This is a genomic window from Nonomuraea sp. NPDC049400, from assembly GCF_044466425.1.
Taxonomy (GTDB): Bacteria; Actinomycetota; Actinomycetes; order Streptosporangiales; family Streptosporangiaceae; genus Nonomuraea.
On record NZ_JBITMP010000064.1, the window covers coordinates 1 to 55,259 of the forward strand.

At 70.0% G+C, this 55,259-nt stretch carries 54 protein-coding genes and 1 pseudogene (1 of these 55 running past the window's edge); 18 read left to right on the forward strand and 37 right to left on the reverse strand.

The window, feature by feature from the left end:
- Positions 1 to 156: 156 nt before the first annotated feature.
- From ACIBVN_RS52415 to ACIBVN_RS52435, 5 genes are all read right to left on the reverse strand, one after another.
- Entirely contained in the window at positions 157 to 894 is a 738-nt protein-coding gene (locus tag ACIBVN_RS52415) for a hypothetical protein (RefSeq protein ID WP_397149012.1), read from the reverse strand.
- 306 nt (positions 895 to 1,200) lie between these two features.
- Positions 1,201 to 1,950, reverse strand: coding sequence for an aminoglycoside adenylyltransferase domain-containing protein (locus tag ACIBVN_RS52420; RefSeq protein WP_397149014.1), 750 nt, complete (start codon positions 1,948 to 1,950; stop codon positions 1,201 to 1,203).
- A gap of 238 nt (positions 1,951 to 2,188) precedes the next feature.
- The gene (locus ACIBVN_RS52425) at positions 2,189 to 3,103 is read right to left on the reverse strand and encodes a hypothetical protein (RefSeq protein ID WP_397149016.1); all 915 of its coding nucleotides are present in this window, start codon (positions 3,101 to 3,103) and stop codon (positions 2,189 to 2,191) included.
- A complete protein-coding gene (locus tag ACIBVN_RS52430; RefSeq protein WP_397149018.1) occupies positions 3,100 to 3,690 on the reverse strand; it encodes a TnsA-like heteromeric transposase endonuclease subunit in 591 nt (196 codons plus the stop codon). The genes ACIBVN_RS52425 and ACIBVN_RS52430 overlap by 4 nt, the downstream gene beginning before the upstream one ends.
- A 151-nt stretch (positions 3,691 to 3,841) precedes the next feature.
- Positions 3,842 to 4,612, reverse strand: coding sequence for a class I SAM-dependent methyltransferase (locus ACIBVN_RS52435; protein ID WP_397149019.1), 771 nt, complete (start codon positions 4,610 to 4,612; stop codon positions 3,842 to 3,844).
- Positions 4,613 to 5,150: 538 nt separating this feature from the next.
- On the opposite strand from ACIBVN_RS52435, the gene ACIBVN_RS52440 reads away from it, so the two are divergent.
- The 5 genes from ACIBVN_RS52440 (at position 5,151) to ACIBVN_RS52460 (ending at position 10,186) form a co-directional block, all read left to right on the forward strand.
- Complete coding sequence (locus tag ACIBVN_RS52440) at positions 5,151 to 5,354, forward strand: ferredoxin (RefSeq protein WP_397149021.1); 204 nt, start codon at positions 5,151 to 5,153, stop codon at positions 5,352 to 5,354.
- Positions 5,351 to 6,625: a cytochrome P450 gene (locus ACIBVN_RS52445; protein ID WP_397149023.1), complete on the forward strand. Its 1,275-nt coding sequence runs from the start codon at positions 5,351 to 5,353 to the stop codon at positions 6,623 to 6,625. Before ACIBVN_RS52440 ends, ACIBVN_RS52445 begins: the two co-directional genes overlap by 4 nt.
- Positions 6,626 to 6,720: 95 nt before the next feature.
- The gene (locus ACIBVN_RS52450; protein WP_397149025.1) at positions 6,721 to 7,362 is read left to right on the forward strand and encodes a GNAT family N-acetyltransferase; all 642 of its coding nucleotides are present in this window, start codon (positions 6,721 to 6,723) and stop codon (positions 7,360 to 7,362) included.
- 55 nt (positions 7,363 to 7,417) lie between these two features.
- Entirely contained in the window at positions 7,418 to 8,875 is a 1,458-nt protein-coding gene (gene argG, locus ACIBVN_RS52455; RefSeq protein WP_397149027.1) for an argininosuccinate synthase, read from the forward strand.
- A 147-nt stretch (positions 8,876 to 9,022) separates the two neighbouring features.
- On the forward strand, positions 9,023 to 10,186 hold the full coding sequence (locus ACIBVN_RS52460) for an acyl-CoA dehydrogenase family protein (RefSeq protein ID WP_397149029.1): 1,164 nt from the start codon (positions 9,023 to 9,025) through the stop codon (positions 10,184 to 10,186).
- Between the two features lie 167 nt (positions 10,187 to 10,353).
- Here ACIBVN_RS52460 and ACIBVN_RS52465 read toward each other — a convergent pair.
- From ACIBVN_RS52465 to ACIBVN_RS52530, 14 genes and pseudogenes are all read right to left on the reverse strand, one after another.
- Positions 10,354 to 10,569 (reverse strand): annotated as a pseudogene (locus ACIBVN_RS52465) (DUF2332 family protein); the annotation flags it as partial.
- Entirely contained in the window at positions 10,539 to 12,401 is a 1,863-nt protein-coding gene (locus tag ACIBVN_RS52470; RefSeq protein ID WP_397149030.1) for a DUF2264 domain-containing protein, read from the reverse strand. The pseudogene ACIBVN_RS52465 and the gene ACIBVN_RS52470, both read right to left, overlap by 31 nt.
- Positions 12,401 to 13,483 carry a LacI family DNA-binding transcriptional regulator gene (locus ACIBVN_RS52475; protein WP_397149032.1) on the reverse strand — a complete coding sequence of 361 codons (1,083 nt, stop codon included), beginning with the start codon at positions 13,481 to 13,483 and terminating at the stop codon, positions 12,401 to 12,403. The genes ACIBVN_RS52470 and ACIBVN_RS52475 overlap by 1 nt, the downstream gene beginning before the upstream one ends.
- A gap of 134 nt (positions 13,484 to 13,617) precedes the next feature.
- Positions 13,618 to 14,688 carry a phosphate ABC transporter substrate-binding protein PstS gene (gene pstS / locus ACIBVN_RS52480; protein WP_397149034.1) on the reverse strand — a complete coding sequence of 357 codons (1,071 nt, stop codon included), beginning with the start codon at positions 14,686 to 14,688 and terminating at the stop codon, positions 13,618 to 13,620.
- 68 nt (positions 14,689 to 14,756) lie between these two features.
- Positions 14,757 to 15,836, reverse strand: a complete 1,080-nt coding sequence (pqqE, locus tag ACIBVN_RS52485) for a pyrroloquinoline quinone biosynthesis protein PqqE (protein WP_397149035.1) — start codon at positions 15,834 to 15,836, stop codon at positions 14,757 to 14,759.
- On the reverse strand, positions 15,824 to 16,087 hold the full coding sequence (gene pqqD, locus ACIBVN_RS52490; RefSeq protein WP_397149037.1) for a pyrroloquinoline quinone biosynthesis peptide chaperone PqqD: 264 nt from the start codon (positions 16,085 to 16,087) through the stop codon (positions 15,824 to 15,826). The genes pqqE and pqqD overlap by 13 nt, the downstream gene beginning before the upstream one ends.
- Entirely contained in the window at positions 16,084 to 16,755 is a 672-nt protein-coding gene (pqqC, locus tag ACIBVN_RS52495) for a pyrroloquinoline-quinone synthase PqqC (RefSeq protein WP_397149039.1), read from the reverse strand. Before pqqC ends, pqqD begins: the two co-directional genes overlap by 4 nt.
- On the reverse strand, positions 16,752 to 17,573 hold the full coding sequence (gene pqqB, locus ACIBVN_RS52500; protein ID WP_397149041.1) for a pyrroloquinoline quinone biosynthesis protein PqqB: 822 nt from the start codon (positions 17,571 to 17,573) through the stop codon (positions 16,752 to 16,754). The genes pqqC and pqqB overlap by 4 nt, the downstream gene beginning before the upstream one ends.
- A 13-nt stretch (positions 17,574 to 17,586) precedes the next feature.
- Positions 17,587 to 17,742 carry a hypothetical protein gene (locus ACIBVN_RS52505; RefSeq protein ID WP_344988122.1) on the reverse strand — a complete coding sequence of 52 codons (156 nt, stop codon included), beginning with the start codon at positions 17,740 to 17,742 and terminating at the stop codon, positions 17,587 to 17,589.
- Between the two features lie 90 nt (positions 17,743 to 17,832).
- Complete coding sequence (locus tag ACIBVN_RS52510; protein WP_397149043.1) at positions 17,833 to 18,486, reverse strand: HNH endonuclease family protein; 654 nt, start codon at positions 18,484 to 18,486, stop codon at positions 17,833 to 17,835.
- Positions 18,487 to 18,568: 82 nt separating this feature from the next.
- Positions 18,569 to 19,078 (reverse strand): GNAT family N-acetyltransferase, encoded by a 510-nt coding sequence (locus ACIBVN_RS52515; protein WP_397149045.1) that lies wholly within the window; start codon positions 19,076 to 19,078, stop codon positions 18,569 to 18,571.
- Between the two features lie 71 nt (positions 19,079 to 19,149).
- Positions 19,150 to 20,586 carry an RICIN domain-containing protein gene (locus ACIBVN_RS52520; protein ID WP_397149046.1) on the reverse strand — a complete coding sequence of 479 codons (1,437 nt, stop codon included), beginning with the start codon at positions 20,584 to 20,586 and terminating at the stop codon, positions 19,150 to 19,152.
- 33 nt (positions 20,587 to 20,619) lie between these two features.
- A complete protein-coding gene (locus tag ACIBVN_RS52525; RefSeq protein WP_397149048.1) occupies positions 20,620 to 22,044 on the reverse strand; it encodes a pectinesterase family protein in 1,425 nt (474 codons plus the stop codon).
- Between the two features lie 105 nt (positions 22,045 to 22,149).
- Positions 22,150 to 23,163: a LacI family DNA-binding transcriptional regulator gene (locus ACIBVN_RS52530; RefSeq protein ID WP_397149049.1), complete on the reverse strand. Its 1,014-nt coding sequence runs from the start codon at positions 23,161 to 23,163 to the stop codon at positions 22,150 to 22,152.
- A 201-nt stretch (positions 23,164 to 23,364) separates the two neighbouring features.
- On the opposite strand from ACIBVN_RS52530, the gene ACIBVN_RS52535 reads away from it, so the two are divergent.
- From ACIBVN_RS52535 to ACIBVN_RS52560, 6 genes are all read left to right on the forward strand, one after another.
- Complete coding sequence (locus ACIBVN_RS52535; protein WP_397149051.1) at positions 23,365 to 24,267, forward strand: carbohydrate ABC transporter permease; 903 nt, start codon at positions 23,365 to 23,367, stop codon at positions 24,265 to 24,267.
- The gene (locus ACIBVN_RS52540) at positions 24,264 to 25,127 is read left to right on the forward strand and encodes a carbohydrate ABC transporter permease (protein WP_397149053.1); all 864 of its coding nucleotides are present in this window, start codon (positions 24,264 to 24,266) and stop codon (positions 25,125 to 25,127) included. Before ACIBVN_RS52535 ends, ACIBVN_RS52540 begins: the two co-directional genes overlap by 4 nt.
- On the forward strand, positions 25,124 to 26,542 hold the full coding sequence (locus ACIBVN_RS52545; protein WP_397149054.1) for a glycoside hydrolase 43 family protein: 1,419 nt from the start codon (positions 25,124 to 25,126) through the stop codon (positions 26,540 to 26,542). The genes ACIBVN_RS52540 and ACIBVN_RS52545 overlap by 4 nt, the downstream gene beginning before the upstream one ends.
- Positions 26,543 to 26,548: 6 nt before the next feature.
- Entirely contained in the window at positions 26,549 to 27,844 is a 1,296-nt protein-coding gene (locus ACIBVN_RS52550; protein ID WP_397149056.1) for an ABC transporter substrate-binding protein, read from the forward strand.
- Positions 27,844 to 29,646, forward strand: a complete 1,803-nt coding sequence (locus tag ACIBVN_RS52555) for a pectinesterase family protein (protein ID WP_397149058.1) — start codon at positions 27,844 to 27,846, stop codon at positions 29,644 to 29,646. The genes ACIBVN_RS52550 and ACIBVN_RS52555 overlap by 1 nt, the downstream gene beginning before the upstream one ends.
- 99 nt (positions 29,647 to 29,745) lie before the next feature.
- Positions 29,746 to 30,243: a hypothetical protein gene (locus ACIBVN_RS52560; protein WP_397149059.1), complete on the forward strand. Its 498-nt coding sequence runs from the start codon at positions 29,746 to 29,748 to the stop codon at positions 30,241 to 30,243.
- Between the two features lie 7 nt (positions 30,244 to 30,250).
- On the opposite strand, the gene ACIBVN_RS52565 is transcribed toward ACIBVN_RS52560, so the two are convergent.
- The 5 genes from ACIBVN_RS52565 to ACIBVN_RS52585 form a co-directional block, all read right to left on the reverse strand.
- A complete protein-coding gene (locus ACIBVN_RS52565) occupies positions 30,251 to 30,961 on the reverse strand; it encodes a hypothetical protein (protein WP_397149061.1) in 711 nt (236 codons plus the stop codon).
- 131 nt (positions 30,962 to 31,092) lie between these two features.
- Positions 31,093 to 34,134, reverse strand: a complete 3,042-nt coding sequence (locus ACIBVN_RS52570; RefSeq protein ID WP_397149063.1) for a DUF6493 family protein — start codon at positions 34,132 to 34,134, stop codon at positions 31,093 to 31,095.
- Positions 34,135 to 34,294: 160 nt separating this feature from the next.
- A complete protein-coding gene (locus ACIBVN_RS52575; RefSeq protein ID WP_397149064.1) occupies positions 34,295 to 34,993 on the reverse strand; it encodes a sigma-70 family RNA polymerase sigma factor in 699 nt (232 codons plus the stop codon).
- A gap of 201 nt (positions 34,994 to 35,194) precedes the next feature.
- Positions 35,195 to 35,761 carry an NADPH-dependent FMN reductase gene (locus ACIBVN_RS52580; RefSeq protein WP_397149066.1) on the reverse strand — a complete coding sequence of 189 codons (567 nt, stop codon included), beginning with the start codon at positions 35,759 to 35,761 and terminating at the stop codon, positions 35,195 to 35,197.
- 284 nt (positions 35,762 to 36,045) lie between these two features.
- The gene (locus ACIBVN_RS52585; RefSeq protein ID WP_397149068.1) at positions 36,046 to 36,801 is read right to left on the reverse strand and encodes a nitroreductase; all 756 of its coding nucleotides are present in this window, start codon (positions 36,799 to 36,801) and stop codon (positions 36,046 to 36,048) included.
- Between the two features lie 249 nt (positions 36,802 to 37,050).
- Between ACIBVN_RS52585 and ACIBVN_RS52590 the strand changes: the two genes are divergently transcribed.
- On the forward strand, positions 37,051 to 37,845 hold the full coding sequence (locus ACIBVN_RS52590) for an ArsR/SmtB family transcription factor (RefSeq protein WP_397149070.1): 795 nt from the start codon (positions 37,051 to 37,053) through the stop codon (positions 37,843 to 37,845).
- Positions 37,846 to 37,974: 129 nt separating this feature from the next.
- Positions 37,975 to 38,256 (forward strand): hypothetical protein, encoded by a 282-nt coding sequence (locus tag ACIBVN_RS52595; RefSeq protein WP_397149072.1) that lies wholly within the window; start codon positions 37,975 to 37,977, stop codon positions 38,254 to 38,256.
- 65 nt (positions 38,257 to 38,321) lie between these two features.
- Here the strand turns inward: ACIBVN_RS52595 and lexA are convergent, their stop codons facing one another.
- Genes lexA through ACIBVN_RS52610 form a run of 3 tightly spaced genes read right to left on the reverse strand, consistent with a single transcriptional unit; the run spans position 38,322 to position 39,544 of the window.
- The gene (gene lexA / locus ACIBVN_RS52600) at positions 38,322 to 38,990 is read right to left on the reverse strand and encodes a transcriptional repressor LexA (RefSeq protein ID WP_397149074.1); all 669 of its coding nucleotides are present in this window, start codon (positions 38,988 to 38,990) and stop codon (positions 38,322 to 38,324) included.
- 1 nt (position 38,991) lies between these two features.
- The gene (locus ACIBVN_RS52605) at positions 38,992 to 39,120 is read right to left on the reverse strand and encodes a hypothetical protein (RefSeq protein WP_397149076.1); all 129 of its coding nucleotides are present in this window, start codon (positions 39,118 to 39,120) and stop codon (positions 38,992 to 38,994) included.
- 34 nt (positions 39,121 to 39,154) lie between these two features.
- Positions 39,155 to 39,544 (reverse strand): MerR family transcriptional regulator, encoded by a 390-nt coding sequence (locus ACIBVN_RS52610; protein WP_397149078.1) that lies wholly within the window; start codon positions 39,542 to 39,544, stop codon positions 39,155 to 39,157.
- Positions 39,545 to 39,626: 82 nt separating this feature from the next.
- Here ACIBVN_RS52610 and ACIBVN_RS52615 point away from each other — a divergent pair, with 82 nt between their 5' ends.
- Positions 39,627 to 40,526, forward strand: a complete 900-nt coding sequence (locus ACIBVN_RS52615; protein WP_397149080.1) for an NAD(P)-dependent oxidoreductase — start codon at positions 39,627 to 39,629, stop codon at positions 40,524 to 40,526.
- Here the strand turns inward: ACIBVN_RS52615 and ACIBVN_RS52620 are convergent.
- The 4 genes from ACIBVN_RS52620 to ACIBVN_RS52635 are packed head-to-tail and all read right to left on the reverse strand — an operon-like array spanning position 40,523 to position 44,150.
- On the reverse strand, positions 40,523 to 41,476 hold the full coding sequence (locus ACIBVN_RS52620) for a hypothetical protein (RefSeq protein ID WP_397149082.1): 954 nt from the start codon (positions 41,474 to 41,476) through the stop codon (positions 40,523 to 40,525). The two genes, ACIBVN_RS52615 and ACIBVN_RS52620, sit on opposite strands and share 4 nt — an antisense overlap.
- Positions 41,473 to 41,964 (reverse strand): hypothetical protein, encoded by a 492-nt coding sequence (locus ACIBVN_RS52625; RefSeq protein WP_397149083.1) that lies wholly within the window; start codon positions 41,962 to 41,964, stop codon positions 41,473 to 41,475. The genes ACIBVN_RS52620 and ACIBVN_RS52625 overlap by 4 nt, the downstream gene beginning before the upstream one ends.
- A 3-nt stretch (positions 41,965 to 41,967) precedes the next feature.
- Positions 41,968 to 43,191, reverse strand: a complete 1,224-nt coding sequence (locus ACIBVN_RS52630; RefSeq protein ID WP_397149085.1) for a macrolide family glycosyltransferase — start codon at positions 43,189 to 43,191, stop codon at positions 41,968 to 41,970.
- Entirely contained in the window at positions 43,188 to 44,150 is a 963-nt protein-coding gene (locus tag ACIBVN_RS52635; RefSeq protein ID WP_397149087.1) for a patatin-like phospholipase family protein, read from the reverse strand. Before ACIBVN_RS52635 ends, ACIBVN_RS52630 begins: the two co-directional genes overlap by 4 nt.
- A 367-nt stretch (positions 44,151 to 44,517) precedes the next feature.
- Here ACIBVN_RS52635 and ACIBVN_RS52640 point away from each other — a divergent pair, with 367 nt between their 5' ends.
- Positions 44,518 to 45,357, forward strand: coding sequence for a helix-turn-helix transcriptional regulator (locus ACIBVN_RS52640; RefSeq protein ID WP_397149089.1), 840 nt, complete (start codon positions 44,518 to 44,520; stop codon positions 45,355 to 45,357).
- A gap of 42 nt (positions 45,358 to 45,399) precedes the next feature.
- On the opposite strand, the gene ACIBVN_RS52645 is transcribed toward ACIBVN_RS52640, so the two are convergent.
- Positions 45,400 to 46,266, reverse strand: coding sequence for an alpha/beta fold hydrolase (locus tag ACIBVN_RS52645; protein ID WP_397149091.1), 867 nt, complete (start codon positions 46,264 to 46,266; stop codon positions 45,400 to 45,402).
- Positions 46,267 to 46,381: 115 nt separating this feature from the next.
- Between ACIBVN_RS52645 and ACIBVN_RS52650 the strand changes: the two genes are divergently transcribed.
- Both ACIBVN_RS52650 and ACIBVN_RS52655 read left to right on the forward strand, forming a co-directional pair.
- Positions 46,382 to 47,821 carry a serine hydrolase gene (locus ACIBVN_RS52650; protein WP_397149093.1) on the forward strand — a complete coding sequence of 480 codons (1,440 nt, stop codon included), beginning with the start codon at positions 46,382 to 46,384 and terminating at the stop codon, positions 47,819 to 47,821.
- A 92-nt stretch (positions 47,822 to 47,913) separates the two neighbouring features.
- The gene (locus ACIBVN_RS52655; protein ID WP_397149095.1) at positions 47,914 to 48,333 is read left to right on the forward strand and encodes an NUDIX domain-containing protein; all 420 of its coding nucleotides are present in this window, start codon (positions 47,914 to 47,916) and stop codon (positions 48,331 to 48,333) included.
- Positions 48,334 to 48,344: 11 nt separating this feature from the next.
- Here the strand turns inward: ACIBVN_RS52655 and ACIBVN_RS52660 are convergent, their stop codons facing one another.
- The 5 genes from ACIBVN_RS52660 to polX form a co-directional block, all read right to left on the reverse strand.
- Positions 48,345 to 49,466: a suppressor of fused domain protein gene (locus ACIBVN_RS52660; protein WP_397149097.1), complete on the reverse strand. Its 1,122-nt coding sequence runs from the start codon at positions 49,464 to 49,466 to the stop codon at positions 48,345 to 48,347.
- Between the two features lie 75 nt (positions 49,467 to 49,541).
- Positions 49,542 to 50,669, reverse strand: coding sequence for an SGNH/GDSL hydrolase family protein (locus ACIBVN_RS52665; protein WP_397149099.1), 1,128 nt, complete (start codon positions 50,667 to 50,669; stop codon positions 49,542 to 49,544).
- A gap of 116 nt (positions 50,670 to 50,785) precedes the next feature.
- Entirely contained in the window at positions 50,786 to 51,799 is a 1,014-nt protein-coding gene (locus ACIBVN_RS52670; protein WP_397149101.1) for a LacI family DNA-binding transcriptional regulator, read from the reverse strand.
- 99 nt (positions 51,800 to 51,898) lie between these two features.
- Positions 51,899 to 52,039 (reverse strand): hypothetical protein, encoded by a 141-nt coding sequence (locus ACIBVN_RS52675; protein ID WP_397149103.1) that lies wholly within the window; start codon positions 52,037 to 52,039, stop codon positions 51,899 to 51,901.
- Between the two features lie 98 nt (positions 52,040 to 52,137).
- Entirely contained in the window at positions 52,138 to 53,883 is a 1,746-nt protein-coding gene (gene polX, locus ACIBVN_RS52680) for a DNA polymerase/3'-5' exonuclease PolX (RefSeq protein WP_397149105.1), read from the reverse strand.
- 192 nt (positions 53,884 to 54,075) lie between these two features.
- On the opposite strand from polX, the gene ACIBVN_RS52685 reads away from it, so the two are divergent.
- Positions 54,076 to 55,259, forward strand: partial view of an SRPBCC family protein gene (locus ACIBVN_RS52685; RefSeq protein WP_397149107.1) — the 5' portion only. Its footprint extends 4 nt past the window's final position; 1,184 of the gene's 1,188 nt are visible here — the first part of the coding sequence; its start codon is at positions 54,076 to 54,078; its stop codon lies off the right edge, out of view.

Here is a 55,259-nt window from a genome sequence, read left to right on the forward strand (position 1 = left end):
GCCTCCTTCGACCTGCTGCGCCTACAGATTCTCCATGCGGACTGAAGGAGGCTCGTAACTCTCGCGAACAGATCACAGTAAGTGGATCAGAACCGCACTAATGGCCATTGACAGGCGGCGGTACCACAATTGCCCGGCAGCCCTTCGCGATATCCCCTATTGCGGTCGCATGAGGTCGAGATCCTCGCCCCATGCGTCCAGCACCGCGCCGTGTCCGGAGCGCCGGACCGCTGCCTCTACACGGGCGAAGAGGCGCCGTTGCAAGGGGGTGTCGCCCATTCCTGAGATGCGATACACGGCGTCGAGCAGCATGCCTGTGTCCCAGCCGGGCAACGGGTATCGGGCGAGTTCCCACTCCAAGTACTTGTTGTAGGGGCGCGGGCGACGGTCGAGAGCGAAGAGCAGCTCAAGGAGAAACCGGATGCTGTCAGCCGCATCGAGGCGGGCGGCGAGTGCATGCCCGTCACGGTCGTTCTTGATGGAGCGGTAGAGGGAGTTGGCGTAGGCGTCGAGCCATTGACCGGAGTTCCGGAATGCTTCATCGGCGTCGAGCCGTGCCTTGGCGGCCAGGATGTGGGCGATGCCTCCGTCGAGCCGGTCGAGGACGACCCTGGCGCGGGCGAGGGCGTAGCGCTCGAAGCCGGGCATTCCGGCCGCGCGGAACTCTGCGAGCGAGAGGATCACCAAGTCGAGTTCGGGGGTGCGGTGGCCCGTAAACCGGGTGAGATCCGTTGCGGCGCCGTCGGCAAGGACGACGCACAAGTCGTAGTCCGAGTGCTCGGTGATCATGCCGTCGTGGGCGTGGGAACCCTTGAGGACGAGTCCGGAAACGGCTGGATCGGCGACGGCGATTTCGACGAACGCATGGTAGGTGAGGGGCTGCTGAGTGGGCATCGTGTGATCTCCGGTGGGATGGTGCCGGCTATGCCTGTCGGGGCGGCCTCGCCTGTGGGGGCCACCCGCACCGTCTGCGGCGGCACTGAGCCGCTGCCCCGAGATCAACGCACGTGTGGACGCTATCACCCCGAACCGTCGAAGAGATGGCTCTCTGAGTAGCTAGCCACACCAACCAGGTAGAGGAGCGGCGAAACATGCCAGATAGGTGAGACGCACGCCAGATCTCATGAGAGACAAGAAGCCTATGATTCCAAAGTTTGATGTTGTTTTGGTCCAGGGTCGTCGGCGGAACTGGAGGCCGCGTTATGCCGATGTGTCGGTGATCCTAGAAAGGATCCAGTGAACGAATCGCGTGACCTCGCGTGGGTCGAGCTCGGCAGCGGGTAGGCATCGCTGGTGATCGAGGGCTGACTGGACCAACTCATGGCCCATGGTCGACAGGCGGTGGAGCGCCCACTGTCCACCGTCGATTTTGGACACGAGTGTGGCATCTGCTGCGAACCGCCAGGCACGACATGCATTGAGCACTGCGTATTCACCAGGCGCGTGCTCTGCGGCCCAGCGCAACTCGGGCACCAGTCGGGCCATGATCAAATCATGGGCGACTGGAGCGAATACCTCGGCCGGGACGCGGCCGGGACCGACGAGGCGACCAGCCTGGTGGCATACGGCAAAGTGCAACACCAAGTCCGGGTCTCCCTCGTGCTCATGACCATCGACGACCTTGGTGTCGTCGGGAGCTGTAGTGACATGGAGCTCGAAGGGCGGCTGTGCCGTGGGGTGCCGGGTGACCGGGAGGGTAACGACGCTCAGTTCCAGCCCGTGAGCAGGGCAAGGTAGGCGGTCGGTGCTTAGCCGTTCTGCGGCGGCTGCCTGCTCATCTGCCGTCATGGGGTGCTCGCAGACGGCAAGGACGTCGATGTCGCTGCGCCGGGCGTCGAAGCCGCCGAGCACTGCGGACCCATGTAGGTAGACGCCCACCAGGCGTGAGCCAAGCACTGCGGCCATCGCGGATGCGACGTTGCTGATGTAGTGGCCTGATAGAGAGTCCATGATCCGGACTATAGGGATGCCGTAAGGCCATGAGTGAGATGGGTGACACGAAGCGGGGTGAAGTCGGTATTGGACATGATTGTGAAACTACCGACAAGGTCGACATCACGTCTGCTCGCCCAGGCGGTGAGCTTCTCGCGGAATGGCGGCCCGGATGGGCGTAACAGCTTCCCAGGGTCGTAGTCCCTCTCCGGCCAGCAGCAGCGCGGCCTCGGGTAGGTCTAGGTCTTCGGCGGTTTCAGGTGAGTGCAGGTGGTGAGGCTGGCCGGGTTCCCAGAGGGAGCGGTTTGAGCTGTCGGGTCGACGTTTCTGATCTTGGGGTGGTTGAGGACCCGGTTGGTGACGGCGGTGGGGTGGTAGTCGTCGCAGTATTCGTGCAGAGGGTGCCGGCCCAGGGGTCGTAGCGGCGTTGGTTCATGAAGTAGCGCAGCGCGTCCAGCATGCTGCCGGTGAAGTTGAGTTCGTCGATGATGAGCATCGCAGCGGCGCTGAGCAGTGGCCCGGGCTGGTAGTGGAGCAGGTCGCCGCAGCGTTCGCGGGCGGTGGGTCCGGCGGTGAGGGCGAGTTGGTCGCGCAGGTGGCAGAACTCGTGGAAGGTCCACCAGAGGTAGGCGTCGGTGCCGGTGGGGAGCATCTCCGGGGTGCCGAAGTAGATCGCCAGGCGGAACAGCAGCTCATAGAGATCCCAGAACGCCTTGGTGGGTTCGATGGGGCCATCGCGTGGGCGGCGTAGCCGGGCCAGGAGGTCCTGCTGGATGCGCAGCAATTTCTCGTTTCCGGCAGGCTGGCTGGAGAGCCGGGCGAGTTGTTGCCGGCAGTTGCGGGTGCCGATGATGCGCCCCTGCGGGCCGAACGGTCCGTTGCATTCACGCCGGTAGCGGGGGTGTCGCCGACGCTGATCCGGGTGTGGCAGCTCAGGCACCAGCCGGTCAGATAAACGCGGTGGATCGGGCAGACCACGCAGGGCAGCAGGTGCCAGGAGATGCGCCGGATCGGGTCGGGGCCGGCCAGGCAGCGGGGACAGACGGCCGCGGTCTCGGCGCGCCAGCGCCCCGAACCCGGCCGGCCCGGCCGCCAGCGCTTTCAGCAGCTGTCCCTGCAAGCCCAGCGGGTCTTGCAGCGGGCGGCGCTGCGCGGACATCGCGTCGATCACGACAGCACGTGAGGGCGCCACCCCGCCACCACCGCATATCGCCACCCGACCGCCCACGCCACCTCCCGCGCCGCGGCGAAGGCGACGTCATCCCGATCTCGGATCAACGAAGCGGGCCGGACATCGAACAGCCACGCTGATCCGTCTCGCAGCACCGCCAAGAAATCCGGGACGTGCTCGCGGAAGCCGTTGTCGGCCTCGAACCGCAGCCGAAACGGCTGCGGCAGGACCTCCATCACGGCGCCGGCGAAGTCCAGTGCCAGCAGCAGCTTCTGCTCCGCCAGCGACTCGAACCCGTGCATCCGACCGGTCGACACCATGAATTGCAGGCCTGGGCGGTGGCGCTGGTTTGTTCGCCAGGAGAACCGTCGAACCGGTACGCACTCCAACGCCGGCACGGCCGCCAGGTCCCGGGCCGGGCATACCAGCTCACCTGCCGGCGTCCGCCACGTCCCTCTCCATCGGCGTGGCCACTGCGGGCCCAGTAACAGCGAACCCCGCGACTGCTCACTGAAGGTGTGAGCGCAGAACAGCTCCTCCAACCCGCAGGACTCCGACCGCACCTCCGGAGCGTCGCGTACTGTCATCACTCAACCACAGCACTCCTGAAGCAGACGTACCACCGATTCCGCCAAGAACAGGACCTGTGGAGGGCCTTCCCTGCCGTGACTGAGCGCTTCAGTTCGGGAATCGCCCGCTGAAAACGCTCAGTCACCACGATTGATCGTTACGAGGCGCCTAGCTGGCTTCGAGAACGAAGAACAAGAAGCACAGGAACCTCGTGCGGGTGGGCTCGATCTCGCGGAGCTCCTCGGGGAACAGTTCGCGGGCTTCCGGCACAAACGGCGGTTCGCTGATGACGCTGATGCGAAAGCCAGCCGCGGTGAAGGCTTCGGTCATCGCGTGCAGCGGCCGGTCCCAGAACTTCATCTGGGCGGTCTGCCCACCCATGGTCCATTCATCGATCCGGATACGGGTCTCGAAGTACTTGGGCTTTTCCCCGGCCATGTGCTGAAAGAGAGCGACGGAGAAAGGATGGTCGACCGAGACGAGCAGTCTGCCACCAGGCTTCAGCACGCGTCTCAGCTCGGCCAGTGTCGGTCCCCAGTCTTCCAGGTAGTGCAGCACCAGGGACGCGGTGACGTCGTCAAACGCCTCGTCGGGGAAGGGCAGTGGGCCAGCCAGGTCGGCGACCCGCAGATCCGCGTCGGCGCCCAGCCGGCGTCGGGCCTGCTCCAGCATCCCGGCACTCGCGTCGATGCCGGTGACGATGGCGCCTCGATCGCGCAGCTCGGCGAACAGGGGGCCCGAGCCGCAGCCGGCGTCGAGGATGCGCCGGCCGGTCACGTCCCCGGCGAGCTCCAGCATCGCTGGCCGCTCGTAGTACGCGTTCAGGAGGCTCGTCTCGTTCTCGGCCGTGTACCCATCGGCGATCATGTCATAGGCGTTGAGTGCGGAGGGGTTTGCGGTCTCAGCGTGATCTTCGGGCATGGTAGGCATGCGGGCCATTGTGGCCCAGCAGTCTCGGCGGCACAGACATACGACAGATCCGGATCAAGCATGCAAACGGCCTAACATCCCTCTCGCCAGCGAAGACAGCAGATCGAGCCGGACCGAAGCAGCCTCTCCTCGCTCCTCGTATGCGCGGAACTCGCTAACTCAAGCGCACATCCGCCGACTCAGGCGCTCAGTCAGACCTGCCTGGCGGAAACGCGGGGCCAACTATCGCTCCCAGATGGGCCACCTATTGCCCCCGTGGGCCAACTAGTGCCCCCAACGTCACCCGGGCCGAACCTCCTGCCTTACACGCGCCTGATGACATCTCCGATGGCCTGCTGCCAGGTCCGCTGACATCCCCGATGCCTTTCTGACATCTGCAAGCGCGTCAGACACGGATGGCGCCGCGATTCTCCTTGACATATCAAATGAACGGTTTTTTGATATCGCTCATGGGGGCGACATCGTAGGCGTCACTCCCGCGGAACCGGCACCTTCACGGAACGGAGACCACCGGACAGTCAGGCAGGAACCAGACAGGAACGAGGCAATGAGAGTACTGATCGACTCCGAACGTTGTCACGGGCACGGCCGCTGCTACGACCTCGCCCCCGACCTGTTCGGCGAGGACGACGAAGGCTACGGGACGGTCCTCGGCGACGGCTCGGTCTCGCCGGGCGAGGAGCCGCGCGCGCGTCTGGCTGCGGCCAACTGTCCCGAACGGGCGATCGACCTCGAAGGAGCCGGGCGATGACGGTGGACGACCGCTTCGGCGAAGACCTTAAGAGGTCGCGCGACGAACGGTTCCGCAACGGCTACCAGAGCGAGATCGTCACGGATCCCGTCTCGGACTGGGCGACCGACTTCTCCCACGTCGATCCGCAGTGGGCGGCCGATCCGTACCCGATCCAGGACGACTTAAGGCAGCGCTGCCCGATCGCGCACACCGAACGGTTCGGCGGCGCGTGGCTACCCACCCGCTACGAGGACGTGGCGGCCATCGCGTACGACACCGATCACTTCAGCTCCCGGGCGATCGTCGTGGGCAACGTCAGGCCGCCCAGGGATCTGGCGCCGGTGGGCGCCGTGCCGCCGATCTCCTCCGACCCGCCCTTCCACCACGACGCGCGCAAGCTGCTGCTGCCCGCCTTCACCAAGAACGCCGTCGCCAAGCTGGAGCCGGCGACCAGGGCGTTCTGCCACCAGCTCATCGACGCGTTCGCGGGACGGGACGTCGTCGACGCCGCTCGTGACTACGCCCAGCACATCCCGACGCGGGTCATCGCCGACATGCTCGGCTTCCCTCAGGAGGACACGCCGATGTTCGGCGAGTTCGTCGAGAGCGCGCTCGAAAGCATCAACCGGCCGCAGGAAGAGCGCATCGAGCGGTTCACCCGGCTGTCGGACTACCTGCTGGCCCAGATCCGCGACCACGTCGCCAACCCCCGCGACGACCTGACGAGCTACCTCCTCGACGCCGAGTTGCTCGGCCAGAAACTCGACCCCAACCACGTCCTTGGCACGATCAACCTGCTGCTCATCGCCGGCATCGACACCACCTGGAGCGCCATCGGCGCCTCCCTGTGGCACCTGGCCAAGACCCCGGCCGACCGCGAGCGGCTGGCCGCCGAGCCCGCCCTGCTGCCCACGGCGATGGAGGAGTTCCTGCGGGCCTACGCGCCCGTCACCATGGCCCGCCTGGTCAAGGAGGACATGCACTGGAACGGCGTGGACATGAAGGCCGACGACTGGGTCCTCCTGCCGTTCCCTGCGGCCAACCGCGACCCGGCCCAGTTCGAGCGGGCGGGCGAGGTCGTCATCGACCGCGAGGTCAACCGGCACGCCGCCTTCGGCCTGGGCATCCACCGCTGTGTCGGCTCCCACCTGGCCCGCATGGAGCTCCGCGTGGCTCTGGAGGTCTGGCTGGAGCGCGTCCCGGACTTCACGCTCGCGGATCCCTCGGCCGTGACCTGGGCCGCCAGCCAGGTCCGCGGTCCCCGTACACTCCCGATCAGGATCGGCTGATCCGAGCGGGACAGTTCTGACACCGCCGTGCCTCCCGCGAGCCGGCCTCGCGATCCGGAAGTCGAACGTCCGGAACGGGTCCTAGCATGCCGGGCATGACAGAGGACACCGCTCCGGACACCACGCTTCCTGCACCGTCGCTGACGGCCGGGCAGCTGACCATCGTCCCCGCCAACGAGGCGTCCTGGGACGACCTTGCCGCGATCTTCGGCACCGACGCGGGCCGGTGCCAGTGCCAGAGGTTCAAGGTCGTCGGCTGGATCTGGCGCGACTCCACGCAGGAGCAGCGGACCGCGATGCGCCGGGCGCAGACCGCCTGCGGCGAGCCGGACTCCGCGGCCACCAGCGGCCTGGTGGCCTACGTCGGGGACGAGCCGGCGGGGTGGGTCGCGGTCGAGCCGCGGACGGCCTACCCCAAGCTGCGCACCTCCCGGGTCCCGTGGGCCGGCCGCGCCGAGGACAAGGACGACGACGGCGTCTGGGCGGTGACCTGCTTCGTGATCCGGAAGGGCTACCGCGGCCGCGGGCTGACCTATCCCCTCGCCCTGGCCGCGATCGGCTTCGCCCGCGAACGCGGCGCCCGGGCGCTCGAGGCGTACCCGATGATCACTCAGCCCGGCAAGGAGATCACCTGGGGCGAACTGCACGTGGGCGCCCGTCAGGTCTTCGAGGACGCCGGGTTCGAGGAGGTCAGCCACCCCACCGTCCGGCGGGTGGTGATGCGGGTCGACTTCTGACGACAGGGCGGTGCGCGTTGCATGGCCATGCATTGGTGTGTATATACTTCTACTCGTGTCCAAGATGCTCACCTCCCTGCCTGTCGGCGAACGCGTCGGGATCGCCTTCTCCGGCGGCCTCGACACCTCGGTAGCGGTCGCGTGGATGCGCGAGAAGGGTGCGGTGCCGTGCACCTATACCGCTGACATCGGCCAGTACGACGAGCCCGACATCGGCTCGGTGCCCGGTCGCGCCAAGGCGTACGGCGCGGAGGTCGCCCGGTTGGTCGACTGCCGGGCCGCCCTCGTGGAGGAGGGGCTCGCGGCCCTGGCCTGCGGGGCGTTCCACATCCGCTCCGGCGGCCGTACGTACTTCAACACCACCCCGCTCGGCCGGGCCGTCACGGGCACCCTGCTGGTGCGCGCGATGCTCGAGGACGGCGTGCTGATCTGGGGCGACGGCTCCACCTTCAAGGGCAACGACATCGAGCGGTTCTACCGGTACGGCCTGCTCGCCAACCCCTCCCTGCGGATCTACAAGCCGTGGCTGGACGCCGACTTCGTCAGCGAGCTCGGCGGCCGCAAGGAGATGTCCGAGTGGCTGCTCGCCCACGGCCTGCCCTACCGGGACAGCACGGAGAAGGCCTACTCCACCGACGCGAACATCTGGGGCGCGACCCACGAGGCCAAGGCGCTCGAGCACCTCGACGCGGGCATCGAGATCGTCGAGCCGATCATGGGCGTGCGGTTCTGGGACCCTGCCGTCGAGATCGCCACCGAGGACGTCACGATCGGCTTCGAGCAGGGACGGCCGGTCACCATCAACGGCAAGGAGTTCCCCTCCGCCGTCGACCTGGTGCTGGAGGCCAACGCCATCGGCGGCCGGCACGGCATGGGCATGTCCGACCAGATCGAGAACCGCGTCATCGAGGCCAAGAGCCGGGGCATCTACGAGGCGCCCGGCATGGCGTTGCTGCACGCGGCGTACGAGCGGCTAGTCAACGCGATTCACAACGAGGACACCCTCGCCAGCTACCACAACGAGGGACGGCGGCTGGGCAGGCTGATGTACGAAGGCCGCTGGCTGGACCCGCAGGCGCTCATGCTGCGCGAGTCGCTGCAGCGCTGGGTCGGGGCGGCGGTCACCGGCGAGGTGACCCTGCGGCTGCGGCGCGGCGAGGACTACTCCATCCTGAACACGTCCGGGCCGGCCTTCAGCTACCACCCGGACAAGCTCTCCATGGAGCGCACCGAGGACTCCGCCTTCGGGCCGCTCGACCGCATCGGCCAGCTGACCATGCGTAACCTCGACATCGCCGACTCCCGCGCCAAGCTGGAGCAGTACGCCAGGCTCGGCCTGGTCGGCAGCGGGCAGCCGACGTTGATCGGCGCCGCGCAGGCGGCGGCCACCGGGCTGATCGGGGCGATGCCTGAGGGCGGGGCCGAGGCGATCGCCTCGCGCGGCGAGGTCGGCGAGGTCCCCGACGACGACGTGCTGCTCGACCACGCCGCGATGGAGTCCGGCACCGACTGACCGGGCACGACGGAGAAGGCCGCAGCCGGCGGCGGACAGCGGGTCCGCCGCCGGCTCTTCTTTGGAGTCACCGGCTCTGGACAACGCGGCACTTACGTGATCTGACGGAGTAAGAGCGCCGACGATCACGAACAGGAGTACCTGGACATGAGCGATACGCCGCGACTGCACACCGCCGGCACCGCGCCGCTGGAGCGGGCCCGTGACCTGCGCCCGCTGATCGAGCGCGACGCCGACGCCGCCGAGGCGCAGGGCAGGCTCACCACGCCCGTCGTGGACGCCCTGCATGAGGCAGGACTTTTCGGCATATGGGTCCCGACGCCGCTCGGCGGTGCCGAGCTGTCCCCCAGGGAACTCATCGCCGTCTTGGAGGAGCTCTCGTACGCCGACCCCTCGACGGGCTGGGTGGTCATGGCCACCACACTGGAGAACGGCACGGCCGGTGCCTACCTGGGCGACGACGCCGTCGAGCGGATCTTCAAGGGGCCGCGGATGCCGCTCTTCGCCGGCCAGGGCACAAGGCCCGGCACCGCCGTACGCGAGAACGGCGGTTTCCGTCTCAGCGGGCAGTGGAGCTTCGCCTCGGCCATGCTGCACGCCCAGTACGTCCACAGCCTGGGCGCCATCGAGGGCACCGACGAGGTCCGGATCTTCATCACCCCGATCGAGGACGCCAAGATGCTCGGCAACTGGGACGTCCTGGGCCTGCGCGCGACAGGCAGCATCGACTACGCCATCGAGGGCGCCTTCGTGCCGGAGTCGCAGACGCACGTCTTCGACCAGAACGAGCCGCTGCGCGGCGGCGCGATCTACCGGCTCGGCCTGGTCAACCAGGCGCTGATCTGCCACTCCGCCTGGGCACTCGGCGTCGGCCGCCGGCTGCTCGACGAGCTGATCGGCTACGTCGCGGCGCGGACCGGGCGGACCGGCCAGATCGCCGGGAGCGACGCCTTCCACGCCGACTTCGCACGCGCCGAGGCGAAGTTCCGCGCGGCGAAGGCCCTGGTGCACGAGACGTGGGACGACGTGGAACGCGCCCTGGACTCGGGCCGCCACCTCGACGTACGCCAGGACACGATGGTGCGGCTCGCGCTCAACCACATCACGTGGACGGTCGCCGAGGTGGCCCGGTTCGTCTACGCGTCGGGCGGTACGACTGCCGTGCGCGACGGGCTGATCCAGCGGCTGTTCAGGGACGTAAACACCGGCACCGCGCACATCACCTCGAGCCCGCAGGCGCTGCAGGAGTGCGGCCGCGAGCTGGCGGGGCTGGCCGCGGGCCAGTCGTGGGCGCTCATGGCCCTGGAGTGATCCACTGTTGACACTTCCTCGCTGCGGCCGTCGCCGAGGTGGCGGCGGCTCAGCGGCTGGTGCTGTCCCCGGTGGTCGAGATGACGCCGCTGGGGTTCGGCCGCAGCCCGTCGCTGATGAAGGCGCTGGCCGAGCGCACCGGGCTGCACGTGATCGCGGTGACCGGCTGGGTTGAGGTCCACGCCGGCCCGCCAGACCACCCTGGGGCACCCCGCCGGGCAGCGGAACCGGCCCATCCGTGTGGCACTCGAGCACGACCGGGCCGTCGGCGGGCCCGGCCACATGCCCGTCGCCGTAGCGGTACCGGTAGCGGTCCGGAAAGAGGCAAAGCCCTGCCGACGCGCCGACTCGATCAGCGCCAGGGGCTGCGGCAGGGCGGCGAGGTGGTGACGTCACCGAGACGGATCTTGACCGGCTCACCACCGGACAGCGTCACGGTGACCTCCTCGCCGTCGACCTGTATCGCAGGCGCGGGCGGCTCCTGCCCGGCTCCCGTGAGCAGGACCAGGCTGGCGTACACGGCGGTGCCGCCGGGATGGGCGTCGCAGGTCACGTACGGCGTGGCGGAGTCCCGGCCGAAGGCGTTGACACCGTCCGCGGTCGACACGCCCGCCCCGGTGTAGCCGTGCAGCCCGCGCACCACGCTGGTCAGGCCGTCCGCGCGCCGGGCCTGCGCCAGGACGCCCTCGGACCGGGTCGCGGGCGGCTGCCGGTCGGCGAGCGCGTGGCCGCCGTCCCGCACCTGGTGCCCGGCGGGCGCCGTGACCTGGTGGAGGCGTATCTCGGCCGGGCCGTCGATCAGGGAGGCGGTCACCACGCGGACCGGGCCGTCCTCGTAGGCCGAGGCGGCGAAGCACTCCCCCACGGTGAGGCGCTCGATGCGGCGGCGCCGGGAGGTGACTCCTTGCGGTGAGAGCACGGCGAGCTGCCCGTCGATCGCCTCGTCGCCGATGTCCGGGCCGGTGTGGCTGGTGTAGGCGAGCCTGAGGTAGTGGGGGTCGGGCGGACCCTGGGGATCCTGCACGCGATCGCGGTCGCTGCCGTGGTTGACGATCCGGACGACGCCGTCCTCGCGGGTGGCGTGCAGCAGCCAGCCGGGCGCGGGCATCGCCACGACCTGGTCGGCGAGGTCGACGGGCGCGGCCTCTTCGGCGTCCGTCCAGACCGGGTGCCCCGGTGGCAGCAGCAGGCCGAGGAAGGCCTTGCTGGCCCAGTACGGCGAGGCGGGGCCGGAGTAGTCCTGTTTGCCGGGCGGGAAGTCGTCGTACCAGCCGCACGTGAGCAAGCCACGGCCGTCGGGGGCGCCGCGCTCGGCGAAGTGGCGCAGCACGCCGCTCGCGATCCGCCTGGTCCGCCCCGGCGGAAGAGGCGAGGCCCCGGTCAGCGCGCCCAGCCAGAGCGGTGCCACCGTGGCGAACCGGTAGATGAGCGAGCGTCCCTGGTGCAGCGGCCCGCCGTCGGCGGCGAAGAAATGCTGGTACTGCTCCAGGAACCGGCTCAGGCGATCCGCGTAGAGCTGCCGGCGGGCGGTGTCGCCGGCCATCCTGGCCCACAGCGACGGATACAGGTGCATCGCCCAGCCGGAGTAGTAGTCGAAGTTCTTGCCCTTGCCGTCGGAGTACCAGCCGTCGCCGACGTACCAGTCCTCGATCCGCTCCAGCCCGCCGGTGATCTCGGCGGGGTCGTGCGGCCCGCCGACCTCGGCCAGGAACTGCTCCACGACCACCTGGAAGAGCACCCAGTTGTTGGCCGGCGTGCGCCGCCCGACGAACCCGGCCAGCCACGCCACCACCCGTTCCTGCTGCGCCGGAGAGAGCCGGTCATACAGCCACGGGCGGGTCTCGTGCAGGGCGAGCGCCACGGACGCGGCTTCGACGAGCGGCTGGGACATGTCGGCCAGGGGCGGCCAGGCATACCGGTGCGCGGGGTCGGTGCCGGCCACCAGCCCCGCTGCGTAGCGCTCCAGCAGGGCGGGCGGTACGGCGCCGCCTGCCCCGGCGATGCGGAAGGCCGCGAGCAGGAACGTGCGGGCGAACCCTTCAAGCCCGTCGCTCACCGGACCTGACCGGCTCGCCGGACCGGGCAGGCGGAACTGGGCGAAGCCGTCCGTGGCGTACGGCACCACGGCGTCCAGCAGGTGGTCCGCCATGCTCTCCCAGTGAGCGCGGGTCCAGCCGGTGTGCGGGGACAGTCGAGGATCGGTTGGCGGCAGCATCAGAGTGACAGCGGTTCTTCCAGGTTGGGGCGTACCGAATCGCGGACGACGATGTGGGTGCCGAGCATGACGTGCTGGGCGGTGCCCGCGGCGTCGCTCTCCAGAGCCAGCCGTACGGCGGTGCGGCCCAGCTCCTCGTGCGGCACGTGAACGGTGGTGAGGTCGATGTCGGCCGCCGGGGGAAGATCGTCGAAGCCGACCAGCGAGACGTCATCCGGGATCCGCAGCCCGCGCTCGCGCAGCGCCTCGCGCGCGCCCGCGGCCATCAGGTCGTTCCCGGCGAAGACGGCGGTGAAGTCTCGTGGCCCCGCGTCGAGCCGCTCACGCATCATGCGGTAGCCGTCGCGCCGGTCCATGACCACGCTGTCGACCTCCAAGCCGGGGTCGTGCGGGACGCGGTGCGCGGCCAGCGCCGAGCGGTAGCCGGCGATCCGGCTCTCTGGCGTGGTGTAACCGGCCCGCCGCCCCAGGAACAGGACGCGTTTGTGGCCGGCGGAGAGCAGGTGGCTGGTGATCGCGTAGGCGCCGCCGGTGTTGTCGTACTCGACCACGATGGCCGGCACGTCGTCGCCCAGCGGGGGCCGGCCGCACAGCACGAGCCGCGAGCCGGCCACGGCCAGCGCGCGGGCGTAGTCGGCCATGCGCTCGCGGTAGGCGTCGTCGACCGGCATGTTGCCGACGAGGATGACGGCTTCCGCGTGCTCCTCCCGCAGCAGCTGGACCGTGGCGAGCTCCCGCTCGGGGTCGCCGCCGGTGGTGCCGACGATGCACAACCGGCCTTCGCGCGCGGCCTGGTCCTGCACTCCCTGCGCGACATGGGCGTAGTGCGGGGAGACGACGGAGGTGACCACGATGGCCACACTCTTGGGGCGTACGCCCGCCAGCCCTCGGGCATGGGCGTTGGCCACGTAGTCCAGCTCGCGCACGGCGCGCATGACCTTGCCGCGCGTGGCGGGAGCGCTGGGATAGGTGCCGGACAGGATCCGGGAGACGGTGGCGACCGAGACGCCGGCGTGCCTGGCCACGTCCCGGATCGTCGTGGGGCGGGGCCGTCCGTCTTCGGGCATGGCCCGACGAGGCATCCGACCTCCCTCTGTCCCGGTAAGCCCATGTAACCGCTTGAACGGATGATGGCGCAGGCAAATCGGGCACGTCAACTCGGGACTCGGCCGCCCGTACGTGTAAACGGTTAAACAGCCGTCGCGGTAGCGATCGTTCAGCTGGTGACGCCGAGCTGGGCGCGCACCTTGGCGACGAGGTCGGGCGGGAGCGGGGCGTAGCCGTGCAGGGCGAGGGAGGACTGGCCGGCGTTGCCCGCGGTGTAGGTCAGGAAGGCCCGCGCGACGGAGTCGGTGTTCTTCGCACAGGTGATCTCGTAGGTGACCAGGACGATGGGGTAGGCGTCCCTGCTCTTGGTCAGGTGGTCGTACTTCACCACCAGATCACCGTTCGCGCCGCCGACCCGGGCGTCCGCCAGGGCAATGGTGGCGCTCTCTGGCGAAATCGCAACGAACTGCCCGGAGGCGTTGCGCACCTTGGCGGTGGGCAGGCTGGCGTTGCTGGCGAACCCGTACTCCACGTATCCGATGGAGTCCTTGGTGTGCTGGACGGCCTCCGTGATCCCCGTGGAGCCCGTGGCGCCCTGCCCGGAGCCGCTCCACTTCCTGGACGGCTGGTGCGGCCAGCGGCCCGCCGCCTTGAGATAGGTGGTGAAGTTGTGGGTCGTGCCCGAGTCGTCGGAGCGGTGGAAGACCCGGATGCCGGTGTGCGGCAGGCGCGTGCCGCGGTTGTCGGCGGCGATCTCCGGGGCGTCCCACCTGGTGATCCGCCCGCTGAAGATACCGGCCAGGGTGGCGGGCGAAAGCTTCAGAGCCGGCACGCCCGGCTGGTTGTAGGTCACCGCGATGGGGCCGACCACCATGGGCAGGCGCACCGCCTTGCCGCCGCAGCGCCTGTCGGCCTGCGCCTGTTCGCAGGGGCGCATCGCGACGTCTGAGCCGGCGAACGCGGTCTTGCCCTGGATGAACTCGCGGATCCCGGCCCCCGATCCGTTGGCCCGGTAGTCCACCCGCAGGTCGGGGCGCATCCGGTAGAAGTCGGCACGCCAGGCGTCCATCGCGCCCTTCTGCGCGGTCGAGCCCGAGCCGGAGACCGACGCCGTGACCGGAGGCCTCTCAGGCTCATCGTCGGCGGTCAAGAGAGCGGTCCCGCTCAGGCCGGCGGCGCAGGCCACCAAGGTGAGGGCGGCGAGCATGCCCGGCCCGGCGGCTTCTGTCAGCTTTGCCATCCCCTCAAGGCTATGAATCGGCCATGATGGTTACGTGAACGAGCCGTCAAGCTCCCCGCCATAAATGGTCACTTATCCGTCAAATCGCCCGACGGGGCCGGAGACCTGTATGTCCAGGTGCCGCCGCCGGCGAGCTCGGAGATCAGGTGGTGGTCCGGTGACAGCGCGCACGCCGGGTCGGTACGCCCGGCGTCGCCGGTGATCTCGTAGGCCTGGCAGCGGCAACCGCCGAAGTCGAGCTCCCTGCGCGGGCAGCCGGCGCAGGGCCCGCTCATCCAGGCGGTCCCCCGGTAGGCGTTGAACGCGGGCGAGTGCTCCCAGATCCAGCCGAGCGAGCGGTCACGGGCGTTCGGCAGCTCCAGCGGCAGGTCGTAGGCGGCCGGGCAGGGCAGCACCCTGCCGTCGGGCGCAACGGTGATCGAGATCGCGCCCCATCCGCCCATGCAGGGCTTGGGCACGCCGTCGAAGTAATCGGGAACCACCCAGATCAGCTCGACATCCGTTTTCTCGCGATATTTCCGTACGACGGCCTCCGCGCGGGCCAGCTGCTCCCTGGTGGGCAGCAACGCCGCCCTGTTGAGCAGGCCCCACCCGTAGAACTGGGTGTTGGCCAGCTCGATGCGCTCCGCGCCCCACGCCAGCCCGAGCTCGATGATCTCGCCCACGGCGTCGAGGTTCGCCCGGTGCAGCACGACGTTGAGCCCGAGCGGCAGCCCGCTCGCCGTCACGACGGCGGCCGCCCGCTCCTTGCGCGCGAACGAGCTGACCCCGGCGATCCGGTCCGACTCCCCCTCGGTGGCCGACTGGACCGACAGCTGCACGCTGCGCAGCCCCGCCTCGGCCAGCTCCCCGAGCCGGCGCTCCGTCAGCCCGACGCCGCTGGTGACAAGCTGCGTGTAGACGCCTTCCCGGTCGGCCGTGGCCACGATCGGCGTCAGGTCGCGCCTGAGCAGCGGCTCGCCGCCGGATAGGTGGGCGTGCACCACGCCGAGCGCCGCCGCCTCCCGGATGATCCGCTGCCACTCCCCCGTGCCGAGCTCGCTCGACCTGGCCGCGAGCTCGGCCGGGTTCGAGCAGTACGGGCAGCGCAGCGGGCACGCGTGCGTGAGCTCGGCCAGCATGGCCCACGGCGGGTTCACCGCAGCCATCCCTCGGCGCGCACGCGGTCGAGGAACTCCACCACGTCGGCCTCGACGCCCCCGGGGAACTCCGCCGCGATCTCCGCCACGATGTCGGCCACGGTGCGCCGCCCGTCGCAGAGCCCGACGATGGCCGCCGCCTCCTCGTTCAGCACGACGATCCGTTCGGGCACGATGAGCAGATCCGCCTGCCGTACCGGATCATGACGGAGCAGGGCCGAGCGGGACAGCACCGGACGCCACCCCGCGGGCGCCGTCACCGGTACGCCCCGTCCACCGCGTCGAGCAGCGCCCACAGCACGTCGCACTTGTAGGCGAGCGCCGCTACGGCCTTGTCCTGGTCGGTGCGGCTGCGCGCCCAGTTGAGGACCAGGCTCAAGGCCTCGCCGCTGTCCCGGCGGCCCTGGGAGACGCGGATCTGGAAGTAGCGCAGCCCTTCCGGGTCGATCCACGGATAGTGCCGTTCGAAGGCGGCGATCCTCGTACGCATCAGGTCGGGTGCGAACAGCTCGGTCAGCGAGGCGGCCACGGCCTCCAGCACGGAGCCGTTGCGGCACAGGTTGACGTAGCCGTCGACCGCGAGCCGCACCCCCGGCAGCACGCCCTCGCCCGACAGCAGCAGGTCGCGATCCAGCCCGGCGGCCTCGCCGAGGCGCAGCCACCGCTCGATGCCGCCCTCCCCCGGCGTCGTGCCGTCGTGGTCCTGGATCCGGCGCAGCCACATCCGGCGCAGCTCCGGCGTGGCCAGCTTGCCGACGATGAACGCGTCCTTGATCGGGATGTGCCGCTGGTAGTGGAAGCGGTTGAGTATCCAGCCCCGCAGCTCGTCGCGGCTCAGCTCGCCCGCGTGCATGCGCTGGTTGAACGGGTGCAGGTGGTGGTAATGCTTTTCCGGCACGGCGCGCAGCTCCGCCTCGAAGCCGTTCACAGGTCGATCACCGTCCCGTCGGCGGCCACCTCGACGCCCAGCTCGGCCAGCACCTTGTGCTGTTCGGCCGCCGGGTCCACGAGGGGGTTGGTGTTGTTGAAGTGGGTGTAGAGGCAGCGGCCCGGCAGCCGGGACAGGCGCTCCATGGTGGCCGTGATCGGCAGATGGCCCATCTGGGTGGCGGTCCTGGCGGAGATCCCGGTGCGCCGGGGTTCGTCGTCGTCCCAGAACGTGCCGTCGACGATCACGCAGTCGGCCGCGGCGAACGCCTCGTCCAGCTCGTCAGGCCATACCCCCATGGCGGGAGCGTAGATCAGCGTGGCGGAGCCGTCGGTGAGGCGCAGCGCGGACACCCAGCCCGGGGAATCGGGGGCGCCGGCGGCGTAGCGGGGACGCTTGCCTGAGACCGGGATGGCGTCGGCGTCGGCCCAGGTGAGCTGGAGGTAGGGCCGGAGGATGTCGGCGAAGGGCCGCAGCGCCTGCCGTACCGCGGGGGTGGAGTGCACCTCCAGTGTGTCGGCCTCTCTCAGCCGCAGCAGGCCGATCGTGTGGTCGAGCTCGGCGTCGGTGAGGATCACGCCCTTCAGCGGCGACTGCCGCGGGCCCGGGCCGGGGCGCAGCCATGCGCACGCCTCGATCTGGTCGGCGATGTCGGGCGTGGCGTTGACGACGTAGCAGCCGTCGGCCCGCTGGACGGCGAGGCTGGCGTGGCGCCGCCGCCGGCCCGGGTGGGCGCGCGCCCCGGAGCATCCAGGGCACGCGCAGTTCCACTGGGGCACGCCGCCACCGGCCGCGGTGCCGAGCACCTGCAGTCGCACGGCGATCCCCGGCTTACCTGGTGGCCAGGAAGTACGCGGACATCTCCATCGACGCCTCGACGACCTGGTAGTCGGGCTTGTGCCAGGTCGTCTCCTCGCCGCGGGTCCTGACCTTCTTCTCGTGGATCCTGCGTGGTTGCTTCTTGCCCTGATCCTTCGGCTGGGACATACGCGTGCACCTGCCTCTCGTAGGCTGTTACACACGACATGACCATCTGAAGGCGTCGCCGTCAATCCGGCATCCGGGGCCTCCGGGCGATCAGCGCCCCCGGCAGGTGCGGAGCATGTTGAGCAGGGCCACCTTCTCCTTCTTGGTCACGAAGAGCCGGTAGTGGTGCTTCACGGTGATCCACGAGGTCGCGTACCGGCACCAGTAGGCGCGGCGCGGCGGGCGCCAGCTCTGCGGCCCCTTGCCGCCTTTGGCGACGTTGGCGGAGTGGCTGACCACGAGCAGCTCCGGGCGGGTGAGGTCGTTGGCGAAGGCGCGCCGGCGCGCCTGGCTCCACTTGCTGGCGCCGGAGCGCCAGGCATACGACAGCGGCACGACATGGTCGACGTCGACCTGCTTCTCGCTTTTCAGCCACTTGCCGTCGTACGGGCTGTACCAGAGGCCCTTGACGGGGTGACAGTCCGCGTTCTTGCGCACGCGTCGCCCGTCGCGGGCCAGGACCATCTCCCGCGAATTGCACTTGCCTTTGTGATGAGCCCATCGAGGCATGAACCGCCGGTGGCTGTAGCCGCGGATCGATAATGCCTTGGCGACTTTCAACTGGGCCAGCATGCGGCGGGCCAGCGCCCCGGCCTCGGCTTCTGACCGCTTGCGCGCGTCGGCTGTCGCGGGCGGGACGGCGATGATCGAGATGGTCAGAACAGAGAGTACGGCGACTGGGATCGCCCGCCTGAAAAAGATCATGGTTCCACCCATACCCGGTAAGTCCCCGGCGCGCGCAGCGATACTCGAGCGATGACGGATACAGGCGTGTTTCCCGATGATTTCAGGGGAAGATGAGCTGGTACTCCACTTGCGCGATCGGGTTGCCGTCACCGAAGTCGTGATCGCGGACCGCGCCGGATTCGGTGAAGCCGCTCTTGGCGTAGAAGCGGCGCGACTGAGGCGTGTCGCGAAGGGTCCACAGATGGACCCGTTTGAAGCCCGTCTCGCGGATCCTGTCCAGTGAGGCGGTCATCAGGGTCTGCGCGATGCCGCTCCCCCAGCCATCCGGGTGACCGTAGAAGCCGAAGATCTCCGCCGATTCGGGTTGTTCGGGCGAGGAGCCGAAGTAGGAGAAGGCCAGCGGTCGCCCGTCCAACGCGGCCAGCAGGATGGTGTCCTTGCCCTCGGCGAGCACGCCATGCCATTTGCCGCGCCGATGGCTCACCGCCGCATCACCGAACTCCGGGCTGAAGAAGCCGGTATAAGCAGCTTTCCAGGACTCCGCGTGGATCACACCGACCGCATCCCCATCGTCGGGAGAAGCGTGAAAAACCTTGAAAACTCCGGCCACGTGATCACAGTACTAGAAGCGTTTCCCGCGCCTCACCTGCGCGCGGCGCGCGCAGGTGAGGCGCCGGCGCGTCAGGTGCCGATGTTGGCCTGAGGGCCCGCGTACGTCCTGAGCAGGGACGGCACGTCGGCGGCCGGGTCAAGGCTGTAGGAGTAGAACGAGCTCGGGGTGAAGGCCGAGCCGCTGGTGGTCTGCTTGCCGGTGCAGTTGACCAGGATGCTGCCGCTCTGGCGGAGCTGGGCGGTGGGGTCGGGGTAGAAGGGGTCCTTGACCGTGTCGTAGTAGCTGTTCTCGATCACCATCTTGGTGGCGCCGCGCGAGTAGTTGCCGTAGCCGGTGACGTTCTGCAGGTAGTTGTTGTAGAGGTGGGCGTAGGCGACGTTGTCGGTGCTGGGGTTGCGCTGGTTGGTGTCGCGGATCCAGTTGTGGTGGATCGTCATCCGCGCCGTGACGTTCTCGGTCCAGCCGATGCCGAAGGCCTTGTTGTTCTCCGCCAGGACGTTCCAGGACACGGTGAGGTAGCTGGTGTCCTTGCGGCTGTCGATCAACCCGTCATTCATGCGGGTGATGGTGTTGTGGTCGATCCAGACGTGGTGGGCGGTGTCCATCTGGATGCCGTCGTAGTCGTAGACCTTGTCGTCGGGGTCGTCGTCCGCCATGCGGGTGTCGCGGATGGTCAGGTTGCGGATGATGACGTTGCTGACGCCGGTGCGGAGGAAGAAGCCGCCGTTGACGATGTGGCCCTTGGTGCCGACGCCGACGATGGTCTTGTTGGAGGCGACCTTGATCTCGGTGCCGTACGGCGTGACGGTGATGGCGCCGTTGACCTTGATGACGTACGGCTCGGCGGCGGTGGCGTACTTGACGAGGTCGGCGTAGGTGGTGACGGTGACCGTGGCCCCGGCGGCGCCGCCGGTGGTGGTCGTCAGCCCGTTGCCGCTGGTGGCGGCGAACCCGTCGGCGGCGTTGGACCAGGCGCGCCCGCCGGCGGAGGTGAACAGCCACTGCTTGTTGGTGTTGGCCGTGCAGGTCTCCTGGATGATCGCGGCTCCGGCGGCGGTGGAGGCCCCCTGGTCGCTCATGCACAGGCCGCTGGCCACGTTGACGATCTGGTACGTGCCGCTGCCGGACGCGGTCAGGCGCCACTGCTGGTTGGCCTTGGTGCCGTCGCCGCATCCCCACTGCTGCAGGCGCACCCCGGAGGTGGTGGAGCCGCTCGGGACGTCGACGCAGCGCCCGCTGTTGACGTTGACCAGGTTGTAGGCGCCCGAGCCCGAGGACCGGAGGGTGAACTGCTGCGAGGTGTCCGGGGTGCAGCCCCACTGCTGCAGCAGCGCGCCGTTGTCCTGTGACCCGCCCACCACGTCCAGGCACATGCCGCTCTTGCTCACCTTGAGCTGGTAGACACCGCCCGCCGCGGGCGTGTCCGCTCGGGCGGGAGAGGACACGATCCCGAGTGACGTCAGCACAGCGAGGACGGCGAGGGCCGTGCGCGTGCGGATGTTCATGAAACGCATGGTTGTCCTTCCGAAGGCGCGGGGTCAGCCGATGGGGTTCCAGCCGTCGGCCCCGGCGAGGTACTTCTGCGGGGTGTAGTTCGCGGCCTGGGCGTCGGTGAGCTGCGGCCGGTTGGCGTTCGTCCCGGCTCCCGCCCCGCTGTTCCGGTACTCGAAGAAGCGGGCGTTCTTCCAGGAATTGGAGGACATGTCGGTCCACGGCTGAGCGGTGTTGATCACAGATCCGAGCGTGGACTCCCGGTAGAGCACCTGGGCGGCGGGGCGCCAGGGACGGCCCAGGCTGGTGGTGCCGGACGCGGCCGCTCCGGCGATCCTGGACCGGTAGAACAGGAAGCCGTAGGTCTTGGCGGCGTCCGTGCTGGCGGCGGTGAGCGGACCGCCGGTGGCGCGCTTCTCGTAGATGTCGCAGTTGTCGAAGACGATGGTGCCGCCGCCGAAGATGAAGTCGACGGTGCCCTCCACGTACGAGTTCGAGACGTAGGCCCGGGCCGAGTTGTTGACCAGGAAGGTGTCCTGGTCGCCGAGCAGGCGCACGTTGGACAGCCGGGACCGGTCGGCGTTCAGGTTGAGCGCCACCGCCTGGTGGCCGCTGGAGGCCGAGCTCTCGTCGAAGTCGTTGGAGATCGTCAGGTTCGTGGCGATGAAGTCGTGGCCGTCGACGAACGCGGTCGCGCTGCCGGACGTCCCGTACTCGCCCGCGGAGTGGTTGTTGACGATGACGACGCCGCCCGCGGAGGAGCCGAGGCCCTGGAGCGTGATGTACGGCTTGGTCGAGGGGATCCGGACGATCTCGCGGTACGTCCCCGGCGCGATGGTGATCGTGACCCGGGCGGCGTTGCCCGCGGGCACGGCGTCGACGGCGGCCTGCACCGTCCGGTACGTGCCGGAGCCGTCCGCCGCGACCGTGGGTCTGGCGTTCGAGACAGGGCTGAAGGCCCATTGCTTGTTGGTGTTGGCGGTGCAGGTCTCCTGGATGACGGCGGCTCCGGCGGCGGTGGAAGCGCCCTCGTCGCTCATGCACAGCCCGGTGGCGGCGCTGACGACCTGGTACGTACCGCTGCCCGAGGCGACGAAGCGCCACAACTGGTTGCTCTTGGCGCCGTCGCCGCACCCCCACTGCTGCAGCCGCAGCCCGCTGGTGGCCGCCCCGTTCGGCACATCGAGGCACCGGCCGCTGTTCACGTTGCGGATGGTGTAGACGCCCGGTCCGGCGGACACGACGGTGAACTGCTGCCAGGCGTCAGGGGTGCAGCCCCACTGCTGCAACTGCGCGCCGTTGTCCTGTGACCCGCCCACCACGTCCAGGCACATGCCGCTCTTGGTCACCTTGAGCTGGTAGACACCACCGGCCACGGGCTCGGCGGCCGCCTGCGCGGGCTGGGACAGTGCCCCGCAGACGATCGCCGCCGCCGTGAGGAGGGCGGCGCCTGCGCGTTTGCGCACGACCATTTCCTGTTCTCCTTCCTCGTAGCCACCGAGGAAGAAGCACCCGCCGGGTTATGTCAACCCAAGAAACTAAACCGGGGCGAAAAGCGGAGGTCGCGCATGAAACTTTCATGCGGGAGCGGTACTGGAGCGCACGACGAGAGTGGTCGGCACCTCCACCCGCTCCGGCGGCCTGCTGGACAGCAGTGCGGTGAGCCCGGCCGCGCCCAGTTCCGGCCACGAATGGCGGACGGTCGTCAGCCCGGGCACGGCGTACAGCGCCGCCAGCGAGTCGTCGAAACCGACCACGCTCACGTCGCCGGGCACCTGGAGCCCGAACTCGCCGAGCGCCTGGTAGACCCCGAGCGCCATGACGTCGGAGCAGGCGAAGACGGCGGTCGGCGGCTCGGGCAGCGAGGCGAGCATCTCCCTGGTGGCGGCGCGCGCGTTGTCCATCTGGAAATAGCCGCACACCTCCCATCGCGGGTCCGGCTTCAGCCCCGCCGCGGTCATGGCCCGGCGGTAGCCGGCCCGCCGTTCCCTGGCGCACGGCACCCCCGGGCGCCCGGTCACGATGGCGATGCGCTCGTGGCCCAGGCCGATGAGGTGCTCGGTGGCGGCGCGGGCGCCGGCCAGGTTCGTCGAGGAGACGACGGGCATGCTCCGCGGGGCGTCGCGGCGCGGTTCGACGATCACCGCGGGAATGCCGTGGTCGGCCATCCAGGCCCGCTGCGCGGCGGTCGGCATCGTACGTACGAGCAGGACTCCGGCGCTGTCACGCGCGCTGATCCGGTCCAGCCAGGCGGTCGGCGGCTGGCCGTGCTTGGTGCGGTCGACCACGGCGGAGACGACCAGGTCCACGCCCAGCCGCCAGGCCGCCTCCTCCACGCCCTCGAGGATCGCCAGCGCGAACGGCGAGCCCAGCCCCTGGAGAACGACGTCGACCATGCTGCCCTTGGCAGGCTTGAGGCGCTGCGCGGGATAGCCGAGCCGCTCCAGCACCTCGGCGATCAGACGGCGGGTGTGGGCGGAGACGTCCGGCCTGCCGTTGAGCGCCTTGGAAACGGTTGCCACGGAAACGCCTGCCTCACGGGCGATCCGCGCGAGCTTGGGCAACGTCGTGGTCGGGTCTTCGCCGGTCATCCTCACACTTTGCTCCGTGAAGTCCGCAGGCCACCAGACCGTCGCACCGAAAAATTTCGGGATTGCGGAGATTTCGCCTGCTCAGCGACCTCTCACGCGGTCACGGGCCATTGACGTTGCGTCCGTGCTACCGCAACGTTTCCTGCAACCGCTTGCAGTACCCGGCATAACGGCCGGAACCGTAACAAAGGAGTCACATACGTGGCCGCCGTTCCAGCGACCCGTCGCCCTCGGCGGGGAACGCTGACGCCCTACCTGCTGATCGCCCCGTCGTTGGTCGCGATGCTCGGGTTCCTCGTCTACCCGATGGCCAGCGTGATCTACTACAGCCTCCAGCGGTACAACGTGACCAAGCCCTGGGACAACGGCTTCGCCGGGCTCGACAACTTCCGCCGCCTGCTGTTCGAGGACCCGATCTTCTGGCAGAGCCTCGGCTTCACCGCCCGCTGGGTGGTCGTCGAGGTCGCGCTCCAGTTCGTGCTCGGGCTCGCGCTCGCGCTGATCGTCAACGAGAGCTTCGTGGGCCGGGCCCTGTCGCGGGCCCTGGTCTTCTCACCGTGGGCCGTCTCCGGCGTGCTGACCACCGCCATCTGGGTCCTGCTCTACAACCCACTCACCGGAGTGTCGCGCTACCTGGCCGACATGGGGCTCATGGAGTACGGCGCGGCGCCGCTGGCCAACCCGGACACCGTGTTCTGGTCGGCCGTGGTGGCCGAGCTGTGGCGCGGGGTGCCGTTCTTCGCGATCCTGCTCCTGGCCGACCTGCAGTCGGTGTCGAAGGAGCTCTACGAGGCCGCCGCCGTGGACGGCGCGAGCCGGATGCGCAGGTTCTTCCACATCACGCTGCCGCACCTGAGGGACGCGATCATCCTGTCCACACTGCTGCGCTCGGTGTGGGAGTTCAACAACGTCGACCTCCTGTACACGCTGACCGGCGGCGGCCCGGCCCACCAGACCACCACGCTGCCGCTGTACGTCGCCGGGCTGGCCGCCCAGTCGCACGACTTCGGCTACGCCACGGCGCTGACCACGGTCGCGTTCCTGATCCTCACCTTCTTCTCCATCGTCTACCTGCGTCTGAGCAAGTTCGGGGCGAAGTCATGACCCTGGTGTCCGAGCGTCCGCGCGTCCTGTCCGCCCCTGCGCCGGCCCGGGCGAACCGGGTGTCCCGCTGGCAGATCTACCTCCCGCTCGCCCTGTACCTGCTGTTCACGCTGGTGCCGTTCTACTGGATGCTGGTCTTCGCGTTCCGCCCGGCGGGATCGATGTCGATGGTGCCGTGGCCGATCACGTTCGAGCACTTCGACACGGTCTGGAATGGGATGGGGTTCGCCGTCTTCTTCCAGAACAGCCTGCTCGTCGGCCTCGCCTCCCTGATCGCCACCACGGTCGTGGCCCTGGCCGGCGGGTACGCCCTGGCCCGCTACGACTTCCGCGGCAAGGGCGCGTTCATGGTCGGGATGCTGTGCACGCAGTTCATCCCGGGCGCCCTGATGATCATCCCGCTGTTCGAGATCTTCCGGACCCTGGCGCTGACCAACTCCCTGTGGAGCCTCGTCATCGCGGAGACGGTCTTCCAGCTGCCGCTCTCCCTGATCCTCATCAGCGGCTTCATCAGGAACATCCCGTACGAGCTGGAGCAGGCGGCCTGGGTGGACGGCTGCTCGCGGCTACGCGCCTTCCTGGCCGTCGTGCTGCCGCTGCTGCGCCCCGCGCTGGTGGCGGTCGGCTCGTTCGCCTTCATCCACAGCTGGAACAACTTCCTTTTCGCCCTCATGTTCATCAACGACCAGGAGAAGTTCACCGTGCCCGTGGGCCTGGCCTACAACCTCGGCGAGAACAGCGTCGACCTCGGCGCCCTCGCCGCCGGCGGCGTCGTCGCCGCGCTACCCGTCGTCATCGTCTTCGCCTTCATCCAGCGCTACCTCGTCCAGGGGCTGTCGGCCGGGGCGGTGAAGGGATGACCGCGACCTACCGCAACCCCGTACTGAACGCCGACTGGTCCGACCCCGACGTGATCCGCGTCGGCGCGGACTTCTACCTGACGGCCTCCACCTTCACCAAGGTGCCCGGGCTGCCGATCCTGCACTCGCGTGACCTGGTCAACTGGACGATCATCGGGCATGCCGTGACCAGCGGCTATGACGATGTGCGGCCAGGGTGCGGGGTGTGGGCTCCGTCGCTGCGCCATCACGACGGCCGGTTCTGGATCTTCTACGGCGACCCGGACGTGGGCATCTGCCAGGTCAACGCCACCGACCCCCGGGGCCCGTGGAGCGCGCCGCACGTCGTCAAGCCGGGCAAGGGGCTCATCGACCCGTGCCCGCTGTGGGACGACGACGGCCAGGCCTACTTCGTGCACGGCTGGGCCAAGAGCCGCGCCGGCGTCAACAACCGGCTCACCCTGCACCGCATGACGCCGGACGCCCGCCAGGTGCTGGACGAGGGCACGCTGGTCATCGACGCCGACCTGCTGCCCGGCTACCGGACGCTGGAGGGTCCCAAGCTCTACAAGCGCGACGGCACGTACTGGATCTTCGCCCCGGCCGGCGGCGTGGAGCAGGGCTGGCAGTCGGTGTTCCGCGCCGAGTCCATCTTCGGCCCGTACCAGGACCGGATCGTGCTCGAGCAGGGCGACACCGACGTCAACGGGCCGCACCAGGGCGGCTGGGTGGACACCCCGTCCGGCGGGCACTGGTTCATGCACTTCCAGGACCGCGGCCCCTACGGCCGGGTCGTGCACCTGCAGCCCATGAGCTGGGAAGAGGACGGCTGGCCGGCGATGGGCGACAACGGCGAGCCGGTGGCCGAGGCTCCCGTGCCCGTCGAAGGCGGCGCCCCGAGCACCCCGGCGACCTCGGACGACTTCACCGGAGCGGCGCTCGGGCTGCAGTGGAGCTGGCAGGCCAACCCCGATCCCTCCTGGTGGGAGCTGCGGGACGGCACGCTGCGCCTGGCCTGTGTGCCGGGGCCCGAGGACCTGAGGCAGCGGCCGTCCGTGCTCGGGCAGCGGCTGCCCGGCGACCCCTGCACCGTCACCACCACCGTCACTCTCGACGGCGAAGGCAAGGCAGGTCTGGTCGTGCTCGGCCACACCTACGCCTCCATCGGGGTGGAGAGCACGCCGGACGGGCCGGTGCTGGTGTGCGGCGACATGGAGCCGGTGCCGGTACGCGACGACGTCGTCATCGGAGCGCGCGTCGAAGAGGGCGCGCTCGTCACCTTCCTGGCCGACACCGGCGACGGGCTGTGCGAGGTCGGCGCACCCTTCCAGGCCACCCAGGGGCTCTGGGTGGGGGCGGTGCTCGGCCTGTTCGCCGCGGGGGACGGCACCGGCCAGGCGATCTTCGGGGCGTTCACCGTGGACATCGAAAGGTAGAGGGCAATGAGACGACACGCGCCGATCGCCGCGCTCGCGCTGGCCGCCACCCTGCTGGCCGGATGCGGCTCGGACACGGGCTCCGACGGCAAGACCAAGATCACCTTCTGGGACACCAACGCGGGTCCCGCCCGCACGCCGATCTGGCAGCACGCCATCGCCGAGTTCGAGAAGGCCAACCCCACCATCGACGTCAACTACGTGGGGGTGCCGATCGCCCAGGCGCCACAGAAGATCGACACCGCCATCGCCGGCGGCGGCGTGCCGGACGTGGCCGACATCTCCACCTCGGGGCTGGGCAACCTCGTCGCGCAGAAGGCGCTGGAGCCCGTGGACGAGCGCATCGCCGCCAACCCGGCGCTGAACGGCAAGTTCAACGAGGCGCTGGTGACGACGGTCAAGAACATCGTGCCGGACCACAAGACGTACATCATCCCGCTGTCCACCAACGCCGGGGCGTTCTGGTACCGCAAGGACTGGTTCAAGGAGGCGGGGCTCGAGCCGCCGAAGACGTGGAACGAGTTCTTCACGGCGGTGGACAAGCTGACCAAGCCGAGCGAGAACAGGTTCGGCTTCACCATCCGCGGCGGCGCCGGCTCCATCGCCCAGATGCTGGAGGTCGTCTACGGCCAGTCGGGGATCACGGAGTTCTTCGACGCCTCGGGCAAGGCCACGCTCAACGACCCGCGCAACGTGACGGCGCTGGAGAAGTACGCCGGGCTCTACAAGAAGAACACGCCCGAGGGCGACCTGCAGAACGACTACGTCAAGATGGTCGCCCAGTTCGACACGGCGGGCAGCATCGCCGTCATGCAGCACAACCTGGGCTCCTACCAGGACCACATCAAGGCGCTGGGCCCCGAGAAGGTGGCCTCCTTCTCCGTGCCCAAGTCCGACTCCGGGGTCCAGTCGGTGCTGTCCAACCCGGTCGGCGGCGTCGGCGTCTTCTCCGGCTCCGAGAACAAGGAGGCCGCGTTCAAGCTGGCGGAGTTCTTCGCCGCCAAGGACATGGGCGGCTACATCGCCGAGAAGAGCGGCGTCATCCCGGCCAACACCGACGTGCCGCCGTCCAAGGCCGCCCACATCACCGAGGCGCAGCGGGTGATGAACGACCCGGCGACCAAGGTCGTGCAGATGCCCTACCACCTGCCGGAGTTCAACGAGATCACCAAGACGTGGGCGGAGCCGCTGTTCCAGAAGGTGCTGCTCGGCCAGCTCACCGCCAAGGACTTCCTGGACCAGTTCGCGGCCAAGCTGACCACGGCGCAGGCCGGCTACAAGCAGCGCAACGGAGGGTCCTGATGAGGCTGCTCCTCTCATCCCTGCTCGTGGCGGCGGCGCTGACGGCGGCCGCCCCCGCCCCGGCGTCGGCGGCCACGGGGTGGTCTGAGCGGGCCGACGGGTTCGCCTCGCTGAACGCCCTCGGCGTGGACGGCACCACCGGCGGCGCCGCCGGGCCCACCGTGACCGTGGACAACCAGGCCGACCTGGAGCGGTACGCCACCGCGGCGGAGCCGTACGTCATCAAGGTCAAGGGCTCCATCCGGATGGAGCCGTACGGCAAGGAGATCGCGGTCGCCTCCGGCAAGAGCATCGTCGGCGACGGCGCGGGCGCCGAGATCGTCCAGGGCGGCTTCTTCCTCGGCCAGGTGCACAACGTCATCATCCGCAACCTCACCATCCGTGACTCCTACGTCCCCGGCGACTGGGACGGCAAGAGCAAGGACTACGACGGCGTGCAGATGGACGGCGCCCACCACGTGTGGATCGACCACAACCGCTTCGCCCGGACCGGCGACGGCCTGCTCGACATCCGCAAGGACAGCGACTACGTCACCGTCTCCTGGAACGTGTTCAGCGACCACAACAAGGCCATCGGCGTCGGCTGGACCTCGAACGTGGTGACCAAGGTGACGATGCACCACAACTGGATCCGCGGGACCTTCCAGCGCAACGCCAGCATCGACAACACCGAGGCCGCGCACCTGTACAACAACTACGTCCAGGACATCGGGATGTACGGGACCATGATCCGCGGTAGCGGCAAGCTGGTCGTCGAGAACAGCTACTACCGGTCCGTGCCCGACCCGATCGTGGCCAAGGACCCGGCCTCGCAGGTGGTCCAGCGCGGCAACGTGTTCGACGGCACCCGGGGGCGCACCGACAGCGTGGGCGCCGCGTTCGACCCGTCCGCCCACTACGCCTACCGGCTCGACCCGGCCGAGCGGGTGCCCGCCATCGTCACCCGCGGCGCCGGACCCCTCGGCGGGGAGCGGCCCGCGCCGCGCCGCATCACCGTCGCGCTCGACGGCACCGGCGACTTCGGCAGCGTGCAGGCGGCCGTCGGGGCGGCCCCGCGCGGCGCGGTGATCACGGTCAAGCCGGGCGTCTACCGGGAGCTGGTCCGGGTCTGGCCGGACCGTCGCGATCTCACGATCAAGGGTGCGACCGGCCGGGCCGAGGACGTGGTCATCACGTACGAACTGCCCGCGAACGGCGCGAAGTTCTACGGCGGCACCTGGGGGACCACGGACAGCGCCACCCTCGGCGTGCTCGGCACCGGCATCACGGTCGAGGACGTCACGCTGCAGAACGCCTACGACGAGTCGGCCGCCCCCGGCCCGGCGCCCGCCGTGCAGACGGCCGGTGACCGGATCGCCTTCAAAGGCACCCGCTTCCTCGGCGACGAGGGCACCTACCAGGCCGACGGCCTGGCCTACCTGCGCGACTGTCACCTGGAGGGCGACGTGGACATCGTCCGCGGCCAGGGCACCGCCGTCCTGGACCGCTGCGTGGTCAAGTCGCTCGCCCCCGGCAACGTGACCGCGGGCGGCAACGTCCTCATCGCCGGCAGCCGGCTGGAGGGCGAGGCCGCCAAGTCCGTCTCCCTGGGACGCTCGGGTGACGTCGTGGTCCGCGACTCCTGGCTGGGCGCGCACGTCAAGGACGATCCGTGGGCGGGCGAGGGCCGCTTCGCCGAGTACCGCAACACCGGCCCCGGCGCGGCCGTCACGGCCGACCGGCCGCAACTCACCGACGACCAGGCACGCGAGCACACCGTGCGGGCGTACCTGGGGAACTGGACTCCTTTCCCCGGTCGATGACATGACGTCGGATGGCGATCTTCTCTAACAGCCCAAAACTAGGCATCATCCCGCACGCCGACCTGCCCGCCCCGGCAGGCTCCCGACGACACTGCTGCCATGAGCACGCGTGACACCGACGGACCCCCGGAGCGGGCCGAGTTCGCGGGGGCCGTATACGGCTCGCTGCTGGCCGCCTCGGTCGCGGCCGGCACCGCGGTGGACGGCTCACCGATCTCGGCGGGGCACCTCGTGGTCGTGCTGCTCTGCACGGGTGTGGTGTTCTGGATCGCCCACGTCTACGCCTCGGTGGTGACCCACGGCACGCATACCCTGACCTGGCAGCGGCTCCGCGTGGCCGCTCGCCAGGACTGGCCGGTGGCTCAGGCCTCGTTCCCGCCTGCCGTGGGTGCCGCCTTCGCCTCGGCCCTGGGTCTGTCCGACGTGGTCGCGACCTGGGTGGCGCTGGGTGTCGCGGTCACCAGCCAGGTCGCCTGGGCTGTCGCGGCCGCCGTCAATGCCGGCTCCTCCGCGCGGATCGTGGTCATCTCTGGGGTCGCCAACCTCGCACTCGGACTGGCCATCATCGCGCTCAAGACCTGGGTGGCCCCTTACTGACCTGCTGTCACCAGCTCAGCACCTTCGGCCGCCCCGCCGGGACCGGCGGCCGCTCACGCGGCATCCGCGCACCCAGCGGGACCAGGGCCACGCAGAGCAGGCCGGTGACCAGCACGTCGGGGATGGAGGCGCCCTTCAGCACGCCCATCCAGGTGCCTCCTGCCAGCAGCAACATCACGGCACGGGCGGTGCCGAACAGTCCCGAGCGCCAGGCGGCGACGGCCAGCAGGAGCGAGCCCGCGTACTGGCCGACCGAGGCCCAGACCGGTACCCGCCATGGCCCGTAGGAGATGTCGACGTACTCCTTCATGATCGCGTTCGTCGCCTGATCCAGCCCGATGGCCTCGGTGAGCTGGAAGGCGGTCTGGTCGGCGCCGGCGAAGTACAGACGGGCGAAGAGCCCGGCGACCAGCAAAGCGGCGCCCCAGCAGGCGAGGGCGCCGCCCACCTGCTGGGCCAGGGCGACGAAAGCCGGGAAGAGCAGCACCGCCCCCAGCGCGAAGACCGCGTAGGCGAGGGTGAGCAGGGCGGGTTCGGAGGTGTAGGCGAGCAGCTGGCCGTAGGCGGCGAACGGCTGCGCCTCGGCCCACGCCTGCTGCTGTGGGGTGAGGGCGGTGACCGTGCCGAGGTAACGCAGCAGGTAGCCGGCGCACATGAGCACCGGCCCCAAGATGAGCGTCACACCGCCGATCCACCGCCCGGGGAAGGACGTGTTCATGGGAGACAGCCTGCCGAGGCCAGCGGGGTGGATCATCTGGCGAACGTCAACTCTTACCCCTGACGAAAGTCAGGCGCGGCTCCGCGCTTCCAGCCCCGAGCGATCAACCGGTGTCACCACCCGCCCCCGTCTCAGCGGAGCTGGTCGCGCAGCCGTGCGCATTCGCGTACGAACCGGCTGCGGCCTCCGCTCGCCGCGTACGCCGTCACCTGCGGGATCGCGCCGCGCGCCCGCGCCCACGTCGCCGTGTCCGCCGCGAGCTCCATCGCCTCGGCGTGCACGACGGCCGGCCGCTGCCCGGGGCCGGGCAGCAGGGCGGGCAGCAGGGTCGTGAGTAGCCGCCAGACCGTCGCGTACGCGCCCTGCCGCGCCGCATCGCCCAGCACCCGCACCACCGCCCGCTCCTCGAACTGCGGCGTGCGCCGCAGCAGCAGCGCGACCTGTTCGCCCACCGCCTCGGCCGGCAGATCGCCCCTGGCCGCCATCCGCAGCAGCAGCGGCGCCGCCTCCGGATGCCCGGCGGCCACGAAGTAGGCCAGGGTGAGGGCCATCGCCTCTCCCACAGGCCCGTCCGCGTCGGCCAGCGCCCGCACGAACACCGGCGCGATCGTCGGGTAGAGCAGGAACGGCAGGTAGTTGACGGCCACGACCTCCCGGTGCGACGGCAGGACCGCCGGCCACCAGCCCGTCTCGCCGCCGTGGTCGTCCCAGCGCCAGCGCGACGGCTCGCGCAGCAGCTCGTCGAGCAACTCGTGGCCGGTCGGCTCGGCCCGCAGCCTCGGCACCAGCCGGATCTCCCACGGCCGGTGATCCGGCTCGTGCTCGTCGAAGTACCGGTCGCTGGCGCCCTCCAGGTAGCCCCACCGCACGCCCGTCTCCGGGTCGGGCAGCCCCTCTCCCGCCAGCCAGGCGGCGGCGGTCGCGGCAGCCGGCGAGCCGACGCGCGCGGCTCTTTCCGCCGCGTCCGCATGGCGTCCCCGGGGCAGCCGCACCAGTGCCTGCGCCAGGTCGGCGGGCAGCGGCTCGACGCCTGCCGCCGCGCACTCTGCCAGCCGGTCGACCAGCACGTCCGGGTCGAGGTGGCCGGTCATGAGCGTGGGGGTGGCCAGCAGCACGGGCGGCAGCGTCCCCGCCCGCAGCGCCGCGTAGACCTCGCTGAGCCGGTGCAGCACGAACAGATGCGGCGGCGAGACCTCCGAGGGCTGCGGCAGGCGACGCCTGCGGCGCGACTCCACCGACGGGTCAGGCGGCTCGGGCTTCATGAACGGTGGCCGGGGCCCGGAGTAGGCGATCCCGACGCGGAAGCCGCGCGGCTCGCCGGGCGCCGGCGCAGGGACGCGCAGCCCGTCGCGCATGGCCGCCACGCGCTCCTTGGACACGCCGAGCTCCAGCAGCTGCTCGAAGATCTCCTCGCGCACGTGCTCGGGCAGGTGCCCGAACGCCCGCTCCGGCTCGGGCAGGTGCCCGCGCTCCGGCCCGGGCAGGTGCCCACGCTCCGGCCCGCCCTTCTCCTCCGTCCGCTCCGGCTCACCCTCCTCCTCGGCCCGCTCCCCGTCCCCGTCGTCGTCCTCGGTCTCCGGTACGAGCCTGACACGCACCTGGAAGCTCGCCCCCGCCCACGGGTCGAAGGGCTCGGGCTCCGCCGGCCCGGGATCGGTGCCGGGCGCCAGCACCTCTTGCGCCAGGGCGGTGCACCATGACCGGGTGTCGGCCCAGCTCCCGCGCCGGAACAGGTGGGAGTTGTCACCGCCGTAGTCGGCGTCCAGCGTCCGCCGCATCTCCTCCCGGTCGCCGCCCGCCTGCCGCACGAACGCGGCCAGCCACCGCTCGTAGTCGGCCCACTGGTACATGTTCCAGGGCAGGTGCAGGGTGGGCTCCGGGAACGGCTCGGGCGTGGCCGGCGCGGGCAGCGGCGGCGGGGTGAACACCTCACGCCGCTCCGGGGCCGCCACCTCCCCGCCGTACACGGCCGCCACCCGCGCCCCGAGGGCCGCCGGCAGCAGCGGCACGGCCTCGGCGACGACCTCCCCGACCGGGGCGAAGGCCGCGCGGTGCTTGAGCGCGATCCTGGTCGCCCGCCCCTGGACCTCGTAGCTGACGTGCCCGAACGCGGCGGCCAGCGCGGGCGCCAGCTCGGTGGCGTGCGGCAGTTCCCGTTCCAGCCAGCGCAGGCCCTCCAGAGCGAGTTTGGCCTCAGAGCGGAAGGTCAGCGCGCCGATCGCCTCGATGACCTCGGCTTCCTCGTACGGGCCGCCGTGCCTGATCTGAGCGAGCGCCAGCTCGGCGACCGTACCGGGAGCGGCGGGCAGCAGCCGCAGGTAGTCGCGGACCCGGTCGCCGGCCTCCTGCGGCGTGGGGTCGAGCATCCGGTGCAGCCGCACGAAGAACCGCAGGCCGATCGCGTCCCCGCCACGCAGGAAGCGGCGCAGGCAACCGTCCAGCAGGTCCGCGCGGGACACGCGGCCGGTCGCCTGCAGCCGCTGGAGCAGGGACAGCCAGCGGGTGGGGACGGGCTCCAGGCGTTCCTCGCGCAGCACGCGGCCGGCTCCCTCGGCCTCGAAGATCCGCGGCACCAGCGGGCCGGTCAGCGGGTCGTCGGCGACGGGACCGGTGCGGAGCCAGGCGGTCACGAGCGGGTCATGCTCGGGCGGCGGGGCGCCGCAGGCCCGCAGCAGCGCCAGCGCCAGCGGGGCGTTGCGGTCGTCGGCCACGCGGATCTTCCTGGCCAGCCGGACAGCCACCTCGGCCTGCCAGCCGGCCGGGCGCGCGGCCAGCACCCGGACCACCTCCTCCACCCTGGCCCGGCGGCCGGCGAACTCACGCCGGGTCAGCCAGGCGACCGCGGCGGCGGGACCGGCCAGCACGCCCGCCCCCGCGATCCGCAGCACCTCCCCGTGCCCGCCGATGTCATCCCTCGCCTCGGCCCATGGCCCGCGCCCGTTCCCCTCGCCGCCGTCCCACTCCCCATCCCACTCGCCCTCGCCCTCGCCCAGGCCGAGCGACCAGCGCTCCCTCTCCCGGCGCTGGGCGGCCTCACGCAGGTCCCTGCGCAGGTCCGGCAGGCGCCGGGCGACCTCGGCGCGCTCGGCGTCGGGCAGGGTGATCAGGAGGTCGGCCAGACCGCGGGCGTCGCGGGCGGTGATGCGGTCGCGGACCTGCGCCCAGGCCGTCATGAGGCCGCCTCTGCGGAAGCACATGAACACGTCATGCCGGGCACCCTAGAGATCATCTCCGACAATCCGTCAGGTGCCACAGTCCCGACCGGGATGGACGACCTGCGCAAGCATCTCTTGCCGTGCCCGGCCGGAAGCGTGGCCCGTACGCGGCGACGGACTACGCCACGCGGGCGCCACCCAGGAGGGGGAACCGCGCCGCCCCTCTGATGCCGCCACCGCCATCGGAAGAGCTGAGGACGTCCGCAACGAAGAGGTCTTCGAGGGCGGTGACATTGCCCGTCTGCGCTGCGTCGAGGAAGGCCGCCAGCAGGCGCCGATGCTCGATCTTGTCGATGGGCTCGCGGCGTTCGACGGTCAGACGTTTGCGGGCCCGGCTCACCAGCTGGCGGGCATTGACCGGGCTGACCTGAAGGATGCCCGCGATCTGCGTGTAGGGGTAGACGAAGGCCTCGCGCAGCACGTAGGCGGCCCGCTCGGTGGGGGTGAGCCTCTCAAGCAGCAGCAGGAAGGCGAGTTCGAGCGCTTCGCCCTGCTCAGCGCCCAACGTGGGGTCGAGGCCGGTGTCGACGGGCTCGGGCAGCCAGGGCCCGATGTAGGCTTCGCGCCGCGAACGGGCGGACTGGGCCACGTTGATGGCCAGACGGGTGGTGATCAACGCCAGGAACGCCGAGGGGTTGTCGATGGTCGCGCGGTCGGTGTTCTGCCAGCGCAACCAGACTTCCTGAAGGATGTCCTCGGCCTCCACCACGCTGCCGAGCATCCGATAGGCGATGCCGAACAGGCGCGGGCGCAGCTCGACGAAGCCGGACGCAGCCCGTTCGAGCGCCCTTGCCTGCTCCAAAGATTCCGCATGCATAGTTTCCCCCGCTTTGGTCTGGAAAGCCGCGATCGCCGGCGAGGCGCCGGCGATTTCGCGGATGCCTCGCGAGGGGGGTGGCTGACGCAGCCCTGGTCGCCGCCGGCCACTGCCTGCGCAGGCTCAGCAGCACCTGCTCCGGTGCGCCGGCCAGGGGATACATATAAGGCGCCGGCGGCGATGACGAAGGCTCAGTGTGGTCTACAGGTCCGGGATGTCGTGGTGGTGGCGCCGGATGTGCGCCGTGAAGGCCCGCATGTATCCGGTCAGAAATCCGGCGACGGACGGCACCTGGATCTCTCCCTCGTCGTCAATCAGTTCCTTGTTGAACTGGATGTAGGCCTCGGGCTGGCCCAGCACCGGGGAGTTGGTGAAGGACAGGATGGTCTTGAGGTGCTGCTGCGCGATCGCGGTGGAGATGGGGCCGGGCGAGGCTCCGATGATCGCGGACGGCTTGCCGTTCAGCACGTTGGATCCATAGGGCCGGGTCGCCCAGTCGATGGCGTTCTTCAGCGCGCCCGGGATGGACCGGTTGTACTCCGGGGTGACGAACAGGAGGGCGTCGGAGGCTTTGATCGCGTCCTTGAACTCCTGCGCCACGGCGGGGTAGCTCGAGTCGTGGTCGTAGCTGTACAGGGGCAGCTCGCCGATGGGGATCTCCGTGAGGCGGAGTTCCGGCGGCGCGAGACGGCACAAAGCCAGAGCGAGCGTCCTGTTGATCGATTTCTGGGACAGGCTCCCGACGATGTAACCAACGGTGTAAGTCACTGCTTTTCCTCTCAAGGCATGAACGTGCCGCCGTCGCCATTGACGGTCTGGCTGGTGATGAAGTCCGCGTGGGACGAGGTGAGAGAAGACCGTGCCGACGAGGTCTTCAGTGGCTGGTCGAGCCCCAGGGCGCGGGCGTCGCGCTGCGCTTGCAGCCGCGCCGCGGGGACGCCTTGCGCGCCTGTTCGGTGACGGTGAGCCGGGTGATCACGTCCGCGTGATGTTGCAGCCACCCAGTTCACGGTCGAGCGAACGGGTGGACCCGGCGAGGCCGGTGCCGGGCCTCAGGAGTGATCCCAGCGAACGGCTGCCCCGGCATGTGGGCCGCGGTTGACGACGAATCGTCCGGTGTTCATGGTTCTTCTCCAGCGGGCTAATCCCTCGACGAACGTGACCGTCTCGTGGAGCGGCGCCCGACCCGTACGGGCATAACCCACCGTGACGTCCTCGAACCCGATCGACATGCCACAGAACAGGATCAGCCCATCCGGGGGCGACAGGACCTCCGCCACGGTCTCGTGATACTTCGCCCATGCCATCTGCGGGCAACTGTGCAGCCCTTCGGCGCGCAGCAGCAGCATGACGGTCTGCAGATACATGCCGACATCGGCCCATTGCGGCAGACCCATGTCACGGTCGATGTAGCAGAACAGGGCGGCGGGCGCGCCGAAACACTGCCAGTTGTCGGCAGCCGCCCGCTGACGCGCCTCCAAGTCCTCGCGCGCGATACCCAGCGCGCCGTAACGCTCCTTGCCGAAGGCGGACCGGCGGTCACAGTACGGGGACTTCAACGCGGGCGGATACATCTCGTACTCCCGCTCGTCCCATGGGTCGCCCACCGCCACACGGTCACCGACGCGCTTCTTGAGCTCGGCCAGCGGCCCACCGGTCAGCACGTAGGCGTGCCACGGCTGAAGGTTCGATCCGGACGGCGCCCAAGCCGCGGCGGACAGCACGCGCTCCAGCACCTCTCGCGGGACAGGCCGGTCGGTGAACCCCCGCACCGCTCGTCGGCTCGTGACCGCCTCATACACGTCCACGATCGCCTACCCCCCACCAGCTTCGACGTGGCCTAATTCCGTTACATTCACAACGGTATCACACACGATGGTATCAATCAATACAATCTGACGCCATGTGCGCCCCGCGAGCTGACGGTTCGGGACGATCAGCTTCCGCATCCGCCCATCGTGGCCGCGCGCCTTGACAGGCAGCCATCCGGCTGCCTAACTTAAAGGCAGCCGGATGGCTGCATATCGACAGGCGGCGACCTGAGTACGAGGGCGGAGATGGACGAGGTGTTCAAGGCACTGGCCGATCCGAGCCGGCGCGCGCTGCTCGACTCGCTCAACGCCCGCAACGGGCAGACGCTGCGCGAGCTGTGCGCCGGACTCGACATGGCCAGGCAGTCCGTCAGCAAGCACCTCGCGGTGTTGGAGGAGGCCGGGCTCGTCACCACCGTGCGGCGGGGGCGGGAGAAGCTGCACTACCTCAACGCCGCGCCCGTGCACGAGATCGCCCACCGGTGGATCAGCCGCTACGACCGGGCCAGGGTCCAAGCCCTGGCAGACCTGAAACTCGCCCTGGAGGAGACCCCGATGGACGCGCCGACCTTCGTCTACACCACCTACATCCGCACCACCCCGCAGAAGCTCTGGCAGGCGCTGACCGAGCCCGCCTTCACCCGCCGCTACTGGGCCACGGAGTTCACCACGGACTGGTCCGTCGGCTCGCCGATGACCTGGGACAACCACGGCGTGCTGATCAGCGACCCGGAGCAGGTCGTGCTGGAGGCCGAACCCTACAGTCGGCTCTCCTACACCTGGCACGCCATCACCCCGGAGCTCGCCAAGCGCTTCGGCTGGGACGAGGAGTTGCTCGCCCGGCTGTCCGGCGAGGCCCGCTCGAAGGTCACCTTCACGATTGAGGAGGCCGCCGCGCAGGTCGTGAAGCTCACCGTCGTGCACGACGGCTTCGAGCCCGGATCGAGCCTGGCCGAGATGGTCAGCCATGGCTGGCCGAACGTGGTGGCGAGCCTGAAGTCGCTGCTGGAGACCGGCGAACCGCTGCCGGAGGATGCGTGACCTGCCCGATCAGGGCTCGACGACGTCGCGAGGTGCCGCCGGGCCGGCCCGCCTGGGCGACCGCCCTGAGGAAGGCGAGCGGCCCCGAAGAGCACCGCGGTCGCGCCGAGCGCCATCCAGGCCCAATGCTTGGCTGCGGATGCGCAGAGCGGCGCGGCATCCGGCTGGACGCCGGTCGGCACCGTGGACCCCCAGCACGTCACCTCGGCCGACACCCAGCTCGTGCTGCCGTACGTACGAGTGCCCGACGGCAACCCGCACACCTACCGGCTGCGCTTCCACCTCGACACCACCAACGCCACCAGCAGCGTCGACCTGACTGGAACGGCGTGGATGTACTGGTCGCTGAAGAACAGCGGCGGCCACCGATGGGTCTTCATCAAGTGCGAGATCGACGAACAGACCCCGTGAGGCCGCCCGGCCAGTGTCTTCAACAACCGCGTCAGTAGAAGCCGGCGGACTCTCCCTCAGGGTGGTCAAACGGTGCGAAGGACTGAGACCACGATGCCCAGCACCACGGCGCCGTCGCCGTCGATGATGTCGTAGGCGGGGTTGCGTGGTTCGAGATAGACGTGCCCGTTGCGTCGGCGGTACACCTTTACGGTGGCCTCACCGTCGATCATCGCGGCGACGATCTGGCCCGAGTGTGCCTCGGGCTGCTGCCGTACCACGACGATGTCGCCGTCGCAGATCGCGGCGTCGATCATCGAGTCGCCCCGCACGCGCAGGCCGAACACGGTGCCGCGCCCGGTGAGGTCGCGGGGCAGGGTCAGCGCGTCGTCCAGGTACTCGTCGGCCGGGATGGGAGTGCCCGCGGCGATGTCCCCGACCACGGGTACGGTCACCAGGTCGTCGGCCGGTTTCGGCGCCGTGGCTCGCAGGAACAGGCGCACGTCGAGCGGCCGGGTCATCGTCGCGCCCCTGCGGAGGAACCCCTTGTCCTCCAGGCTCTTCAGGTGTTTCGACACCGACGAGGACGACCGCAGCCCGACCGCGTGGCCGATCTCGCGTGTGCTCGGAGGATAGCCGTGCCTGACCACCCAGTCCCGGATCACGGCCAAGATCTGCTGCTGGCGCTGAGGAAGGGCCGAGAAGTCCAGGTACTCGAACATGTCATGATCGTCGTAGGTGGTCACGTGCGACATGCTAAGGCCGGCGCGGGGTGCGGGTGCGGAAGTCGGAGCTGACATAGGTGTAGGTCGAGGTGGTGCTCGCGTGCTCGTGCCCGGCCTGTTCTTGGACGAAGCGCGGGTCCCAGTGGCAGAACGCGTGCACCGCCTCGGAGCAGGACCGCTGGTCGATGGGTCGGCTATGGGGTGGAGTCGCAGGGCGGGTAGTCCTCCGCGGCGCGCTGCTCGGTGACTTTGATGTAGTCGGCGAGAGCCTGGCGGGAACGGACGAGAGTGTCGATGTGCTCGTCCATCCCGCGCAGGCGTTCGCGTAGGGCGTCCAGGAGTTCGGGGCACGGCTCCAGGTCGGGGGCCGGGCCGGTGACGCAGGGAAGCATGTAGGCGATGTCGTCGGTCGACAGTCCGGCGGCGAGCAGTTTCCTGATCTGGGCCACGGTCAGGACGGCGTCGTCGGTGTACTCGCGGTAGCCGCCGGGGCTTCGGCGCGGCTCCAGGAGGCCCTGGGCCTCGTAGTAGCGCAGCTGATGTGTGCGGACTCCGGTGCGCCGGCTCAGTTCTCCGATCAGCATGCTCGCTTCCCCTTGACCTTCATGCCGGTGTGAACGTTGAGGATTCTCCCATGTCTGCCAACTCATTCAGAGGGAGCGAATCATGCAGAACCGTGAGGAGAGCCGTACGCCGGTGACGGTCATCGGACTGGGCCTGATGGGTCAGGCGCTGGCCGGGGCGTTCTTACATGACGGGCACCCCACGACCGTGTGGAACCGTACGGCGGCGAGGGCCGAGCAGCTCGTCGCCCAAGGCGCGAGCCTCGCCGGCTCGCCCGGCGAGGCCGTCGCGGCCAGCCCGCTTGTGGTCGTGTGCGTCACGGACTACGACGCCGTGCACGAGCTGCTCGAACCGCTGGGCGACGTTCTTGACGGACGGGTGCTGGTGAACCTGACCTCGGGCACGTCCCAGGAGGCGCGTGACACCGCCGCGTGGGCGTCGCGACGCGGCGCCGCCTACCTCGGCGGCGCGATCATGGCCATGCCCCAGGCGATCGGCACGGAGGAGGCGCTCATCCTCTACAGCGGTCCGCGATCGGCCTTCGAACTGCACGAAGCCACCCTGCGGAGCCTCGGCGCAGGAGCGATGTACCTCAGTGCCGACCACGGTCTGCCCTCGCTGTACGCCGGGGCCGGGGTGAGCTTGATGTGGAGCGTTCTGAACGGCTTCCTGTATGGTGCCGCGCTGCTCGACACGGCGGGCGTGGACGCCTCGACGTTCGTCTCGTTCGCCCGGCAGAACCTCGCAACCGTGGGCGACTGGTTGTCCGGGTATGCCCAGCAGATCCAAGACGGCGCGTACCCGGCCCCCGACGCCACGATCGACACCCACCTGGCCGCGATGGACCTCCTCGTCCACGAGAGCGAGACCCTCGGGGTCAACGCCGACCTGCCGAGGTTCTTCAAGGCCCTGGGCGACCGCGCCGTGGCCGAGGGACACGGCGGCGACAGCTACGCGGCCATGATCGGACTGTTCCGCAGGGCCTCGGAGGTGCGGGCCTAACGGCTCGGGAGTCCCTGGTCGGCTCCTCCTGGCGCGGCGGTCGCGGCGCGGTGGGCACGGATGAGCGCGATCACGGTGTCGGCGGTGCGGTCGAGGTGGCTGCGGCCATCGGGCAGCTGCGCCTCCGGGCTGATGTAGCTGTGCCGGCCCATGTGGGTGACCGGGTCGAGCGGGTATGTGGTGATCTTTCCGGCGCGAACGGCCCGGTTCCATCCACTGCGGCCGAACAGCCGCCAGCGCTGCGGGAAGATCCAGGTGCAGACCCGCTCGATCCAGTCGCTGCCGCTGGTGAGCCGATGCAGATGATGGGCGTGGGTGAGATCGTTGGCGCCGTTGTGGAACCCGCCGATGGTGATCAGCAGGAGCGGGGCGCGCAGCTGGGTGCGCAGTTCTTCAACCGCGCCGGTGGCGACCTGGGCGCCGCCGCTGTAGCTGAGCAGCACCACGGGTGTGCCGCTGTCGGGCCGGTAACCGGCCAGGCGCAGCTGGGTGGCGATCTGGGTGCCCACGGCGCGGTTGTACAGGGGACGGTACCGGCGGTCGGCGGCGACGAAGATCTGCATGACGTTGTGCAGGAAGAGCAGGAGCCCGATGCGGTGGCGGACCCACTCCCACACAGGCCGGTTGACGAGCGGGTCGGCCAGCGGGGAGTAGGGCTGCACCTGACCCAGCACCCGCAGTTCCGGCGCTCCGGCGATCAGGGCCTTGACCAGCTGGCCCCCGTCGCGGGTGTCGGTGAAGCGACGTTTCCCGATGCCGTCCAGATAGACCAGGTAGGCGTCCGGAGGACGGTCGGGGTCCGCACCCCGGGCGTAGGGCATGCCCTGTGGAAGCTCGGTGGTGGGAGTACGCCAGCCGGCGGTGTAGGCCATCACCTCGTAACGGGCGAGCAGCGCCTCGGCGAGCAGGACCGGACCGAGCACCAGGACCAGGAGCGGGAACTCGATCATGTGAGCACCTCCTGCGCCCCGGTGACACTGATCTTCACGACCAGACGGCGAACCACCTCGACGGCGACGCCGAGCCCGATGCCGGCGATGGCCACGCAGCTCGCGGCAGGCCACCAGTCCAGCCCCGTCGCCGTGGCGAGCGGGGTGACGAGGCTTGCCCCGACCCCCACGAAGAGCAGCAGGTGCAGCAAGGGGCCGAGCAGCGGGAACGCGAGGACGGCGGCGAGAAGCAGCGGGGCGACCAGGCCAGGTGTCCAGGTCGACGCGGCGACGCCGGACAGCGGAGCGGACAGCACCAGCTCGGCCAGGGTCCATGCGGCCAGTGGCCACAGCGCGAACACAGCGCTTTCGACCACGGCGCCGAACAGCAGGAGCAGGATCGCGACGGGGCGCGGCATGCTGGATCGGCGCGCCACCAGGGGCAGGATCCGCCCGGCGGCCTCGGACAGCCCGGCGAGCAACAGCAGGACGACGACCAAGGGTGACATCGGTCAGCGCCCCTGTGGCGAATCCGCCGGGGCCGTCCGGCTGACCCGCCGGGCCCGGTGCAGGTAGCGCTCGAGTTCGTCGGCGGCGCGCAGATAACCGCCGGCCTCGCGCTGGGCGACCTGCAAGGCGCCCGCCGCGGCACGGAAGCGTGGCTCGATGAGCAGGCGTCCGGCGAGGGCGTTCACGGGTCCGGCGGCGGCGTCCTGCGTACGGATCGACAGGCCGGCGCCGAGCTCGACAACCCGCCGGGCCACGAGCGGCTGATCGGCGCCCTGTGGGACCACCAGCATCGGAACTCCGGCGTACATGGCCTCGTTGACGCTGTTCATCCCACCGTGCGTGACGAACAGCGCGGCACGGGCCAGCACCTCTGGTTGCGGCACGAAGCGGCGGGCGAGCACGTTGCCCGGCAGCGGATCCAGCGTGGCTGGATCGGTCTCTCCGGTGGAGATGACCACGGTGCCGCCCAGCGGTGACAGCGCGGTGGCGAAGTTGCGCAGCAACTGCGGGTCGGCGTTGAACACCGTGCCCAGCGAGGCGTACAGCACCGGGGCTCGCAGGCGATCGGCCGGGAACGACGGGTCGGGTGGCCGGGCGCCGAGGCTCGGGCCGACGAACTGGTACGACTGGTCGAAGGCGTCGACGCCGGGCTGGAACGCGCGCGAGGTGAAGACCAGGTTGAGCGGCTGGCGCACGTTCAGGAAGTCCACCAGTGGCAACCCACGGGTGTTGTAGCGGCGGTACAACCCCCACCGCGACCGCAGGTAGCTCTGGACATTGCCGGGCCGGGTCGCCGCCGCGGCCAGCAGCTCCCACGAGGCGCGGGTGGGACTGGGCGCATGCCGGTTGAACGCGAACGTGGTGAACAACGCAGCCGCCGGCACGTCGAGTTCGCGGGCGGCGAGCGCGCCCCAGGGGCAGGCCGCGCCATGGACGATCAGGTCAGGCCGGACGTCACGCAGGTCGGAAAGCACCGCGGGCAGCAGGCCGACCGCGGTGCGCGCAAGCCCGTCCAGCATCGTGACCGGCGTCGGCGGATCGGGGAGCGGCTGGTCACCCCCGGCGTAGAGGCACACGGTCGCACCGGCGGCCTTGACCTCCGCCGAGAACTCGGGCGAGGTGTGGTACGTGACGGAGTGTCCACGACGGACGAGCTCGGCCACGATCGGCAGCGTCGGATTGGTGTGCCCGTGCATGGGGATGTTGACGAACGCGATGGTGCTCATCGGCCGACCTCCGATGCGGAAGCGGTCTGTGCCAGGTCCAGGCCGGGCGATGGCACGGGAGGATCGCCGGCCCGGTACAGGCCGGGCCCGCTGACGCGCAGCCCGTCGAGAAAGCGGCCCGCCGCGAGGGAAGCCGTATCGATCAGCCGCTGGGAATGGCCGAAATCCCACGGGGCGGGCCAGGTCTCGATACCGGTCGGCACCACGACGGTCGGAATCTGCCGGGACACCTCCTGCAGGTCGCGCTCGATCTGATGGTGCAACAGCAGGAGCCCTGCCCTGGCGGCGACCGCGTCGGCCCGCCGGGGCGGGACGGTCGAGCGCAGCGGCCAGCTCTCCCGCCCGGCCGACAGCACCACCACGCTGGCCGCCCCTGCCTGCAGGGCCGCCCGTACCGGGACAAAGGCGACCACCCCGCCGTCGACGAGCCTCCGGCCCTCCCGATCCACCGGGGGCAGGACCCCCGGGATGGCCGCGCTGGCCAGCAGCGCGGACTCGAGATCTCCGCGGTCGAGCAGCGCCTGAGCGCCGGTGGCCAGATCCATGGCCACCGCGGTGAAGGGGACCTCCAGCTGTTCGATCCGCGACGGCAGCTCCGCCCGAGCGATCAGCCTGCGCAGGCCGCGATCGGCGAAGATGCTGGCCCGCGAGGACAGGCAGCCGAGCGGAAACACCTCACGGCGCCGCACATGGGTCCACACGTGATCCAGCCATGCCGCGGCCTGGCCCGGGCGGGCGGCCGCGATCGCTCCGTTGAGGGCGCCCACCGAGGTTCCGATGATCAGGTCCGGGACGAATCCTCGCTGCTCCAGCGCGTGACCGACGCCGACCTGCGCAGCCCCGACCACTCCCCCGCCCCCTACCGCCACCGCGACGGGACGGGGAAGGGCGCGCAAGCCCACCGGCTTCGGGCCCCCGTCCGGCCGGCTCGAGGAACGCGTCCCTTCGTCGCCCGTCATGGCTTGACGCCGCTCATAGCCAGGACCGCCCGGCGAGCAGCCCTCGCGGAAGCCATTGAAAGCGTGGAAGCCGATCTCCGGCGATACGTAACACTCATGGTCCGCCCTCTCTCACCGCGGCGCTGAATCGGATTCGTTCCTCAGCTAAGACAGGGCGGCCACCAAATCTGTGACACCAGGGGCCGGCCGTCGCGACGATGAGACAGCAGCCGCCTACGGCCCTGCCGCCACGCGGGCGGCGCTCGCCGCGTTCGGGGACCCGGTTGCCGATGTAGACGGTGTGATCTGCGGTGATGTGCCAGTCGTCCGTCTTCCTGGGACTGCCGGTACCAGGCAGGTCCGCGGCGCGGGGTGCACACTGGTGAGCATGGCGAGAACGGAATTCGGGCAGGCGGTGCGCCTCTGGCGCGACCGGGTCTCGCCCGAGGCCGCGGGGCTGCCCGCCGGCGGGCATCGGCGCGCGGCCGGACTGCGTCGTGAGGAGCTGGCCCTGCTGGCCGGGGTCTCCGTCGACTACGTCACCCGCCTCGAGCAGGGCCGATCATCCAACCCCTCAGCGCAGGTCGTCGAAGCCCTGGCCAGGGCGCTGCGGTTGTCGCAAGCCGAGCGCGCGCACCTGTTCCGGCTGGCCGGGCTGGCGCCGCCGGGACCGGAGACGGTGCCCGCGTACATCACCCCGGCCGTCCACCGGATGCTGGACAGGCTGACGGGCACACCCGTCGCGGTCTACGACGCGTGCTGGACGCTGCTCGTGGCCAACCCGCCGTACGCGGCATTGATGGGCGATCCGTCCGGATGGCACGGCAGCCGGCGCAACGGCGTATGGCGGCATTTCCTCGGCCCGGGCAGCCGGGCGCGGCACACGCCGGAGGCCCTGCGGGCCTTCGAGGCCGCGCTGGTCGCCGACCTGCGCGCGGCCGCCGGCCGCTATCCGGCCGACCAGCGGCTCCGGCGGCTGGTCGCGGAGCTGCGGGCGGACAGTGACCGGTTCGCCGAGCTGTGGGACTCCGGCGCCGTCGGCCGTCACGAGTCCGCGCGCAAGACCATCGACCATCCGCATGTGGGTCCTCTGCTGCTGGACTGCGACGTGCTCACCGTGGAAGGCGGCGACCTGCGCATCATGATCTACACGGCCGAGCCCGGCACCGAGGACGCCGACCGCCTCGCGCTGGTCACGGTGCTCGGCACTCAGGCCCTCGTCGGGTAACCGCGACCGCAGCCTTCGGCGACACATGCTCGGCGCCCGCCCCTACTCGGCCAGAATCTGGCGCAGCGTGACGGCGAAGCCGTCCGGGTCGCCCTTCATGCCGAACTCGCCGTCGAGGAAGCCGCCGTGGTGGCTGGGGAAGGTCACGGGCTTGACGCCGAGCCGTTCCGCGACCGCCACACCCGCGCGGTGGGCCATCTCCCCCTCCGACTCGGCACCGACGCCGACGACGATGCGGGTGCGTGCCGCGCGTAGCGCCTCGAGGTCATGCTCGTAGTGCGTACAGGTGATGAGGTTCTGCCTGAACAGCGGGTCGTCACGGGAACCGTCGTCTTCCGCCGGGAACCCGAGATCGGCCGGGTTCGGAAGGGGCAGCTCGGCGATGTCGGCCGGCACCTCGCCCCGCAGGCTGGAGACCGCGATGAATTTCGCCATCGCCGGCCCGAACCCGTCGCGGTCGTACGTCCGGCGGATGTCCGCCACCGCGGCCAGCGCGTGCTCCCGGTCCGGCAGCAGCTGGGCAGCCGGCGGCTCGTGCGCCACGAGCGTACGGACCTGTTCCGGATGCCGGGCCACCAGCGCCAGCCCGTTGACGGCTCCCCCGCTGCTGGCGAAGATGTCCACAGGACCGCCGCCGAGCGCGGTGATCAGCCGGTGCAGGTCGTCGGCGTGCTGCTCGGGCGTCGACTCGGCGGCGCCGTCGGTCCGCTCGCTCCGCCCGATCCCGCGCGGGTCATAGGTGACCACCGTACGATCGCGGACGCGCCCGGCCAGGCCAGCGAACCCGGTGGCGTCCATCGGCGATCCGATCATCAGCAGAATCGGCGCGGCGCTCGCCTCGGCCTCGCGTACGTCGTAGTGGAGAATGGCGCCGGGCACCTCGAGGGTGTGGGTCTTGGGCTCGGTCATGTGGTCGCTCCTTCTCGAGATTCTCGCAATGTAGACCATCGTGAGCGGCGAAACTCATCGGCGATGTTGATCAGTTCGCCGGATTGGCGGCGGCTCGGTGGCTAGAGTGGGCGCGGTGAACCTCTCAAGATCCAGAAATCGACGTCGAGGTCTCGCCGGGCTCGCCGCCGCAGCCGTACTGCTGGGCGGTTTGACCGCGCCGCCTCCAGCGGCCGCGGCGGAGGACGGCTCCGCGAGCGTGCTCGCGCATCACTTACGGCGGGCTCTGGACCAGTTGCAGCTCGAGCAGGTCCTGGACACCAATCCGCCGGCCGGCGCGGCCGAGTTGAACGCCCTGAGGAAGGACAACGTCGACAAGGAGGCGAGGAAGCCTCCGAAGAAGGCAGACCTGCTCGCGGCCGTCGCTGCGGCCGAGCCGATCTCGCAGCAGCCGCAGATCGACCTGACCGTCATCGAGCTGAACCGGGCCGGCCGCCCCGTCTCCTCGGGCACCGTGCTGATGAGCCCGCAGTATCCGGACGGGAAGGTCGTGCCGGTCGACCGCAACCTGCACACCACCGACGTCCGCTGGCGGCAGTGGGACGACGCCGGCTGGTACGCCAACCGCGGCCAGGGCACCATCGACGTGGTGCCGGGCCGCGAGAAGGCCTCCATCGACTTCATGAGCCCGTACCCCGCGTCGGTGCTGAAACTGATGGTGGCCTTCGGGGTGCTGCGCCTGGTGGACCAGGGCAAGGTCTCGCTCGACGACACCTACGCCTACGAGCCGACGACGATCAGCTCGCTGTGCGGCCCGGCCAGCAGCAACACGGTCCGCAACTACCTCGACGCCTCACTCACCTGGTCGTCCAACGCCGCCACCTGTGCCATGGTCAAGCTGCTGCACGACCGCGGCGCGGTCGACGGCCTCAACCAGACCTTCCAGAACCTGGGCCTGGAGACGCTGCAGCTGAAGAACACCAACCCGGCCAACGGCGCCCGGTGGGGCAACCCCGTCACCATGAGCTCGCTCGACACGGCCAAGCTGCTGATGCTGGTCAACGGCGGCGTGGGCACCCTGTGGACGGCTCCCGGCGGCACCGGCGTCACCGCCGCCGTCCTCAGCGACGCCTCCCGCACGTTCTTCAAGAGCAAGCTCGGTGACCAGGGCATGAACGTCACCCTGTCGACCACCAACTGGTGTGGCGCCGCCTACCCCGCCCCGGGCATCCCGCAGCTCACGCCCTCGCGGTGGATCGGCGCCGACGGCACCGTGACCGTCCCCGGCCAGAGCATCGCGTACGGCCGGGACGTGCGGCCGTGCAACGACAGGGCCGAGGTGACGTACGCCCACAAGAACGGCTGGGTGAACAACTCCGGCGCTGACGCGGGCATCGTGAAGGCCCTGCCCGGCAAGGGCGGCCGCACCTACGTGGTCGCCATGTTCTCCAACCTCGGTTACCAGTACGTGGACTCCAACCGCCCGCCGACGGGCGCCGAGAACATCTGGTTCACCGAGAAGCTCGCCAAACTGGGCAAGGCGATCGACGACTACGAGAAGCGACGCCATCCCTAGCCCGTGAAACCTCGGCCGAGCCGGGCAGGCGCGCCTCGCCCGGCTCGGCCGAGCCGACACCCTCGCCTGTGCCTTCTGACATACTTCCGGGCGTGGTGGCTGATGATGTCATGCAGGTGGTGGCGGCTGCGATCGTCGAGCAGGAACGGCTGCTCCTGGTGAGCAAGAACGTCGCCCCCGAGGTGTTCTACCTGCCAGGAGGAAAACCCGAAGACGGGGAGTCAGCCGAGCAGACCCTCGTACGTGAGCTGAACGAAGAGCTCGGAGTCTCCCCGTTCGACATGAATCTGCTCGGGCACGTCGATGACGTGGCCGTTCTGGAGGGCGTCCCCATGCGACTGACGGTGTTCGTCGCGCGGATCGACGGCCCGCCGACGCCCGCCGCCGAGCTGGCCACCCTGGGCTGGACCGACGGACGGGATTCCTACATACCTCGTCTCGCGCCGGCGATCCGCAACCAGGTGCTGCCCATGCTGGCCCGCTCAGGAGTGTTCGGCCAGTCGCCGGCCTGACCGGAGAATCCTCAGCGGGTGACGTCGGTGACCGGCACGCCGTAGTGGCCGGTGAGCCGCGCCAGGACCGCGTCGTTGCTGGTCGCCTTGGCCTCGGCGAGCTCCTCGCGGGTGACCCCGACGGCGGTGACGAACTCGACCCTGCCGTTGGGGGCGTCGATCGCGCCGAGCTGCGGGTCGGTGATGAAGGCCAGGGCGTTGAGCCGGCTGCTCTCCGGCCCCAGTTGGCCGCCGACGCCCATCCGGTGGCCGTCGGCGAAGGGATATCCCTCGCCGAAGACGTACTCGCCCAGGTGGCGCAGTGTCTGCAGGGCCCAGGCGGGCGGCATCTCGTCGTCGTCCTCGCGGGGAACTCTCATCGTCAGCTCGAAGCCGAGTCCGCTGGTCCCCGTGTCGAGGTCGAGGTCGCCGTCCAGGTCGCTGAAGCCGTGGGTGACCAGCAACCAGTAGCCGTCCGCGCGGTGGGCGCTCAGCTCCTGAACGCCCTCGCCGATCGCCGTCCCAGTCGCCCAGCACAGCGGCTGCCCATCGGGCAGGAGAGCCTCCAGAGCCGCGACGATCGCCATCCGGCTGCCCTCGCGGATCTCCGGGACACCCGTCTGGAGGAACGCCTCGAACACCCCGCCCCACTGGGTGCCGGGAGCGAGAGCCCGCTCGTCCAGGGACTTCAGCTCCGCGATGAGCTTCTCGGTGTACGGACGGGCCTCCTCGGCGCAGGCCCCGGCCATCTCCGTGCGGCGCAGCTGGATCCGGTAGAGGAACTCCACGAAGGCGTCGAGCGTCGTGTTGATCGTCTCGATGTAGCCGTTGGGCTCGCCGTCCTCGAGGCCGAGGATGAAGACGTTGCCGCTCTCCAGCTCCACGGCATAGCGGATCTGCTGGTCGGTGACCGCCTTGCCGAGGATGAGGAAGCGCGCCGGCCGGTCCTGCGTCTCGGCGTTCAGCATCGTGAAAGCGTCGTACGGGCCGTCCACCCGCATGGTGAAGAAGACGTCGCCGACCACCGGGATCCCGACCGAACACAGCACCTCGACGTCGCCGGGGCGGACGCCGTGGGACTCGACGGCGGCCCGGTCGAGCGTGATGACGCCATCCTCGCCGAAGACCTGGACGAGTTCGGAATGTGTGGCCACGAGATGCCTTCCAGTCGGGGGACCTGGAAGAGCATAGCGATCTTGGGGGCGGAGTTCAGGTTCGCGCGGCGGCGGTCAGGTCGGCCACCAGCGCAGCGGAAGGGTGGCGATGAAGTCGCCGAGCCGGTCGGCTATGAGCCGGTGGTCGTGGGCGGAGGGGTGCCAGTGGCAGCCCCCGTAGTCCAGGCCGGTCTCGGGGTAGTACCAGAAGCGGATCCGGTCGTCGCCCCTGCTGTTGCGCTCCTGGACGATCTGCTGCGCCAGCTCGGCAAAGACCGTGGTGTTGGACATGTGCGTGGCGCTGACCACGATGATCGGGTCGCGGCCGTACTGGCTCCGGAGCTTGTCGAGGAAGGCGTGGTAGGCGGTGCGGTAGGCGGCGACGAGGGTCTCCGGCGTCCACTGCTCCCCTGGGTTGATGGCCGTCGAGAAGTCGTTGATGCCCAGGCCGATCAGCACGAGTTGGGGCCGCCACGTGCCCGGGTTCTGCCACACGTCGCCCTCGACGCTCAGCAGCGCCCGGTCGTAGAACGTGCGGAAGTTGGACTGGGGTTCGCTGCCGTTGTAGTTGCGCACCATGCCGCGGCCGGAGTAGGCGTTGATCTGGTAGTCGGCGTTCAGGCGCCGCGCGGTGATGGCGCCGAAACTGAGGTCCGCGTTCGTGGTCCGGTTGACCTGGTCGCCGGTGCACTCGCGGGTGGTGGACATGTTGCCATAGCCCGCGGTGAAGGAGTCGCCGATGAACTCGATCTGCCGATGCCGCGCGGTGGGCCCGGCCAGGATCGCGCCATGCGGGACGGCGACGAACCCGCCGAACTCGCTGGTCGCCCACGGGCTCTCCGAGCGCTTGACGACCCGGACGCGGTGCACGCCCTTTCTGAGTCCCCTCACCCAATGCGTGGTCTGCCCAGGGGTGACCAGGGTGGTGACGGTCGTACCGTCTATCTGGATGTCGTAGTCGGCGGCGGCGTCGTTGAGCACGATCCCGACTCCGGTGCCACGGAAGTTGCCTTCGAAGTAGACGCCGGGCCAGCTGTATTTGAGGGAGTCGCCGTCGGCCTCTACTCGACCGGCGGTGTGTACGCGGGTCCGGACGCCGGCGTCACGGTCCGAGGAAGTCAGGGGGGCAGCGGCGGCGACACCGGGCGTTGCCACGGCCATCACCAGCGCGGCCAGCACCGCGATCACACGTACAGGGCGCACCGGTCTCTCCTCCCGCCGGCCAGCCGCGCTCTCAGATGTCGAGACAGGCTGTCCTGAAAGGCATCACCATTTGCCGATATGATCGACTACGGCCGCGCATTGCACAAGACAGTCGATCAGGCGGCCAGGGTCGAACCGCGTACGACGAGCTCCGTGGCGAGTTCGATGTGGCGTGACTCGATCTTCTCACCGGCGGCCAGGCGCAGCGCGGTGCGCAGGGCGACGGCGCCCATCTGGCGCAGTGGCTGGCGCACGGTGGTCAGCGGTGGAGAGGTCATGACGGCGAGCTCGGTGTCGTCGAATCCGACGACGCTGAGGTCTTCGGGGATGCGCAGGCCGCGGGCCCGGGCTGCCTGGATCGCGCCGAGGGCGCTCTCTTCCCCGGCGGCGAAGATGGCCGTGGGCGCTGGGTCCAGGTCGAGCAGGGCGGCTCCCTCTTGCAGCCCGTGGGGATAGCAGAAGCCCACATTGCGAATGTATTCGGCAGGCACGGGCACGCCCGCGGCTTCCATGGCGGCGCGGAAGCCGTGCATGCGTGCCTGGTTGATGGCTGTGGTCGCGGGGCCTCCGAGGTAGGCGATGCGGCGGTGGCCGAGGGCCAGCAGATGCTGGGTGGCGGACAGCCCGCCGGCGAAGTTGGTGGCGCCGACGCTGGTCACGGGGGTGTCCGGCAGGTTGAGCGGGTCGATGACGACCACCGGTAAGCGGACCCGGGACAGCACGGCGAGCTGGGCCGAGGTCGGCTCGCTTGTCAGGGTGATCAACGCTCGGCACCCGGCGGCGACCAGGTCGTGAGCCCAGGTGGCGCCGCCGCCGGCCGGGTCTTTCGTGGGGCCGACCACGACCGCCACGCCCGACTCCTCGCCGGCCTCGATCGCGCCCTTGATGATCTCGGTGGAGTAGGCGCACAGCTCGTCCACCCACAGCTGGACCGTGCCGGGCGAGTCCGCGTGCTCCCGGCGTGCCGAGCGCGGGACGTAACCGTGTTCGAGCAGCAGGGACTGCACCAGCGAACGGGTGCCCGGCGCGACGTCGCGACGGCCGTTGAGCACCTTGGACACAGTGGTCACGGACACGCCGGCCGAGGCTGCGACGGTGGCCAGCGTGGTACGCCTGGGGTTGCCCGGCATTCGATCCCTCCCTAACGCCCGCAGTCCACCTTAGAGGCTTGATCAGCCGAGGTAATCTCATTATTTGGCGCACCCCGGTGGCTCCTGCGGGACCGGGACTCAGTCCTCCGGCCGGCCCTCGTCGGCCCGGTGGACGCGGGTCCAGGTGGCGCCGCAGCCGCAGCGATACTGCTCGACCAGGTCACCGTCCTCGGTGACGGCCAGGCCGTCACGCACGCGGACGTGGACGTGATTGCTCATGGGGGCCTTCCTTCACGGATCGGGCGGGGCGCCGTGCGGTGTGAGCCACCGGCCATGGCAGGCGTTTACGCAGCTCAGAGCTTTGGCCCAGGGTACCGTCACCGGCTCAGGCCTGCTCCGGTGAACGCCTGCTCCTTCCGCAGGAAGGCGGTGAGCCGGTCCAGCGGCCAGGTGTTGATCACGTCGTCCGCGGTGAGCCAGCCGCGCTGCGCCGTGCCGATGCCGTAGCGGAGGTTGGCCAGGTGGCCGACCGCGTGGGAGTCACTGTCGACGGCGAACTTCACGCCATGCCGCCGGGCCCGCCGGATGAGCTCGGCGGACAGATCGAGACGGTCGGGGAAGGCGTTGATCTCCATCGCGGTCCCCGAGCGCGCGCATGCCTCGAAGACCTTGTCCCAGTCGGCGTCGATCGGCGGCCGTCGGCCGATCAGCCGGGCGCTGGGATGGCCGATGATGTTGACGCATGGGTGCTCCGCGGCGCGGACCAGCCGCCTTGTCGTCCTGTCCTGGGGCAGGTCGAAGAAGGAGTGCACCGAGGCGACGCACACGTCGAACTCGGCCAGCACGTCGGGCGGCCAGTCCACGTCGCCGTCCGCGTCGATGTTCAGCTCGACGCCGTGCAGCAGCCGGATCCCGCTCGTGCCGTCCAGCTCGCGCACGCGCTCGCGCTGCGCGACGGCTTTGTCCAGGGTCATCTGCTGCATGTAGAGCTTGGGCCCGTGGTCGGTGACGGCGTAGTACGCGTACCCGCGCTCGGCCGCGGCGGCGAGCATCTCCTCCAGCGAGGCGAGGCCGTCGGTGAGCTCGGTGTGGGTGTGCAGGTCGCCCCGCACGTCTTCCTCGGTGACCAGGTCGGGCAGCTCTCCGGCCAGGGCGGCCTCGATCTCCCCGATGTCCTCGCGCAGGGTGGGCGGGATCCACGGCAGGCCGAGCCGCTCGTACACCTCCTCCTCGGTCTTGGAGACGATCAGCTCATCGGTGCGGGCGTCGAACAGGCCGTACTCCGACAGCTTGAGCTTGCGGTGCACGGCGATCTCGCGGGTGCGGATGTTGTGCGCCTTGGCGCCGGTGAAGTACTGCATGGCCGCGCCCCACGCGTCCGGCGGCACCACGCGCAGGTCCACCTGCAGCCCCTGGCTGGTCCTGACCGAGGTCTTCGTGTCGCCGTGCAGGATCACCTCGATCACCTGGGGCAGATCGACGAAGGCGGACATGAGCACCTTCGGCCGGTTGGAGGTGGCCAGGATGTCGATGTCGCCGATGGTGTCCTTCATCCGGCGCAGCGAGCCGGCGTACCCGCAGCGGTGGCAGCCCCCCACCGCCCTGAGCGCCGCCACGATGTCCTCGGCCAGCGGCATGGCCACGCCGAGCTGGACCCGCTCGCCGGCGTCGCGCAGCAGGGCGATGCCGTGCAGCAGGTTCTCCTCCGTCTTGGCGCCGAACCCCGGCAGGCCGTGCAGGGCGCCGGCGTGGATCGCCGACTCCAGGCTCTCCGGGGAGTCCACGCCCAGGCGCTGGTGCAGCACCATCGCCCGCTTGGGCCCCAGCGCGGGGATGCGGGTCAGCGCGCGGACCCCGGCAGGGATGCGGCCGCGCAGCTCCTCGAGCTGCGCAACGGTGCCGGAACGCAGGTATTCGGCCACCTTCTTGGCGATCGACTCCCCCACATTGGTGATCTGCCGCAGCTCGGCGGCGTCGTAGCCGGCGATGTCCGGCACGTGGGCGCCGATGGAGCGGGCCGCCTTCTGGTAAACGCGGATCTTGAAGTCCTCGCCGCCGGTGATCGCCAGCAGGTCGGCGTACTCCTCCAGCATGGCGGCCACGTCGTCGTTGGTGCGTGCCATTTCGCGTCGTCGCCTCCCTCCCGGACTCCGACTCCCCTATCCCGAAATCCCGGCAACTATCGGTTTCTGCCGTAAAAGGGACCGCCGCGAATACCCCTGACAGGGCGGCGCCAAACCCGCTGGTGGAGCTGTTAGCGGCTCATGGCTCGGGGTAGCCGCGCTGGTAGGCGAGGAAGGGAGGTGCGGGAGATCATGCGCACGCGCCGAAGCGACTCTGAAGCACTGGTGGAGACAGGCAGTCCGCGGGCCAGGATCGCGGCCGTGGCCGGCACCGGCGCCGCTGTGGGCGCCGCCGTGGAGTACCTGTTCGACCCCGACCGCGGCCGCAGCCGCCGGGCGAAGGTACGTGACCAGGCCTCGCACGCGACACATCAGCTGACCTACGGTGTCGGCCGGTTGAGCCGTGATCTGCGGAACCGCTCACGTGGCGTCGCCGCGGGGACCCGCTTCCGGCTGGCCGGCCGCTCCGCGGACGACCGCATCCTGTACGAGCGCGTACGGGCGCAGATCGGCCGCTACCTGGCCCATCCGCATGCCGTGGAGGTCAAGGTCGAGGAGGGCGTGGCGCGGCTGAAGGGCGACGTGCTCACCGGCGAGGACCGGCGCGCGGTGCGGGCGGTGCGCCGCATCCCCGGGATCAAGTCCGTCGACGCCGGCTGGAACGTGCACCGCGACCCGTCGGAGGTGCCGCGGTTCCAGGGCACGGCGCGTTCCCGGGCGCCCGTCCCCGAGCTGCTCCAGCAGCACTGGGCTCCGTCGGCCAGGTTCCTGGCCGGTACGGGCGCCGCCGTCCTGTGGATCTTGGCCCGCCGGTTGCCGCGAGCCGTCTCCTGGCCGCTGCGTGGCGCCGGGATCCTGCTCGGCGCGCGCGCCGCCACGAACCTGCCGCTGCGCCGGCTGACGGGCATCAACGCCGGCCGCCGCGCCGTCGACGTCACCCGCGCGGTGTCGATCGCGGCGCCTCCTGAGCAGATCTGGCCACTGGTGGGCGACTACTCCATCTTCGCGAGGATCATGCCGGACGTCCGTGAGGTCCGGCGATCCCCCGACGGCAGGCAGTCGCACTGGGAGATCCGCGGCCCCATGGGCCGGCCGATCCGCTTCGACGCCGTCGAGACCAGACGCCAGGAGGGCAGCCACATCACGTGGAAGTCCGTCGAGGGCCAGCTGATCGCCCACACCGGGGAGGTGCGGCTGGCGCCCGAGCAGGGCGGCAGGACGCGGGTGCAGGTGCAGCTGACCTACAACCCCGTGGCGGGCGCCGCGGGCCACGCGGTCGCGCGGCTGCTGGGCGCCGACCCGGGCACCAGGCTCAAGGAGGATCTGCTGCGGCTGAAGTCGTACATCGAGGAACAGAAACAGCCCGCGATGAGCGG

Excerpts from the sequence above, each read along its gene's own strand:
- ACIBVN_RS52615 (WP_397149080.1), top strand. The coding sequence starts at position 39,627 with ATGCAGAACCGTGAGGAGAGCCGTACGCCGGTGACGGTCATCGGACTG.
- ACIBVN_RS52550 (WP_397149056.1), top strand. The coding sequence starts at position 26,549 with ATGAGACGACACGCGCCGATCGCCGCGCTCGCGCTGGCCGCCACCCTG.
- ACIBVN_RS52475 (WP_397149032.1), bottom strand. The coding sequence starts at position 13,483 with ATGCCTCGTCGGGCCATGCCCGAAGACGGACGGCCCCGCCCCACGACG.
- ACIBVN_RS52610 (WP_397149078.1), bottom strand. The coding sequence starts at position 39,544 with ATGCTGATCGGAGAACTGAGCCGGCGCACCGGAGTCCGCACACATCAG.
- ACIBVN_RS52510 (WP_397149043.1), bottom strand. The coding sequence starts at position 18,486 with ATGATCTTTTTCAGGCGGGCGATCCCAGTCGCCGTACTCTCTGTTCTG.
- ACIBVN_RS52565 (WP_397149061.1), bottom strand. The coding sequence starts at position 30,961 with ATGAACACGTCCTTCCCCGGGCGGTGGATCGGCGGTGTGACGCTCATC.
- pstS (WP_397149034.1), bottom strand. The coding sequence starts at position 14,688 with ATGGCAAAGCTGACAGAAGCCGCCGGGCCGGGCATGCTCGCCGCCCTC.
- ACIBVN_RS52445 (WP_397149023.1), top strand. The coding sequence starts at position 5,351 with ATGACGGTGGACGACCGCTTCGGCGAAGACCTTAAGAGGTCGCGCGAC.
- ACIBVN_RS52675 (WP_397149103.1), bottom strand. The coding sequence starts at position 52,039 with ATGAGCAATCACGTCCACGTCCGCGTGCGTGACGGCCTGGCCGTCACC.
- ACIBVN_RS52525 (WP_397149048.1), bottom strand. The coding sequence starts at position 22,044 with ATGGTCGTGCGCAAACGCGCAGGCGCCGCCCTCCTCACGGCGGCGGCG.
- ACIBVN_RS52575 (WP_397149064.1), bottom strand. The coding sequence starts at position 34,993 with ATGCATGCGGAATCTTTGGAGCAGGCAAGGGCGCTCGAACGGGCTGCG.
- ACIBVN_RS52430 (WP_397149018.1), bottom strand. The coding sequence starts at position 3,690 with ATGACAGTACGCGACGCTCCGGAGGTGCGGTCGGAGTCCTGCGGGTTG.
- ACIBVN_RS52450 (WP_397149025.1), top strand. The coding sequence starts at position 6,721 with ATGACAGAGGACACCGCTCCGGACACCACGCTTCCTGCACCGTCGCTG.
- ACIBVN_RS52505 (WP_344988122.1), bottom strand. The coding sequence starts at position 17,742 with ATGTCCCAGCCGAAGGATCAGGGCAAGAAGCAACCACGCAGGATCCAC.
- ACIBVN_RS52415 (WP_397149012.1), bottom strand. The coding sequence starts at position 894 with ATGCCCACTCAGCAGCCCCTCACCTACCATGCGTTCGTCGAAATCGCC.
- ACIBVN_RS52545 (WP_397149054.1), top strand. The coding sequence starts at position 25,124 with ATGACCGCGACCTACCGCAACCCCGTACTGAACGCCGACTGGTCCGAC.
- polX (WP_397149105.1), bottom strand. The coding sequence starts at position 53,883 with ATGGCACGCACCAACGACGACGTGGCCGCCATGCTGGAGGAGTACGCC.
- ACIBVN_RS52530 (WP_397149049.1), bottom strand. The coding sequence starts at position 23,163 with ATGACCGGCGAAGACCCGACCACGACGTTGCCCAAGCTCGCGCGGATC.
- ACIBVN_RS52625 (WP_397149083.1), bottom strand. The coding sequence starts at position 41,964 with ATGTCACCCTTGGTCGTCGTCCTGCTGTTGCTCGCCGGGCTGTCCGAG.
- ACIBVN_RS52440 (WP_397149021.1), top strand. The coding sequence starts at position 5,151 with ATGAGAGTACTGATCGACTCCGAACGTTGTCACGGGCACGGCCGCTGC.
- ACIBVN_RS52590 (WP_397149070.1), top strand. The coding sequence starts at position 37,051 with ATGGACGAGGTGTTCAAGGCACTGGCCGATCCGAGCCGGCGCGCGCTG.
- ACIBVN_RS52520 (WP_397149046.1), bottom strand. The coding sequence starts at position 20,586 with ATGAACATCCGCACGCGCACGGCCCTCGCCGTCCTCGCTGTGCTGACG.
- pqqE (WP_397149035.1), bottom strand. The coding sequence starts at position 15,836 with ATGGCTGCGGTGAACCCGCCGTGGGCCATGCTGGCCGAGCTCACGCAC.
- ACIBVN_RS52470 (WP_397149030.1), bottom strand. The coding sequence starts at position 12,401 with ATGCTGCCGCCAACCGATCCTCGACTGTCCCCGCACACCGGCTGGACC.
- ACIBVN_RS52540 (WP_397149053.1), top strand. The coding sequence starts at position 24,264 with ATGACCCTGGTGTCCGAGCGTCCGCGCGTCCTGTCCGCCCCTGCGCCG.
- ACIBVN_RS52420 (WP_397149014.1), bottom strand. The coding sequence starts at position 1,950 with ATGGACTCTCTATCAGGCCACTACATCAGCAACGTCGCATCCGCGATG.
- ACIBVN_RS52435 (WP_397149019.1), bottom strand. The coding sequence starts at position 4,612 with ATGGCCCGCATGCCTACCATGCCCGAAGATCACGCTGAGACCGCAAAC.
- ACIBVN_RS52635 (WP_397149087.1), bottom strand. The coding sequence starts at position 44,150 with ATGACGGGCGACGAAGGGACGCGTTCCTCGAGCCGGCCGGACGGGGGC.
- ACIBVN_RS52645 (WP_397149091.1), bottom strand. The coding sequence starts at position 46,266 with ATGACCGAGCCCAAGACCCACACCCTCGAGGTGCCCGGCGCCATTCTC.
- ACIBVN_RS52460 (WP_397149029.1), top strand. The coding sequence starts at position 9,023 with ATGAGCGATACGCCGCGACTGCACACCGCCGGCACCGCGCCGCTGGAG.
- ACIBVN_RS52560 (WP_397149059.1), top strand. The coding sequence starts at position 29,746 with ATGAGCACGCGTGACACCGACGGACCCCCGGAGCGGGCCGAGTTCGCG.
- ACIBVN_RS52555 (WP_397149058.1), top strand. The coding sequence starts at position 27,844 with ATGAGGCTGCTCCTCTCATCCCTGCTCGTGGCGGCGGCGCTGACGGCG.
- ACIBVN_RS52630 (WP_397149085.1), bottom strand. The coding sequence starts at position 43,191 with ATGAGCACCATCGCGTTCGTCAACATCCCCATGCACGGGCACACCAAT.
- ACIBVN_RS52640 (WP_397149089.1), top strand. The coding sequence starts at position 44,518 with ATGGCGAGAACGGAATTCGGGCAGGCGGTGCGCCTCTGGCGCGACCGG.
- ACIBVN_RS52570 (WP_397149063.1), bottom strand. The coding sequence starts at position 34,134 with ATGACGGCCTGGGCGCAGGTCCGCGACCGCATCACCGCCCGCGACGCC.
- lexA (WP_397149074.1), bottom strand. The coding sequence starts at position 38,990 with ATGTCGCACGTGACCACCTACGACGATCATGACATGTTCGAGTACCTG.
- ACIBVN_RS52620 (WP_397149082.1), bottom strand. The coding sequence starts at position 41,476 with ATGATCGAGTTCCCGCTCCTGGTCCTGGTGCTCGGTCCGGTCCTGCTC.
- ACIBVN_RS52670 (WP_397149101.1), bottom strand. The coding sequence starts at position 51,799 with ATGCCGGGCAACCCCAGGCGTACCACGCTGGCCACCGTCGCAGCCTCG.